Annotated in this window: 55 protein-coding genes (2 of these 55 running past the window's edge); 28 read left to right on the forward strand and 27 right to left on the reverse strand. The window is 65.2% G+C overall.

Annotated elements, in window-relative coordinates; translation table 11 throughout:
- Together G4Z14_RS05125 and G4Z14_RS05130 are read left to right on the forward strand one after the other, a co-directional pair.
- On the forward strand, window positions 1–364 hold the end of the coding sequence (locus tag G4Z14_RS05125; RefSeq protein ID WP_164623711.1) for an FAD-dependent oxidoreductase. 1,178 nt of this gene lie to the left of the window's left edge; only the last 364 of its 1,542 coding nucleotides appear in the window; the start codon falls outside the window, past its left edge; its stop codon occupies window positions 362–364.
- Window positions 365–366: 2 nt separating this feature from the next.
- Window positions 367–558: a DUF2783 domain-containing protein gene (locus G4Z14_RS05130; RefSeq protein WP_164623712.1), complete on the forward strand. Its 192-nt coding sequence runs from the start codon at window positions 367–369 to the stop codon at window positions 556–558.
- 30 nt (window positions 559–588) lie between these two features.
- Here G4Z14_RS05130 and G4Z14_RS05135 read toward each other — a convergent pair whose 3' ends face one another.
- The 3 genes from G4Z14_RS05135 to G4Z14_RS05145 form a co-directional block, all read right to left on the reverse strand.
- Entirely contained in the window at window positions 589–1,338 is a 750-nt protein-coding gene (locus G4Z14_RS05135) for a metallophosphoesterase (protein WP_164623713.1), read from the reverse strand.
- A gap of 80 nt (window positions 1,339–1,418) precedes the next feature.
- Complete coding sequence (gene serA / locus G4Z14_RS05140) at window positions 1,419–3,011, reverse strand: phosphoglycerate dehydrogenase (protein ID WP_164623714.1); 1,593 nt, start codon at window positions 3,009–3,011, stop codon at window positions 1,419–1,421.
- A gap of 64 nt (window positions 3,012–3,075) precedes the next feature.
- A complete protein-coding gene (locus G4Z14_RS05145; protein WP_164623715.1) occupies window positions 3,076–4,233 on the reverse strand; it encodes a phosphoserine transaminase in 1,158 nt (385 codons plus the stop codon).
- 152 nt (window positions 4,234–4,385) lie between these two features.
- Between G4Z14_RS05145 and serB the strand changes: the two genes are divergently transcribed.
- Together serB and G4Z14_RS05155 are read left to right on the forward strand one after the other, a co-directional pair.
- A complete protein-coding gene (gene serB / locus G4Z14_RS05150) occupies window positions 4,386–5,261 on the forward strand; it encodes a phosphoserine phosphatase SerB (protein WP_164623716.1) in 876 nt (291 codons plus the stop codon).
- Window positions 5,258–5,725 carry a GNAT family N-acetyltransferase gene (locus tag G4Z14_RS05155; protein WP_164623717.1) on the forward strand — a complete coding sequence of 156 codons (468 nt, stop codon included), beginning with the start codon at window positions 5,258–5,260 and terminating at the stop codon, window positions 5,723–5,725. The genes serB and G4Z14_RS05155 overlap by 4 nt, the downstream gene beginning before the upstream one ends.
- A 9-nt stretch (window positions 5,726–5,734) precedes the next feature.
- Here G4Z14_RS05155 and G4Z14_RS19145 read toward each other — a convergent pair whose 3' ends face one another.
- The 6 genes from G4Z14_RS19145 to hspQ all read right to left on the reverse strand — a co-directional run bounded on the left by G4Z14_RS19145 (window position 5,735) and on the right by hspQ (window position 10,032).
- The gene (locus tag G4Z14_RS19145) at window positions 5,735–6,493 is read right to left on the reverse strand and encodes a GFA family protein (RefSeq protein ID WP_321573009.1); all 759 of its coding nucleotides are present in this window, start codon (window positions 6,491–6,493) and stop codon (window positions 5,735–5,737) included.
- Window positions 6,493–6,945 carry a GAF domain-containing protein gene (locus tag G4Z14_RS05170; protein ID WP_164623718.1) on the reverse strand — a complete coding sequence of 151 codons (453 nt, stop codon included), beginning with the start codon at window positions 6,943–6,945 and terminating at the stop codon, window positions 6,493–6,495. The genes G4Z14_RS19145 and G4Z14_RS05170 overlap by 1 nt, the downstream gene beginning before the upstream one ends.
- A 1-nt stretch (window position 6,946) precedes the next feature.
- Complete coding sequence (locus G4Z14_RS05175; protein ID WP_164623719.1) at window positions 6,947–8,518, reverse strand: gamma-glutamyltransferase family protein; 1,572 nt, start codon at window positions 8,516–8,518, stop codon at window positions 6,947–6,949.
- Window positions 8,519–8,754: 236 nt separating this feature from the next.
- A complete protein-coding gene (locus G4Z14_RS05180; protein WP_164623720.1) occupies window positions 8,755–9,297 on the reverse strand; it encodes an ATP-binding protein in 543 nt (180 codons plus the stop codon).
- Window positions 9,287–9,625 carry an STAS domain-containing protein gene (locus tag G4Z14_RS05185; RefSeq protein ID WP_164623721.1) on the reverse strand — a complete coding sequence of 113 codons (339 nt, stop codon included), beginning with the start codon at window positions 9,623–9,625 and terminating at the stop codon, window positions 9,287–9,289. Before G4Z14_RS05185 ends, G4Z14_RS05180 begins: the two co-directional genes overlap by 11 nt.
- Before the next feature lie 80 nt (window positions 9,626–9,705).
- Window positions 9,706–10,032: a heat shock protein HspQ gene (hspQ, locus tag G4Z14_RS05190; RefSeq protein WP_164623722.1), complete on the reverse strand. Its 327-nt coding sequence runs from the start codon at window positions 10,030–10,032 to the stop codon at window positions 9,706–9,708.
- 231 nt (window positions 10,033–10,263) lie between these two features.
- On the opposite strand from hspQ, the gene G4Z14_RS05195 reads away from it, so the two are divergent.
- Window positions 10,264–10,845 (forward strand): transglycosylase SLT domain-containing protein, encoded by a 582-nt coding sequence (locus G4Z14_RS05195; protein ID WP_164623723.1) that lies wholly within the window; start codon window positions 10,264–10,266, stop codon window positions 10,843–10,845.
- Between the two features lie 3 nt (window positions 10,846–10,848).
- Here G4Z14_RS05195 and G4Z14_RS05200 read toward each other — a convergent pair whose 3' ends face one another.
- The 4 genes from G4Z14_RS05200 to G4Z14_RS05215 all read right to left on the reverse strand — a co-directional run bounded on the left by G4Z14_RS05200 (window position 10,849) and on the right by G4Z14_RS05215 (window position 17,370).
- Window positions 10,849–11,457: a LolA family protein gene (locus G4Z14_RS05200; RefSeq protein WP_164623724.1), complete on the reverse strand. Its 609-nt coding sequence runs from the start codon at window positions 11,455–11,457 to the stop codon at window positions 10,849–10,851.
- A 195-nt stretch (window positions 11,458–11,652) separates the two neighbouring features.
- Window positions 11,653–14,643: a DNA translocase FtsK gene (locus G4Z14_RS05205; protein WP_164623725.1), complete on the reverse strand. Its 2,991-nt coding sequence runs from the start codon at window positions 14,641–14,643 to the stop codon at window positions 11,653–11,655.
- Window positions 14,644–14,646: 3 nt separating this feature from the next.
- Window positions 14,647–15,831: an aminotransferase class I/II-fold pyridoxal phosphate-dependent enzyme gene (locus tag G4Z14_RS05210; RefSeq protein WP_164623726.1), complete on the reverse strand. Its 1,185-nt coding sequence runs from the start codon at window positions 15,829–15,831 to the stop codon at window positions 14,647–14,649.
- 207 nt (window positions 15,832–16,038) lie between these two features.
- Window positions 16,039–17,370 (reverse strand): amidase, encoded by a 1,332-nt coding sequence (locus tag G4Z14_RS05215; RefSeq protein ID WP_164623727.1) that lies wholly within the window; start codon window positions 17,368–17,370, stop codon window positions 16,039–16,041.
- 76 nt (window positions 17,371–17,446) lie between these two features.
- Between G4Z14_RS05215 and G4Z14_RS05220 the strand changes: the two genes are divergently transcribed.
- Window positions 17,447–18,676 (forward strand): FAD-dependent monooxygenase, encoded by a 1,230-nt coding sequence (locus G4Z14_RS05220; RefSeq protein WP_164623728.1) that lies wholly within the window; start codon window positions 17,447–17,449, stop codon window positions 18,674–18,676.
- Window positions 18,677–18,750: 74 nt separating this feature from the next.
- Here the strand turns inward: G4Z14_RS05220 and G4Z14_RS05225 are convergent, their stop codons facing one another.
- From G4Z14_RS05225 to G4Z14_RS05235, 3 genes are read right to left on the reverse strand one after another with little or no spacing between them, the layout of a single operon-like run.
- Window positions 18,751–18,936 (reverse strand): Trm112 family protein, encoded by a 186-nt coding sequence (locus G4Z14_RS05225; protein ID WP_164623729.1) that lies wholly within the window; start codon window positions 18,934–18,936, stop codon window positions 18,751–18,753.
- Window positions 18,933–19,571, reverse strand: a complete 639-nt coding sequence (locus tag G4Z14_RS05230) for an LON peptidase substrate-binding domain-containing protein (protein ID WP_164623730.1) — start codon at window positions 19,569–19,571, stop codon at window positions 18,933–18,935. The genes G4Z14_RS05225 and G4Z14_RS05230 overlap by 4 nt, the downstream gene beginning before the upstream one ends.
- Before the next feature lie 25 nt (window positions 19,572–19,596).
- Complete coding sequence (locus G4Z14_RS05235; protein WP_164623731.1) at window positions 19,597–20,502, reverse strand: thioredoxin family protein; 906 nt, start codon at window positions 20,500–20,502, stop codon at window positions 19,597–19,599.
- A gap of 122 nt (window positions 20,503–20,624) precedes the next feature.
- Between G4Z14_RS05235 and G4Z14_RS05240 the strand changes: the two genes are divergently transcribed.
- Complete coding sequence (locus G4Z14_RS05240; RefSeq protein WP_164623732.1) at window positions 20,625–21,260, forward strand: SGNH/GDSL hydrolase family protein; 636 nt, start codon at window positions 20,625–20,627, stop codon at window positions 21,258–21,260.
- Here G4Z14_RS05240 and G4Z14_RS05245 read toward each other — a convergent pair.
- Entirely contained in the window at window positions 21,243–22,010 is a 768-nt protein-coding gene (locus G4Z14_RS05245; protein WP_164623733.1) for a glycosyltransferase family protein, read from the reverse strand. The genes G4Z14_RS05240 and G4Z14_RS05245 overlap by 18 nt on opposite strands.
- The gene (locus G4Z14_RS05250) at window positions 22,007–23,227 is read right to left on the reverse strand and encodes a glycosyltransferase (RefSeq protein WP_164623734.1); all 1,221 of its coding nucleotides are present in this window, start codon (window positions 23,225–23,227) and stop codon (window positions 22,007–22,009) included. The genes G4Z14_RS05245 and G4Z14_RS05250 overlap by 4 nt, the downstream gene beginning before the upstream one ends.
- 182 nt (window positions 23,228–23,409) lie before the next feature.
- Between G4Z14_RS05250 and G4Z14_RS05255 the strand changes: the two genes are divergently transcribed.
- The 7 genes from G4Z14_RS05255 to G4Z14_RS05285 all read left to right on the forward strand — a co-directional run bounded on the left by G4Z14_RS05255 (window position 23,410) and on the right by G4Z14_RS05285 (window position 29,556).
- Window positions 23,410–24,753, forward strand: coding sequence for an oligosaccharide flippase family protein (locus G4Z14_RS05255; RefSeq protein ID WP_164623735.1), 1,344 nt, complete (start codon window positions 23,410–23,412; stop codon window positions 24,751–24,753).
- Window positions 24,754–24,843: 90 nt separating this feature from the next.
- Entirely contained in the window at window positions 24,844–25,410 is a 567-nt protein-coding gene (rfbC, locus tag G4Z14_RS05260) for a dTDP-4-dehydrorhamnose 3,5-epimerase (protein ID WP_164623736.1), read from the forward strand.
- Window positions 25,407–26,447: a dTDP-glucose 4,6-dehydratase gene (gene rfbB, locus G4Z14_RS05265; protein ID WP_164623737.1), complete on the forward strand. Its 1,041-nt coding sequence runs from the start codon at window positions 25,407–25,409 to the stop codon at window positions 26,445–26,447. The genes rfbC and rfbB overlap by 4 nt, the downstream gene beginning before the upstream one ends.
- Window positions 26,444–27,298: a dTDP-4-dehydrorhamnose reductase gene (rfbD, locus tag G4Z14_RS05270; RefSeq protein WP_164623738.1), complete on the forward strand. Its 855-nt coding sequence runs from the start codon at window positions 26,444–26,446 to the stop codon at window positions 27,296–27,298. The genes rfbB and rfbD overlap by 4 nt, the downstream gene beginning before the upstream one ends.
- Window positions 27,288–28,160: a glucose-1-phosphate thymidylyltransferase RfbA gene (gene rfbA, locus G4Z14_RS05275; RefSeq protein WP_164623739.1), complete on the forward strand. Its 873-nt coding sequence runs from the start codon at window positions 27,288–27,290 to the stop codon at window positions 28,158–28,160. The genes rfbD and rfbA overlap by 11 nt, the downstream gene beginning before the upstream one ends.
- Window positions 28,161–28,276: 116 nt before the next feature.
- Window positions 28,277–28,450, forward strand: coding sequence for a hypothetical protein (locus G4Z14_RS05280; RefSeq protein ID WP_164623740.1), 174 nt, complete (start codon window positions 28,277–28,279; stop codon window positions 28,448–28,450).
- Window positions 28,451–28,860: 410 nt separating this feature from the next.
- Window positions 28,861–29,556 (forward strand): sugar transferase, encoded by a 696-nt coding sequence (locus G4Z14_RS05285; protein ID WP_164623741.1) that lies wholly within the window; start codon window positions 28,861–28,863, stop codon window positions 29,554–29,556.
- Between the two features lie 72 nt (window positions 29,557–29,628).
- Here G4Z14_RS05285 and G4Z14_RS05290 read toward each other — a convergent pair whose 3' ends face one another.
- Window positions 29,629–30,966: a Wzz/FepE/Etk N-terminal domain-containing protein gene (locus tag G4Z14_RS05290; protein ID WP_164623742.1), complete on the reverse strand. Its 1,338-nt coding sequence runs from the start codon at window positions 30,964–30,966 to the stop codon at window positions 29,629–29,631.
- Window positions 30,967–30,969: 3 nt separating this feature from the next.
- Window positions 30,970–31,842, reverse strand: coding sequence for a CpsD/CapB family tyrosine-protein kinase (locus tag G4Z14_RS05295; RefSeq protein WP_164623743.1), 873 nt, complete (start codon window positions 31,840–31,842; stop codon window positions 30,970–30,972).
- Window positions 31,843–32,157: 315 nt separating this feature from the next.
- Between G4Z14_RS05295 and G4Z14_RS05300 the strand changes: the two genes are divergently transcribed.
- Window positions 32,158–33,105 carry a glycosyltransferase family 2 protein gene (locus G4Z14_RS05300; protein ID WP_164623744.1) on the forward strand — a complete coding sequence of 316 codons (948 nt, stop codon included), beginning with the start codon at window positions 32,158–32,160 and terminating at the stop codon, window positions 33,103–33,105.
- Window positions 33,106–33,157: 52 nt separating this feature from the next.
- Here G4Z14_RS05300 and G4Z14_RS05305 read toward each other — a convergent pair whose 3' ends face one another.
- Window positions 33,158–33,793 (reverse strand): ribonuclease T2 family protein, encoded by a 636-nt coding sequence (locus tag G4Z14_RS05305; protein ID WP_164623745.1) that lies wholly within the window; start codon window positions 33,791–33,793, stop codon window positions 33,158–33,160.
- A gap of 162 nt (window positions 33,794–33,955) precedes the next feature.
- On the opposite strand from G4Z14_RS05305, the gene G4Z14_RS05310 reads away from it, so the two are divergent.
- Both G4Z14_RS05310 and G4Z14_RS05315 read left to right on the forward strand, forming a co-directional pair.
- The gene (locus G4Z14_RS05310; RefSeq protein WP_164623746.1) at window positions 33,956–34,705 is read left to right on the forward strand and encodes a DUF1013 domain-containing protein; all 750 of its coding nucleotides are present in this window, start codon (window positions 33,956–33,958) and stop codon (window positions 34,703–34,705) included.
- A 128-nt stretch (window positions 34,706–34,833) separates the two neighbouring features.
- The gene (locus tag G4Z14_RS05315) at window positions 34,834–36,942 is read left to right on the forward strand and encodes a S8 family serine peptidase (protein ID WP_164623747.1); all 2,109 of its coding nucleotides are present in this window, start codon (window positions 34,834–34,836) and stop codon (window positions 36,940–36,942) included.
- A gap of 81 nt (window positions 36,943–37,023) precedes the next feature.
- On the opposite strand, the gene G4Z14_RS05320 is transcribed toward G4Z14_RS05315, so the two are convergent.
- Window positions 37,024–37,872, reverse strand: coding sequence for a universal stress protein (locus tag G4Z14_RS05320; RefSeq protein ID WP_164623748.1), 849 nt, complete (start codon window positions 37,870–37,872; stop codon window positions 37,024–37,026).
- A 219-nt stretch (window positions 37,873–38,091) separates the two neighbouring features.
- On the opposite strand from G4Z14_RS05320, the gene ccoN reads away from it, so the two are divergent.
- The 4 genes from ccoN to ccoP are packed head-to-tail and all read left to right on the forward strand — an operon-like array spanning window position 38,092 to window position 41,536.
- Window positions 38,092–39,699 carry a cytochrome-c oxidase, cbb3-type subunit I gene (gene ccoN / locus G4Z14_RS05325; RefSeq protein WP_164623749.1) on the forward strand — a complete coding sequence of 536 codons (1,608 nt, stop codon included), beginning with the start codon at window positions 38,092–38,094 and terminating at the stop codon, window positions 39,697–39,699.
- Window positions 39,700–39,714: 15 nt separating this feature from the next.
- On the forward strand, window positions 39,715–40,443 hold the full coding sequence (gene ccoO / locus G4Z14_RS05330; RefSeq protein ID WP_164623750.1) for a cytochrome-c oxidase, cbb3-type subunit II: 729 nt from the start codon (window positions 39,715–39,717) through the stop codon (window positions 40,441–40,443).
- A gap of 10 nt (window positions 40,444–40,453) precedes the next feature.
- Complete coding sequence (locus G4Z14_RS05335) at window positions 40,454–40,654, forward strand: cbb3-type cytochrome c oxidase subunit 3 (protein ID WP_164623751.1); 201 nt, start codon at window positions 40,454–40,456, stop codon at window positions 40,652–40,654.
- Window positions 40,655–40,657: 3 nt separating this feature from the next.
- Window positions 40,658–41,536, forward strand: coding sequence for a cytochrome-c oxidase, cbb3-type subunit III (gene ccoP / locus G4Z14_RS05340; protein ID WP_164623752.1), 879 nt, complete (start codon window positions 40,658–40,660; stop codon window positions 41,534–41,536).
- Window positions 41,537–41,647: 111 nt separating this feature from the next.
- Here ccoP and G4Z14_RS05345 read toward each other — a convergent pair whose 3' ends face one another.
- A complete protein-coding gene (locus tag G4Z14_RS05345) occupies window positions 41,648–41,797 on the reverse strand; it encodes a hypothetical protein (RefSeq protein ID WP_164623753.1) in 150 nt (49 codons plus the stop codon).
- 97 nt (window positions 41,798–41,894) lie between these two features.
- On the opposite strand from G4Z14_RS05345, the gene G4Z14_RS05350 reads away from it, so the two are divergent.
- The 6 genes from G4Z14_RS05350 (at window position 41,895) to G4Z14_RS05375 (ending at window position 48,029) form a co-directional block, all read left to right on the forward strand.
- Window positions 41,895–42,782 carry a LysR family transcriptional regulator gene (locus G4Z14_RS05350; protein WP_164623754.1) on the forward strand — a complete coding sequence of 296 codons (888 nt, stop codon included), beginning with the start codon at window positions 41,895–41,897 and terminating at the stop codon, window positions 42,780–42,782.
- Between the two features lie 309 nt (window positions 42,783–43,091).
- Window positions 43,092–44,531 carry a cytochrome c oxidase accessory protein CcoG gene (gene ccoG, locus G4Z14_RS05355; RefSeq protein ID WP_164623755.1) on the forward strand — a complete coding sequence of 480 codons (1,440 nt, stop codon included), beginning with the start codon at window positions 43,092–43,094 and terminating at the stop codon, window positions 44,529–44,531.
- Window position 44,532: 1 nt separating this feature from the next.
- On the forward strand, window positions 44,533–44,991 hold the full coding sequence (locus G4Z14_RS05360; RefSeq protein ID WP_164623756.1) for a FixH family protein: 459 nt from the start codon (window positions 44,533–44,535) through the stop codon (window positions 44,989–44,991).
- Between the two features lie 3 nt (window positions 44,992–44,994).
- Entirely contained in the window at window positions 44,995–47,211 is a 2,217-nt protein-coding gene (locus G4Z14_RS05365; protein WP_164623757.1) for a heavy metal translocating P-type ATPase, read from the forward strand.
- Between the two features lie 14 nt (window positions 47,212–47,225).
- Window positions 47,226–47,384, forward strand: a complete 159-nt coding sequence (ccoS, locus tag G4Z14_RS05370) for a cbb3-type cytochrome oxidase assembly protein CcoS (RefSeq protein ID WP_164623758.1) — start codon at window positions 47,226–47,228, stop codon at window positions 47,382–47,384.
- A 285-nt stretch (window positions 47,385–47,669) separates the two neighbouring features.
- Window positions 47,670–48,029, forward strand: coding sequence for an RcnB family protein (locus G4Z14_RS05375; protein WP_164623759.1), 360 nt, complete (start codon window positions 47,670–47,672; stop codon window positions 48,027–48,029).
- 89 nt (window positions 48,030–48,118) lie between these two features.
- On the opposite strand, the gene glcF is transcribed toward G4Z14_RS05375, so the two are convergent.
- From glcF to G4Z14_RS05390, 3 genes are read right to left on the reverse strand one after another with little or no spacing between them, the layout of a single operon-like run.
- Window positions 48,119–49,396, reverse strand: coding sequence for a glycolate oxidase subunit GlcF (gene glcF, locus G4Z14_RS05380; protein WP_164623760.1), 1,278 nt, complete (start codon window positions 49,394–49,396; stop codon window positions 48,119–48,121).
- On the reverse strand, window positions 49,396–50,496 hold the full coding sequence (locus G4Z14_RS05385; protein ID WP_164623761.1) for an FAD-binding protein: 1,101 nt from the start codon (window positions 50,494–50,496) through the stop codon (window positions 49,396–49,398). Before G4Z14_RS05385 ends, glcF begins: the two co-directional genes overlap by 1 nt.
- A gap of 43 nt (window positions 50,497–50,539) precedes the next feature.
- Window positions 50,540–51,973, reverse strand: a complete 1,434-nt coding sequence (locus G4Z14_RS05390) for an FAD-linked oxidase C-terminal domain-containing protein (RefSeq protein WP_164623762.1) — start codon at window positions 51,971–51,973, stop codon at window positions 50,540–50,542.
- Between the two features lie 112 nt (window positions 51,974–52,085).
- Here G4Z14_RS05390 and G4Z14_RS05395 point away from each other — a divergent pair, with 112 nt between their 5' ends.
- On the forward strand, window positions 52,086–52,778 hold the full coding sequence (locus G4Z14_RS05395; RefSeq protein ID WP_164623763.1) for a DUF599 domain-containing protein: 693 nt from the start codon (window positions 52,086–52,088) through the stop codon (window positions 52,776–52,778).
- A 7-nt stretch (window positions 52,779–52,785) separates the two neighbouring features.
- Here G4Z14_RS05395 and G4Z14_RS05400 read toward each other — a convergent pair whose 3' ends face one another.
- A protein-coding gene (locus G4Z14_RS05400; protein WP_164623764.1) for a 3-hydroxyacyl-CoA dehydrogenase NAD-binding domain-containing protein crosses the window boundary here: on the reverse strand, window positions 52,786–54,511 show its 3' portion. 458 nt of this gene lie beyond the right edge of the window; only the last 1,726 of its 2,184 coding nucleotides appear in the window; its start codon lies beyond the right edge, outside the window; the stop codon is at window positions 52,786–52,788.

Consider the following 54,511-nt stretch of genomic DNA (forward strand, 5'->3'; position numbering starts at 1 on the left):
GCCAATGGTGAATTCGGGGCGGTTGTCGCGGCCCTGCACCTATCCGCTGGTCGCGCCGGATGCCGATTTGCCGTCCGGCGCGCGACCGGGATCGGTGGCACCGGATGCGCCTTTCGACGACGGCTGGCTGCTGGACGCGCTTGGCCGGGAGTTCGTGGTGCTTGCGCTGGGGCAGGAGGCGCCCGCGGTGCCGGGGGCGCGCGGGGTGCAGCCGGCGCTGAACGACCATTTGCGGCGGCGCTATCTCGGTTCGGCGGAGCGGGCGGTCTATCTGATCCGCCCCGATCAGGTGGTGGCGGCGCGCTGGCTGACTGCAACGCCGGACGCGATTGCCGCAGCCATGGCGGCGGGTTGGGGAGGCTGAGGATGGTGCTGGTGACGAAACCCAATATCGCGGATGCCGATGGCTTTTACGCAAGGCTTCTGGCCACACATCGCGGGCTGAGCGCGGCCGAGAGTCATGCGCTGAACGCCCGGCTGGTGCTGATTCTGGCCAACCATGTCGGCGAGGCCGATGTGCTGGAGGCGGCGCTGGCGTTGGCGCGCGACGGGGCGTGAAGCCCCGACCTTGCGCCGGTGCCTGCCCGATCAGCGGATCGGCGCGTTCGGGGTGACGGGCAATAGCTGGCGGCCCTGATCCGTCAGCAGGAAGGCCGTACGCCCCTCGATCACCACTGCCGAGAGCGGCCCGCCATAGGCCGCGCCGGAATCAAGGTTCAGCCGGTTGCCGTAATGCGTCACCGCGGCCAGATGGGTATGGCCATGGACGATCAGCGGGCCATGGTCGCGGCGGTCTTCCAGAAAGCCGTCGCGGATCCAGCACAGGTCATCTTCGGTCTGCCGCTCGAGCGGCACGCCGGGGCGGATGCCGGCATGGGCGTAGAACACCGCGCCGCGGGCAAAGCTGGTGGGCAGGGTTTCGAGAAAATCGCGGTGGGCGCGCGGCACGGCGGCAACCGCCTCGCCATGGACCGGGGCCAAGGGCCGGTCGCCGGCATTCTTCACGCCGTAGCTGGCAAGGGTCTGCACACCGCCGATCTTCGGGTGCAGGTAGGAGGCATCGACGCGCAGGCGGGGATCGTGCCAGGCCAGATCGCGCAGGTAACCGGCGAACATCCGGTCATGGTTGCCCTTCAGCACGACCCAGTCTTCGCCGCGCGCGATGCCCTGCATCAGATGCTCGATGACACCAGGACTGTCGGGACCGCGGTCCACCAGATCGCCGATATGGACCACGGGGCCGGGGCCATGAGCGGCCTGATCGGCGGCGATCCGGGCATGGGCCGCCTGCAAGAGCGCAAGCTGGCCGTGGATGTCGCCGATGGCGTAGGTTCTCATGGGGTCCTCGGGCGGAAAGGACCGGGGGCCAGCCCCCGGACCCCCGGGATATTTGCACCAGTATGAAAGGGCAAGCGGACTTACACCTCGAACTGCAGCGCCTTGACCTGCTGGAACATGCCGGTCGCTTCCAGCGTCTGCACCACCTTCGGGTCGATCGCCTGATCGAGATAGAGGATGGCGATGGCGTCCTGCCCCACACCGGAACGGCCAAGGGTGAAGTTGGCGATGTTGACGCCATTCTTGCCCATGGTCATGCCCAGAAGGCCAATGATGCCGGGCACGTCGTCATTGGTGGTGTAGAGCATGTGGGCGCCGATTTCGGCGTCGATGTTGATGCCCTTGATCTGGATGAAGCGCGGCTTGCCGTCGGAGAAGCAGGTGCCGGCGACCGAACGCTCGCGCTTGTCCGTCACCATCGTGACCTTGATATAGGCGTCGAACACCCCGGTCTTTTCCTGCCGGGTGGTCGAGATCTGGATGCCCTTGTCCTTGGCCACCACCGGAGCGGAGACGAGGTTGACGTCGGGGTTCTGTTGCTTCAGCACCCCCGCGATCACTGCCTGATTGAGCGCGGCAAGGTTCATGCCGGCCACAGTGCCATCGTAAAGAATGTTGATCGCCTTGATCGGCTCTTCGGTCATCTGGCCGATGAAAGCGCCGAGATGGGCGGCAAGATGGATCCACGGGCCCATGACGGCGGCCTCTTCGGCGGTGACGTTGGGCATGTTGAGCGCGTTCTGCACTGCGCCGGTCAAGAGGTAGTCCGACATCTGCTCGGCGACCTGCAGGGCGACGTTTTCCTGCGCTTCGGTGGTGGACGCCCCAAGGTGGGGGGTGCAGACCACGTTCGGGTGGTTGAACAGGACGTTTTCGGTGGCCGGTTCGGTTTCGAACACATCGAGCGCGGCACCTGCGACGTGGCCGGAATCAAGCGCGTCCTTCAGCGCCGCCTCGTCGATCAGCCCGCCGCGGGCGCAGTTGATGATCCGCACGCCCTTCCGGGTTTTTGCAAGATTCTCGCGGCCCAGAATGTTGCGGGTCTTGTCGGTCAGCGGCACATGCAGGGTGATGAAATCGGCGCGGTGCAGGAGATCGTCAAGCTCGACCTTGGTGACGCCCAGCGCCTTGGCGCGTTCTTCCGACAGGAAGGGATCATAGGCGATGACCTTCATCTTCAGCCCGACCGCGCGGTCGCAGACGATGCCGCCGATGTTGCCCGCGCCGATGACGCCAAGGGTCTTGTTGAACAGCTCCACTCCCATGAAGCGCGACTTTTCCCATTTGCCGGCATGGGTGGAGGCATTGGCCTCGGGCAGCTGGCGGGCGACGGCGAACATCATGGCGATGGCATGTTCGGCGGTGGTGACCGAGTTGCCGAAGGGCGTGTTCATCACGATCACGCCATTCTTCGAGGCGGCGGGGATGTCGACGTTGTCGACCCCGATGCCGGCGCGGCCGACGACCTTGAGGTTCGTGGCATTGGCCAGAAGCTTGTCGGTGACCTTGGTGGCCGAGCGGATGGCAAGGCCGTCATACTGGTGGATGAGTTCGGCGAGCTTTTCCTTGTCCTTGCCGAGTTTCGGCATGTAGTCGACCTCGACACCGCGGTCGCGGAAGATCTGGACGGCGGTTTCGGAAAGTTCGTCGGAAACGAGAACGCGGGGGGCCATGGCGGGCTCCTGTGATTTTGGAGGGGGCGAGGGGTTGGGTGGGCAATCCTGCCCACCGTCCGGTTCAGGCGGCTTGCGCTTGTGCGGCGATTTCGGCCTCGAAGGCGTGGGCGATCCACGGCATCAGGGCGGCGACATCGGCGGTTTCCACCGTCGAGCCGCACCAGATCCGCAGGCCCGCCGGGGCGTCGCGGTAGGCGCCGATGTCATAGGCGACCCCGGCCTTTTCCAGCCGCTTGGCGATGGCCTTGGCGAAAGCCTCGCCGTCCTTGATGCGGGCGTCGGCGAATTTCAGGCAGACGCTGGTGGTCGAGGCGATCTCGGTCGTTTCCGCCAGATTCTGCAGCCAGGGGTTGGCGGCGCAGAAGTCCCAGACCACCTGGGCATTGGCCTTGGCGCGGTTCACAAGGCCGGCAAGGCCGCCCACCGATTGCGCCCATTTCAGCGCCACGAGGTAGTCTTCCACCGCCAGCATCGAGGGGGTGTTGATGGTCTCGCCGACGAAGATGCCTTCGGAAACCTTGCCCTTCGAGGTCAGGCGGAAGATCTTCGGCAGGGGCCAGGCGGGGGTGTAGGTTTCCAGCCGTTCGACGGCGCGGGGGGAAAGGATCAGCATGCCATGTGCGCCTTCGCCGCCGAGAACCTTCTGCCAGGAGAAGGTCACGACATCGAGTTTCGCCCAGTCCATCTCCATCGCGAAGGCCGCCGAGGTGGCGTCGCAGATCGTCAGGCCGGCGCGGTTGGCCGGGATGGCATCGGCATTCGGCACGCGGCAGCCCGAGGTGGTGCCGTTCCAGGTGAACACGACGTCCTTGTCGAAATCGACGGTGGCAAGATCGACGATCTGGCCATAGGGCGCCTTCTTCACGGTGGCGTCAAGCTTCAGCTGCTTGACCACATCGGTCACCCAGCCTTCTCCGAAGCTTTCCCAGGCCAGCATTTCCACCGGGCGGGCGCCCAGAAGCGACCACATGGCCATTTCCACGGCGCCGGTGTCGGAGCCGGGCACCATGCCGATGCGGTAATCGGCGGGGACGCCGAGAATGTCACGGGTAAGGTCGATCGCCTCTTTCAGCTTGGCCTTGCCGACGGCGGCGCGGTGCGAGCGGCCAAGCGGCGCGTCAGCCAGAAGATCAAGGGAGAAGCCGGGGATCTTGGCGCAGGGGCCAGAGGAAAAGCGCGGGTTTGCCGGGCGCTGGGCCGGTGCGGTCAGGTCGGTCATGGTATCCTTCCAGATAAACGCCCCTCGGTGGGGAGGGGTTTCCCGCCACCTTGGCTATCGGGGCTTTCGGGGTGGCACAAGCGGAAAAATCGCGCTAAAGCGCCGCATCACCCGACAAAAGCGACGCAACTCTCCACTATCGGAAACTTCTGATGTTCGTAGCCACGCTGCTGACCAACCCCGAAACCCCGAAGCTGGACCGCGTGGCGGTCGAGTCGCTGCGCAACGCCTGGGGCGGCGGCGACGCTGTCTGGCTGGACCCAGGGGTCGCGGCAGAATTCGCGCTGGAGGCTGTTCCGGCGAACCTCTGGCAGGTCTGGGACGGCTTTCAGGCGATGGGAATCGATCTGGCGGTGCAGGCGGCAGAGGGGCGGAAAAAGCGCCTGCTGATCGCCGACATGGACAGCACGATGATCCGGCAGGAATGCATCGACGAGCTGGCCGATGAGGCCGGCGTGGGCGATTATGTCGCCTCGATCACCGCCCGGGCCATGAATGGCGAGCTGGATTTCGAAGCGGCGCTGCGCGAGCGGGTGGGGCTGCTGAAGGGGCTGGAGGAGGCGGTGATTGCCCACGTCATCAAGGGCCGGATCACGCTGATGCCAGGGGGCCGGGCACTGGTGGCGACGATGCGGGCAAACGGGGCCTATGCGGCACTGGTCTCGGGCGGGTTCACGGCGTTCACCGGGGCGATTGCCGGGGTCTTGGGCTTTGACGAGAACCGCGCCAATACGCTTTTGGTCGAGGGTGGCAAGCTGACCGGGCAGGTGGCCGAGCCGATCCTTGGCAAGGCGGCCAAGGTGCAGGCGCTGGAGGAGATTTCGGCGCGGCTGGGGTTCACACCCGCGCAGGCGATTGCGGTGGGTGACGGGGCGAATGACCTTGGCATGCTGGGGCTGGCCGGCACTGGCGTTGCCCTGCACGCCAAGCCTTCGGTGCAGGCAGAAACCAGTGTGCGGGTGAACCACGGCGATCTGACGGCGCTTCTCTACCTGCAAGGCTACAGCCGCGACGAGTTTTCCGAATGATCGTTCGACATGCCGCTCCGGACGATGCAGAGGCCATGTCCGGGCTGCTGAACCGGATCATCGCCATCGGCGGCACCACTGCGCATCAGGTGCCGAAATCGGCGTTGCAGGTCCGGCAGGACTACATCGACGGGCCGGACTGCGTTACCTCGGTTGTGGCCGCAGAGGCGGGAAAAATCCTTGGGTGGCAAGCCGTTGGCTGGTGGCAGGGCGACGCCCACATCGGCACCTTCGTCGAGCCGGGTATTCAGGCCAGGGGCATCGGGGCCGCGCTCTTCGCGCAGACCCTGATCGCGGCGCGGCGAGCGGGGCTGAGGACGCTGCACGCCTCGATCCGCCACGACAATGTGCCGGGACTGGCCTATTACGCCCGCATCGGGTTCAGGGATCACGCGACGGACCCCGGCTTTGCGCTGAAGGACGGCACCACGGTAGGCCGGGTTCACCGGCGCCTTGACCTTTGATCCAAGGCTTCAGGCCTGATCAGACTGCGGCAGCCCGTCGGTGATCTGGTCGTAATCGCTCTTGTCGGCCACGAAGATGTGACGGACAAGCTGGCCGCCGGTCGGGTTGTCGATGGCCCCGGCCTCGATCGAGAAGCTGCCGTCAGCGGCACGAAAATAGAGGCTGGAGGCGCAGGTCGGGCAAAAGCCGCGGGTGCCGCCGCCGGGGCCGACATGTTCCGCCACGTTGCGGGCTTGCCAATTCACCGCCGCTTCCTCGGCGTCAAAGCTGGCGGCGTAATGCCCCGAGGTCTTGCGGCACTGGCTGCAATGGCAGGCCGTAACCGCGCCCATCGGGCCGGGCAGGGTAAAGCGGTTGGCGCCACAGAGGCAGCCTCCCTGCAAGCGATCTGCCTTTGACGGCGCCGGCGGCGGGCCACCCGCGGGGTCATAGTAATCGCCCGCGTCCTCGTTGAACCAGCTTTCACCAATGGCCAGGCCGGTCGGCCCGTCAAACGCCCCGGCGGCGATGGAGATGCGGTCCTCGCCCGCCGGTTCCCAGAACAGGAACGCCCCGCAAGTGCCACAGAACCCGCGCCGGGCCTGCGGCGAGGCATTGAACCAGCGCAGACCTTGCGACCGGATCAGCCGGAAATCCTTGTGCCAGGCAAAGGTGGCGGCCCAGAAATGGCCCGACTGTTTGCGGCATTGCGAGCAATGGCAGGCGATGATGTGACGGTCCGGGGTGGCCTCGAACACGACCTGACCGCAAAGGCAGGAACCGCGCATCAGCTGGCCTTCTCAAAGATTTCTGCCAGAAGCGGCACCAGCCATGCTTCATCGGCCTTGGTGAACGCGGCTGGGGTGTTGCTGTCGAGATCCAGAACGCCAAGCAGCTTGCCCGCACCGTTCCAGACCGGCAGGACCAGCTCGGATTTCGTGGTCGACGAACAGGCGATGTGGTCGGCAAAGGCCTCGACATCGGGCACATTCTGCACCTGACCCGTGCGCGCCGCCGCGCCGCAAACCCCGCGGGAAAACGGGATGACCAGACAGCCATGCCCGCCCTGATACGGGCCGATCTTCAATAACTCCGGCCCGACGACGCGGTAGAACCCGGTCCAGTCCGACAGCGGGTGGCCGTGGTGGATCTCGCAGACCACTGTGGCCATCAGCGCCACCGTGTCGGTTTCGCCATGGCAGAGCGCGCGGATGCTGGCAGTGATTTCCGTGTAGTCCATTTCAATACCCCAAAGCACAGCCGTCCTTGCGCGGGTCCGAGGCGCCGATCAGCACCCCGTCCTGCCCGATCACAATGGCCTGCGCCCCGCCGATCGGTTCATGCGCAACCGACACCTCGTGTCCCATTGCCGCCAGTTCGGCCCGGACTTTTCCGGAATAGCCGCGCTCGATCTGCAAGCCGTCGCTGCCCGAGAAGCAGCGCGGCGCGTCGATCGCTGCCTGCGGGTCCAGCCCGTAGTCCAGCAGGTTGGTGACAAAGCGCGCATGGCCGCAGGGTTGATAGGCGCCGCCCATCACGCCGAAGGGCATGGTGACACGGCCGCCCTGTTTCAGCATGCCGGGGATGATGGTGTGCATCGGCCGTTTGCCCGGGCCGGCCTCGTTCGGGTGGCCGCGCTCCAGCGTGAAGCCCGCGCCGCGGTTCTGGAAGTTGATGCCGAACCGGGTCGAAGCAAGACCCGATCCGAAGCCCCAGAAGATCGAATAGATCAGGCTGACCGCCATCCGGTCGCGGTCGACGACGGTGATATAGATCGTGTCCTTGTGCACCGCCTCGGTCAACGGCTTGGCCGCGGCCATGGCGCGTTTCGGGTCGATCAGCGCGGCCAGCCTTGCCGCGGTTTCAGGGGCCAGCATGTGATCCAGCCGGGTGGTGGGATCGGCAATGAAGCGGTTGCGGGCATCATAGGCCAGCTTTGCCGCCTCGGCCTCGATATGGGCGCGCTGGGTACCAAAGGGCTCCAGCGCCGCAAGGTCGAAATGGGACAGGATGTTCAGCATCAGGATCGCAGTCGCGCCCTGTCCGTTTGGCGGGTGTTCGTAAAGATCCGTGCCCTTGTAGGGGCCGCAGATCGGCGCGGTGTAGTCGCAACGCACACCCGCGAAATCGTCCAGCGTATGGCTGCCCCCCAGCGCGCGCAGCGAGGCGACCATGTCTTCGGCCACCTCGCCTTCGTAAAAGCCCTTGCGGCCCTCGGCGGCCATGTGGCGCAGCACCTGTGCCTGACCGGGCGCGCGGAAGATCTGGCCCAGAGTCGGGGCCGTACCGCCGATCAGGTAATGGTCGCGCGCGGCGCCTTGCAAGGCGGCGGCATCATCGGCCCAGTCAAAGGCCACGCGGGGGGCGACCGGGATGCCGTCGTCGGCATAGCGGATGGCGGGGGCAAGCACGCGATCAAGTCCCAGCTTGCCGTGATCCTCGGACAGACGGCAAAAGGCATCCATGGCGCCGGGCAGGGTCACGGGCTCGATGCCGCGCAGGGGAACGCTTTCGTGGCCCTTGGCGCGCATCGCCTCGGCGTCATAGCCTGCCGGAGACCGCCCCGAGCCGTTCAGCGCAAGGATATCCTCTGTCCCGGCGGGTTTCAGCAGCACGAAGCAGTCGCCGCCGATGCCGCACATCTGGGGCTCGGCAATGCCGAGGACAAAGGCACCGGCCAAGGCGGCGTCGACCGCATTTCCGCCGGCCTGCAGAATGTCGATCGCGACTTTGGCGGCCAGCGGGTGCGACGTTGCGCAGACGCCATTGGCCGCATAGATCGCCGAGCGGCCCGGCAGATGAAGATCACGCATGAAGAAACCCTCCGAAGGCAATCAGCCTAGGAGGGCGCATGGCATTTGCCAAGGCCGGGGCAGGCCTTTCCGAATGTCAGTGCCCCGACGCGGTGAACTGGGTGGGGGCTTTGATCCACCGCGCCGGGGGAAGCTTTATGCAGCTACAGGGACAATGTGCTCTTTCGGTCTGGCCGTTTTAGGGGGAAATTGTGGCTATTCCGCGTCAATTCAGTTGCCATTTAAACAATGTCGCCTCAGGACTTGGACTGTTCATAAGGCAACAGGAATGACAGCCGATTGGCCCCGCCTTCGCGACGATATTGCAGGTCCTCGACAGTGTTTCGAATCAAGAACCAGCCGAACCCGCCCTCGGGTAGATCGGCGATGGCGCCCAGAGGCTGAAATGCGCCATCGGGCAAGCTCAGGCCCGGCATGGGGGCGCCATGATCGCGGATCTGGCAGGCCAGCCCGCCGACCTGCCGCCTGACCCGGATCTCGATGTTTCCGGCCGACGCGGCGTAGGCATGTTCGACGATGTTGTTCAGAACCTCGGCCAGCACGATTTCCGCGTCGCTGCGCAAACCCGGGCTCAGTCCGGCAAAAGGCGGGCCTTGCAGCAGGTGGAGCAGGGCGCGCCGCACGGCCTCGGTGTTTCCGGCAACGATCAGCTTTGTCCAGGAGGCATCCATCGCTTTGTCCGGTTCGGCACCTGTCGGCCCCGGGTTCGAGGCCCCGCCGGAAGGGCCCGCTTGAGGCGGCCCGGCGCGATGACCGTCTGAGGGCAGATCACCCCGCATGCCGCAAGCCGTCCGGCATTGCCTCATGGATCAGGAAGATGCTGTCCATCCGCGTCAGGCGAAAGACCTTCTGCACAGTCGGGGTCAGGCCCGAAAGCTCCAGCTTGCGGTCGGGGGCAAGGGCCTTCAGGACGGCGACGACCGCGCCGAGGCCCGAACTGTCGAGAAAGGCGATGTTCGACATGTCCAGAACCACGCGCCGCGCGGCGCTGGTCTGGGTCAGGTCGCGCATGCGGTCCTTGAACTGGATCGCGCCGGCGGCATCAATCCTGTCCTGTGTTGCGCGGATGATCAGAATGCCCCCGCTTTCCTTTGCCAAAAGCTCCATCCCATATGCCCTTTCGTGCCGGTTGATCCGGTCAGGCTAGGGCGAAGGGGTTACGGAAGTGTAAGCCAGTGCCGCCGAAATCAGTTCAATTGGAACTGAAGCGGATAGCGGCCATCTTCGAAATCGCCAAAGAGGTCGGGCAGGTCGGGGTGGGTAACGGGCTCGCCGGTTTCATCGGGAACAAGGTTCTGTTCCGAAACATAGGCGACGTAATAGCTTTGGTCGTTCTCGGCCAGCAGGTGATAGAAGGGCTGGTCCTTGTCCGGGCGGGCATCCTCGGGGATGGCGTCATACCAGGCGTCGGTGTTGGAAAACATCGCGTCGACATCGAAGACAACGCCACGGAACGGATGCTTCCGGTGACGCAGGACCTGCCCGATATGGTATTTGGCGTCGGTCTTCAACATGGGCGTGCGCTCTCCTTCCTTGGTTAGTAATCCCTCAAGGCCGGTCTTGTCCATGATGTCGCAACGCCGCGAGGGAAACAGTCTGTGCTGATTCGTGCCGGAATTGTGGCAGAACCTGGTCGAAACATGGGCAAATCCTGACGGAAATCTGATCCGATTGGCGATGACAGGGCATTTCCCTTGCCGGGTTTTTCGCCTATCCTTGCGGCAAAACAAGAACGTGAGGGGCAAATGAGCAGAACTCTCCGTGCGGCGATCCTCGTGCTGCTGGTCGCCTCCTGTGGCGGGGGCAGCAATTCCAGGGCGCCGCGCAATCTGGATGACGCCTGCGCCATTCTGGCGCAGCGGCCAACCTATTGGAAGGCCATGCAAAAGGCCGAAAGCAAATGGGGCGTGCCGGTTTCGGTCCAGATGGCGGCGATCTATCAGGAATCGAAATTCATCGGCAATGCCCGCACCCCGCACCGCTTTGCGCTGGGCATCATTCCGATGGGGCGGCAATCCTCGGCCTATGGCTACAGCCAGGCGCTGGACGGCACCTGGGAGGAATATCAGGACGAGGAGGCCGGCCGGCGCGCGCGGCGCGACCGGATCGAGGATGCGACCGATTTCATGGGTTGGTACATGCACAATTCGACCGAGCGGCTCGGGATTTCCAAGTTCGACGCCGAGGCGCAGTATCTGGCCTATCACGAAGGCCGCACCGGCTATGCCAGTCAGAGCTATCTCGACAAGCCCTGGCTGGTGGAGGTCGCCGCCGCCGTGGGTGCGCGGGCGGTGCTGTATGAAAGCCAGCTGGCCTACTGCCGCTGAGGCTCAGTTCCTGATCTTCCGGCGGCTCTTCTCTTCGACGATGTTGAAGAGCGAGGCCTTCAGGTCTGCGACCGCCTGAAGTTCCCCCAGAATGACGGTGGTCTGCTGGCCAAGGTCGTCGGTAATGACCCATTGCCGCAGCGTCACCGGGTTGGCGGTGAACACCAGTTCGATCGTGCCATACTCCGGGTGTTCGGGGTCTTGTGCCACGACGCGGGTGGTGCTTTCCACCTCGTTGTGGCCGACCACCATCCGGGCGCGAGCAAGGTCGATCTGCGGGGCGAGGATCAGATTCAGCGGCGTACGTTTCAGCGGGTATTCCTCGGCCGGCTGGTTCGACTTGCCGTCAAAGATCGCCACGGTTTCCGCCGAAGCCAGCACAAGGCTTTTGTCCGGCGGGGCGTATTCGAACCGCACCCGGCCGGGGCGCTTGATGAAGATCTTGCCCAGCGAGACCGAGCCGTCCGCGTTCACCTGCGTGAAGTCCGATTGCACCGTCTCCAGCTTGTTGAGATAGGCCGACAGGTCTGCAAGCGCGATCTTGTCCGCGAAGGCGGGGGCGGAAAAGGCCAGAACGGCAAGCGGGGCGAGGAGGGCGCGGAGCGGTTTCATGGGGGTTATATAGGCCATCCCGTGTCCTGCCGCACCCCCCGGTGCATCAACTGGCGGAGAGGTGCCGAGAGGGGTTTTGTGAGGGGAGATGCGGGAGAGAGCCGGGGTGAGCACCGACCTGCGAGGGGCGCAGTGAAAGCTCGGCCTCCGGTGGGGCAGGTGGGGTAGAGCCCCACCCTGCGGGTCTTGGTGGTCTCAGCGTTCCGGCACCAGAATCTCGCGTTTGCCGACATGGTTCGCGGGGGTGACCACGCCCTCTTCCTCCATCTGCTCCACCAGACGCGCGGCCTTGTTATAGCCGATGCCCAGTTTGCGCTGGATGTAAGAGGTCGAGCATTTGCGGTCCTTGGCGACAATCGCCACCGCCTGATCGTAAAGCGCATCGTCGGAGCTGTCGCCGCCGCCAAGCCCCAGCACCATGTCGATGTCGGAAGCCGCGTCGTCCTCGGGGCCTTCCACGACGCCCGACATATAGCTGGGCGGGCCGAAGGATTTCAGGTGGTTCACCACCTCCTCGACTTCCTCATCCGACACGAACGGCCCGTGGATACGGCTGATCCGCCCGCCGCCCGCCATGTAAAGCATGTCGCCCATGCCCAGAAGCTGCTCGGCGCCTTGTTCGCCAAGGATGGTGCGGCTGTCGATCTTCGACGTCACCTGGAAGGAAATCCGGGTGGGGAAGTTCGCCTTGATGGTGCCGGTAATCACGTCAACCGAAGGCCGCTGCGTGGCCATGATGAGGTGGATGCCAGAGGCCCGCGCCATCTGCGCAAGGCGCTGGATGCAGGCCTCGATTTCCTTGCCCGCGACCATCATCAGGTCGGCCATTTCGTCAACGATCACCACGATATAGGGCAGCGAGACCGGGGCAAATTCTTCGGTCTCGAACACGGGATCACCAGTTTCCTCATCGAACCCGGTCTGGATGGTGCGCTTGAACATCTCGCCCTTGGCGAGCGCCTCTTTCACCCGGCCGTTATAGCCTTCGATGTTGCGCACGCCCATCTTGGACATCTTGCGATAGCGCTCTTCCATCTCACCCACGACCCATTTCAGGGCGACGACGGCCTTCTTCGGGTCGGTGACGACGGGCGACAGCAGATGCGGAATGCCGTCATAGACGGAAAGTTCCAGCATTTTCGGGTCGATCATGATGAGCCGGCATTCCTCGGGCGTCAGCTTGTAAAGAAGCGACAGGATCATGGTGTTGATCGCCACCGACTTGCCAGAACCCGTGGTCCCGGCGATCAGCAGGTGGGGCATCTTGGCAAGGTTGGCCACCACCGGATCACCGCCGATATCCTTGCCCAAGGCGAGGGGAAGCCGCAGGTTCGAGTCGCCGAAGTCACGGGCGGCGAGGATCTCGCGCAGCACGACCTTTTCGCGGTGCGCGTTCGGCAGTTCGATGCCGATGACCGTGCGGCCCGGCACGGTAGAGACGCGGGCCGACAGCGCCGACATCGACCGCGCGATGTCATCGGCCAGACCGATCACCCGGCTGGCCTTCAGGCCCGGCGCCGGTTCCAGTTCGTACATGGTGACGACCGGGCCGGGACGGACCGAGACGATCTCGCCCTTCACCCCGTAATCGTCCAGCACGGTTTCCAGCATGCGGGCGTTTTCTTCGAGCGACTCGTCGGAAAGTGCGTGGCGCTGGATCGAGGTCGGGTTGGTCAGCAGCGACAAGGGCGGCAGTTCATACTCCGGCGCGGCATCGTCAAAGCGCAGGCGGGGTTGGGCCTCGGCCATGGCGCGGGTCGAGGGCGCGACCGGTTTTTTCACCGCATGCTGCACCACCGGGCGGCGGTCCAGCATGACCGGGGTCACGCGCGGTGCGGGATCGGCATAGGGTTCGGCCGGCCAAGCGGTTTCGATGGCCCCGAAATCCTCCTCGATGGCCTCGGGAAAGGCGGTCTCGTCATAGTCTCCCGGCGCAAAGGCATTGGGCTGCTGGACCTGAGGCGCAACTGGGGCCTTGAACGGCGCCACGACCGGCGGCTCTGCGCGGAAGCCCGGCGCGGCAGGCGGGCGGGTGTCGGCGAGCAGCGGCTGCGGACCGCGCGGCCGGGTCAGGCCCGGTTCGCGGCGCTGGATGGCCGCGGCAATCGGGGTCAGGGCCGCTTCGGGGGTGCGGGTGCGGGCCCGGACAGCGCTGGAGATGCGGGCCTTGATGCGATCATCGTCGGGCAGGTCGTCGAAGTCGTGGTCATGCGCCGGCATCGGTTCCACCAGCTCGGGTTCCGGCTCGACCGCGCGACGCAACAGGGCGGGCATGCGGGCGAGAAGCCCGACCTTCTCGCGCGGGGGGGCGTATTGCGGGGCTTCGGCCAGCGGTTCGGCATAACGGGCTTCGGCGCGCAGGGGCGCGGGACTCATGGTGGTCGGGCGGCCAAAAGGCGGCGGAGCCATCGGGGGGGCGTCTGCCTCGACCGGTTGGATGGCACGACGGACAACGCCGCGCGCGGCTTCGGGCATCGCGGGCGCCGATGCCTTGCGGCGATCCTGCATCGCAGCGGCGGCGCGGGCGGTGCCCTGTGCGCCCTTGTTTGCCGCTCCAAGCAGGCCGGAATAGGTCAGCACGAGGCTGGTCAGCAGAAACGCGCCAAGGCTGCGGATTTCCGGCACGGTAAAGCCCATGACAAAGGCCATGAGGACGATCAGCACCGTGCCGGTGGCCAGCGACAGAAGTTTCAGCGCCAGACCCGCACCGAGCGGCAGAAGGCCAAGCGCCGCGCCGACGACCGTATCGCCAAAAAGCCCGCCCAGCCCGAAGGAATGCGTCCAGTCCGCCCCCGGAACCAGCGTCGCGCAGTAGACCGCCGCCACGGCAATCGCGATGACGGCAAAGACCATCCGGCTCAACACCCGCTCGGCGCCGCGATGGCTGACAAAGCGTGCGCCCCAGGCGGTCAGGATGAAGGGAATGGCCCAGGCGCCCTTGCCGACGATGATGACAAGCGTCGACGCCAGCGCGGCCCCGAATGCGCCCAGCGCGTTCGAAACCGGCTTGTCCGAGGCGACCATCCAGCCGGGGTCTTGCGGCGAATAGGTCCAGAGCATCACCAGAAACGCGAAGCCCAGAGCAATCACCCCCAGCCCGAACAACTCGCGCGAGCGGCGTTCCAGCATGGCCTGCGTGCCCTGATCGAGAAGCGGATCGCGTTGGCGGATCTGATAGGATGCCATGTCTTAGCCTCGCCCATAGAGACAGTCGCGAAGGGTGGTCAACCCGCGCTGCATTTCTTGCATTGGGGCCACAAGCGCGACCCGGAGATAGGATTTTCCGGGGTTCTCGCCCCCGACATCGCGCGACAGGTAGGCGCCGGGCAGAACCCGCACCCCGGTCTCGCGCCAAAGCTTCAGCGCCGCCGTCTCGCCGTCCTCGACCGGCAGCCACAGGAAGAAGCCGCCCTCGGGGCATTGAAACCCCTGCAGACCCTTGAAGATTTCATCCGCCGCCCGGAACTTGTCCTGATAAAGCGCCCGGTTTTCGGCAACATGGCTCTCATCGGCCCAGGCCGCTTCCGAGACGCGCTGGATCGGCAGCGGCAGGGGGGCGCCGGCAAAGCTGCGCAGCTTGCGCATGCGGGCGATGCCTTCGCGCCCGCCGGCAACGAAACCCGACCGCAGGCCAGGCAGGTTCGACCGTTTCGACAGCGAATGGAAAGAAAACACCCGTTCGGGATTCGCGCCGACTTCGGCTGCCACCTCCAGCGCGCCGGGGGGCGGCGCAGAGCGCCAGATCTCGGAATAGCATTCGTCGGCGAAGATCAGGAAATCATGCTTTTCCGCCAGTGCCAGCAAGGTTTTCCAATAGTCCCGGCTGGCCACCGCGCCCTGCGGATTGGCGGGCGAGCAGAGATAGGCCACGGCAACCCGCTCAAGGGTTGCCGCCGGAAGGCTGGCATAATCGGGCAAAAAGCCGGTTGCGGCCGTGGCGGGGACATAGAGCGGCTCCGCCCCGACCGTCAGCGCGGCAACGGCATAGACCTGATAGAACGGGTTCGGCATCAGGACCACGGGCCGCGCGCCGTTCTTGGTTTCCGGGCAGGTGGCGATGAGCGCGTTGTAAAGCCCCTCGCGCGTGCCGTTCAGCACCATGACCTGATCATCCGCAAGCGCCGCGTTGTAGCGCCGCCGGATCCAGCCGGTGATGGCCGACAGAAGTTCGGGCGTGCCGTCATTGGGCGGATAGACGCCAAAGCCCGACAGGTTCGCGGCAAGGATCGGGCCGACAAAATCGGGCATCGCATGCCGCGGCTCGCCAATGGTCATGGCGACGGGATCGCCGCCCGGAGCGTGCGCATCGAGAAGTTTCCGCAGCCGCGGAAACGCATAATCCGGCAGGTTCGAAAACCGCTCAGGAAACGCCATGTCTTGCCTCATGCCCGGGGTCGTATCGCCCCGTTTGCCCAAGATTAGCGGGCGATTGCGCGCGGGTCCAGAAAAACCCATGGGATTCCCGGGTTTGCCCGCACAAGCTGTTGCTTTTTCGTCCTGTTTGGCAAGGGGCGCGCGCAGGGTCGACAGGGTGGCTCCCCCCCTTGTGGGGAAGGGATGGGGAGGGGGCTGCCCGGCGTCTCAGGCCAGGGCGCGTTCGGCCGCTGTGCCCAGACGCAGCAGCCGGTCCTCCTCCATTGGCCCAGCCATCAGGCTGATGCCACAGGAAGGTTCCGCCGTCGGCAGGGTCAGCGCGCAAAGCCCCATCATGTTGCCGATCCGGGCGTTGCGCAGCGCCAGCAGGTTTTCGGTGACGTAATAGTCCTGATCGGTCATCAGCCGGTCGGCATCGGGCGGCAGGATCGGCGAGGTCGGCACCAGCACCGCGTCATAGCCCGCCATCGTCTCGGCCCAAAGTCCGCGAATCTCCCGCAACCGGCGCCAGGCGGCGACATAATCGGTCGCCTTGAACGCCGCACCCGAGCGAAAGCGTTCCAGGATGCGCGGGAACATCTTGTCCGGCGCGGCTTCGATCACGGGTTCCCAGATGCCATAGGCCTCGGCGGTGTAGAGAAGGCCGGTCAGGCCCATCGCTTCGACCAGCGCGGGGAAGCGGCCGCGATTGATGCGCGCCCCGGCGCGCGCCAGCCGGGCCAGCGCATCGTCAAAGCCTCGTGCCGGGCGGTCGCGCAGATCATCATGCGCCACGGTTTCCAACACCAGAAACCGGGCGCCGGTCAGGCTGGTGCCGTCAAGATCCGGCGCGCGGCGGTTCTCCAGCGCGGCCAGCAGATGCGCGCAATCCTCGACCGAATGGGCCAGCGGGCCAACGGTGTCGAAGGTCTCGCACAGCGGCACCACCCCGGCCAGCGACAAGCGCCCGGCGGTGGTCTTCAAGCCGACCAGATCGTTCCACGCCGCTGGAATCCGCACCGACCCGCCGGTGTCCGAGCCAATCGCGGCCGGCGCCAGCCCGAAGGCGACCGAAGCGGCGGCCCCGGACGACGATCCGCCCGGAACGGCTTTTTCGTCGTTGATGCAAGGGCTTGTCGCGGTGACCGGGTTCAGGCCCAGCCCGGAGAATGCCAGTTCCGACATATGGGTCTTGCCAAGGCAGACCAGTCCTTCGCCGGTTGCCGCCGTCAGAACAGCGGCATCGGCCTGCGGCACGCGGCCTTTCAGCAGGGCCGAACCGGCCTCGGTCGCCACGCCCGCCGTGTCGTAGAGGTCCTTCCAGCTCAGTGGCACACCGTCCAAGAGGCCCTTGCGCAAGCCGATCTTGGCGCGGGTCGCCGCGCCCATCGCCTCGCCGCGCGCGCGGACGGCTGTGGCACGGGCATAGATGCGGGGCGAAAGCGGGTGGCTGTCGATCCGGTCAAGGAAGAATTCGGTCAGTTCCACCGGGTTGATGGTGCCCTTGCCGATGGCGCGGCCCAGATCGCAGGCCGTCATGTTGGTCCAGGTTTTCGACATTGCCCCCTCCGTTTGGCGGCAGGCTAGCGGCAAGCCAGCGCATGGACAATCCCGCGCGGCGGACCATATTGGGGGGATGGAACATGATGCCGATATTCTGATCGTGGGCGGCGGGCTGAATGGCCCGGCCCTGGGGCTGGCGCTGGCGCAGGGTGGCCTGCGGGTGGCGGTGATCGACGCCCGGCCCGCGCCGCAGCGTGCCGAGGCGGGGTTCGACGGGCGGGCCTATGCGTTGGCGATCGCCTCGAAACGCCTTCTGGCGGCGATCGGGGTCTGGGGCGCGCTGGACGGCAAGGTTCAGCCGATCCTGAAGATCAAGGCAAGCGACGGCCGGCCCGGTCAGGGCCCGGCGCCCTTCTTCCTGACCTTTGACGCCGGCGAGCTGGAAGAAGGCCCGATGGGCTACATGGTCGAGGATCGCCACCTCTACGCGGCCTTTCTGGAGGCAATGCGCAGCGCGCCGGGACTGGAGCTGATTTCCGGCGAAACCGTTGTCGCGCAAGATGGTGCGCCGCAAGGGGTGACGGTGACGCTTGCCTCGGGGCGGGTCTTGCGGGGGCGGGTTCTGGTCGGCTGCGATGGCCGTGCCTCGGGCGTGGCCGAACGTGCCGGGATCAAGCGACAAGGCTGGGGCTATGGCCAGACTGCGCTGGTGACCGCGGTGCGGCACGAACGCAACCATGAGGGCACGGCACATCAGTATTTCATGCCGTCGGGGCCGCTGGCGATCCTGCCCCTGCCCGGCGGGCATCACTCCTCCATCGTCTGGAGCGAGGCGGACGCGGCGGCGGCGGCCATTCAGGCGCTGGACGACGCCGGCTATCTTGAAGCCCTGCGGCCCCGCTTCGGCGATTTTCTGGGCGAGATTTCGCTTGCCGGCGCGCGGTTTACCTATCCGCTCAATCTGACACTGGCCGAGGCTTTCGTGCGCCCGGGACTTGCGCTGGTGGGCGATGCCGCGCATGGGGTGCATCCGATTGCGGGGCAGGGGCTGAACCTTGGCTTTCGCGATGTTGGGGCGCTGGCCGAGGTTCTGATCCTGGCGGCGCGGCGCGGCGAAGAGATCGGTGCCCTGGATGTTCTGCAGCGATATGAACGCTGGCGGCGATTCGATTCCACAGCGCTGGCCCTGGGAATGGACAGCGTCAACCGGCTGTTTTCCAATGACAATCCGATCCTGCGCGCCGGGCGCGATCTGGGGCTGGGCATTGTCAACGCCCTGCCTGGCCTGCGGCGCGGCTTCATGCGGCAGGCCGCTGGCCTGCAGGGCGAACTGCCGAAACTTCTGGCCGGTCAGGCAATCTGAGCGCCACTCCCCGGTCGGCTGCGCCGCGCGTCGTGGCGATGGCCGACGAGCGGCGGACCGGCGACGAGGAGGGCTCAGTCGGTCTTGCGCGCTTCGGAGACAAGCATCACCGGGATGCCGTCGCGGATCGGGTAGGCCAGATGCGCGGCCTTGGAGATCAGTTCCTGCGCCTCGGCGTCATAGGTCAGCACCGCTTGCGTCAGCGGGCAGACCAGCGCTTCGAGCATGCGGCGGTCGGTTTCGGTCTGGCTTTCGCTCATTGCAGCACCTCGTCCCCATCGCCTGATCGCAAGGAGAATTCCATCAGCGTCACCAGCGTCTCGCGCCGCGTTGCCAGCGACGGGGCCTCCAGCAACGCCTGCTTGTCCTCGGGGGCAAGCGGCAAGAGCATGGAAAGCGCATTGATGAGCAACTCCGGCTCTGCCCCCTGCAGGCTTTCCCAATCTGTGCCGAGCTTGTGATGCGCAAAAAAGCGCGCCAGGCGGTCAAGAAGGGACGCACGGTCCAACTCGGGGTCATCTTCGACCGCCCCGATGTCGCGGGCAAACGCCGACCAGTCCACCAGCGCCCGGCGATAGGGGGTGAAGCCCTGCACCTCATCGCGCAGACGAAAGCGGCTGATGCCCGAAAGCGTGATCATGTAGCGGCCATCTTCGGTTTCCGAAAACGCCGTCACCCGGCCGGCGCAGCCGATGGAGGAGAGCAGCTTCTCGCCCCCCGGCCCCTCGCGCGGCTGGATCATGCCGATCAGCCGGGTGGGGGTTTTCAGGCTGTCCTCCAGCATGGCCAGATAGCGCGGCTCGAAGATGTGCAGCGGCAACCGCGTCCGGGGCAGCAAGAGCGCGCCGGGCAGCGGGAAAAGCGGGATGATCTCGGGCAGGTCCAGACGGGTCATTGCCGGAACATAGCGCGGATTTCTCTCAGGCAAAGATCATCGATGACAGACGGCGACGACCCGCCAGAACAACGGGGTCTTGTGGCTTCAGCGCCTCGAAGATGGTGAAAAGCTGGGTCTTGGCGGCCCCGTCGTTCCAGTCACGGTCCAGCTTGAACAGGTCAAGCAGTGTCGTCACCGCGCCTTCCACATCGCCCGAGGCGTGCTGGGCCGTGGCAAGATCGAACATCACCTGCCGGTTGCCCTGATCCTTCGCCAGTTGCGCGCGCAACTCATCCACCGGTCCGGCCTTCGCCGCCTGACGGGCGAGGTCGATCTGGGCGCGGGCGGCCTCGATCTCCTTCGCTTTCGCCACGGCGGCGGGGGCGTTGGCCAGCAGCGCCTCGGCCTGATCGAGATCGCCAAGCGCCACCTGCGCCCGGATCAGGCCGCCATAGGCCACCGCATTCTCGGGCTCTTCCTCCAGAATGGCGGCAAAGGTTTCCGCCGCATCGGAAGCGGCGCCTTCGGCCAGCATTTCCTCGGCGGCCACCAGCGCATCGGCCAGACCGTTGTCGGCCCCGCCGCCCATCTTGGCCAGCCCTTCGACGAATTTCTTGATCTCGGAACCGGGAATCGCCCCTTGAAAGCCGTCAACCGGCTGGCCGTTGAAAAAGGCATAGACCGTCGGGATCGACTGGATGCGCAGCTGGCCTGCCAGCATCTGGTTCTCATCGACATTGATCTTGACCATGCGCACCGCGCCCTTTGCGGCGGTCACGGCGGCTTCCAGCGCCGGGCCAAGGGTCTTGCACGGCCCGCACCATGGCGCCCAGAAATCGACGATGACCGGCACGGTCTTCGACGGTTCGATCACGTCGGCCATGAAGGTGGCCTCGGTGGCGTCCTTGATCAGGTCGGTTTGCGCGGGTTTGTCAGAGCTGCCGAACATCTCTTGTCCTCATCGGAATTGGGTTGGCCCCTATATGCGACGGCTAGCGGCGAATTTGAAGGGGCAGGGTTTACCGCAGGGTCAGCGCGCGGCTAGGCTTGCGGGCGAAAGAGGAGACCCCGATGACTGTGATCCTGTGCTTTGGCGACAGCAACACCCATGGCACCCCGCCAATGCAGGCCGAGGGCGAATACCGGCGCTTTGGCGCGGAGGTGCGCTGGCCGACCCGCATGGCGCGGGCCTTGGGCTGGGAGCTGGTCGAAGAGGGTCTGCCGGGACGCACCGCGCAATGGGGCGATGCCGTGATGGGGCCGATCATGAACGGCATCGACGGGCTGAAGATTGCATTGCAAAGCCACGGGCCGATTGACTGGCTGGTGGTCATGCTGGGCACCAATGACGCCAAGGCCCGGTTCGGCGCCAGCGCCGAGCTGATCACCGGCGGCATCGCGGCGCTTCTCGACATTGCACAATCGCCCGAGATGCAGGCCCGGCATGGCGGGTTCCGCGTGTTGCTGGTATGTCCGCCGCCGGCACTGGAAGGCGTCGGTCCGATTGCCAACCAATTCCATGGCGCGCGTCGGAGAGGCGTAGAATTGCCACGTCTTTACAAAGATTTGGCGGGGTCGCGGGGCGTGGCGTTTCTGGACGCGGGGCAGGTGATACAGGTCAGCCCGGTCGACGGGGTGCATTTCGATGCCGAAAATCACGCGCTGCTGGCCGAGGCCGTGGCGGCGGAGCTACGGGCCGAGGCGTGACCAGCCACAGCGGGCGGCAAGCGTCTCGACCGGGTGATCGGTGCCGACCGCCATGCCTTCGCGGAATTCGGCGGATTGCCGGTTGCGCCAGCGATCGCGCTTCAGATGCAGGCCAGAGCGGCTGATCTTGGTGATCGGCGTGCGGATCGGCAGGGCCTCCGCCCATTTCCGCCGCATGAAACGATAGGCCTCATCGAAATCGGTGCCCAGAGCCTCGTGATAGCGGTCATTGTGGATGCAGGGCAACGCGCCGGCATAGGCACCAAAGCCGGCGACGCGGGCGCTTTGCGCGATGTCGGTGCCATACATGTGCCAGCCCGGCAAAGCCTCGTCAAAGCGCAGGCCGGAGGCGCGGTTGAGGACGATCAGCAACTCGTCAAAGGCCTGCACCGGAACCGGGGCCATCGGCACGCGCCCGACGATCATGCCAAGAGAAGACGACCAGACCGGGCCGATATGCGCCTCGTCCAGCCCGATACCAAAGCTGCCGAACACCCCCCAGTCAGGAGGAAGCTCGGCCAACCGGGTGGCCAGCAGCGCCTCCCAGCCGGGGGGCAGGTAGACATCGTGATGGGCAAAGACCACCACCGGGGCGGTGGTGGCATCAAGCGCCCGGTTATAGGCGATCGCAGCTGAAGGGGCGTTCGCCTCGACATGCAGCGGCACATGGGACAACAGGGGGGAGCGGCCCAGATTGGCCGCAAGGATCGCCTCGGAATGGCTGGCACAGGCAAGGACGAAACCGGTCATGCCCCGGCCTCGCGGAAATGGCCGGCGAGCAAGCTGGCCGACTTGTCGATGTCATGTCGTGCGAAAACCCGGGCACGGGCGGCGCGGCCCATTTCGGCCAGCCTGTCAGGCGCCACCTGCGACAGGGTGAGAAGCGCCGCGGCAAGCGCCTTGGCGTCGCCTGCCGGCACGGTCCAGCCGGTGTCGCTGCTTACCAGTTCCGGCACACCCGCGATGGCGGTGGCAATCACCGGACGGCCATTCGCCATTGCCTCCATCAGCACCATGGGCAGGCCTTCGGCGAACGACGGCAGGATCAGGGCCTGTGCACCATCAAGCGCCCGGCGTACGCCCGCCTCATCCTGCCAGCCGGTCAGGGTGAAGCGCGGACCAAGGCCGAACCTGTCGATCTGGCCGGTGATCCGGTCGCGCAACTCGCCGTCGCCAACCAGCGTCAGGTGCAGGTCGGGCAAGGCCGGCGCGGCAATCGCCATTGCCTCGATCAAGAGATCAAGGCCCTTTTGCGCCGAAAACCGGCCCACGGCCACCAGATGCGGCCCACCCGTGGGTAGCGCAGCGGGCAGGGGGAAGCGATCCGGTTCGATGCCGCAATGCACCACCTTGATCTTGTCCCAATGCCGGGGCGCGACCCAGCGGCACAGCTGGCTGCGCCCGAACGAGGAAATCGCAACGACAAAGGCCGCTGCCTCGATCTTCTGTCCAAGCGACAGGGCGAGCGGCGCATCGAACTCCTCGGGTCCATGGACGGTAAAGCTGAACTGCGGCCCGCCAAGGCCGCGGGCCAGAAGCGCCACTGTGGCAGAGTTGGTGCCGAAATGGGCATGCAGATGGGTGATGCCAAGGTCGCAGCAGCGCCGGGCGATGCAGGCGGCCTCGACAAGATAGATCAGGTGGCGCAAGCGCCCACCCGTGCCCGCCGGCCCGCCCGCGCCCCGCGCGCCGCAAGCCCAGGCTTGGGCAAAGGCCGCGGCCGTCGCGGCCGGACGTGCGACCATCCAGCCAAGCGCGGTGCCGAACAACCGGACGAGACCCCGTTCCAGCACATGTTCGGTGCGCTGATCCTCGGCAATGTCGCCCGCATCGACCAGCGTCCCCCGGTCGGACCGCATGGCAAAGCGATGCACCGGAAGGGCAATCCGCTCCAGCGCCTGAATCTCGCGCCGGATGAAGCTGTGTGAGGCGCGCGGATAGGTGTTGACCAGATAGGCGAGTTTCAAGGGGCACCCTGTAATGACCGCGCCCGGATACGCGCGACTTGCGGCGAGACTAAGGCCGTTCGGTCGGCAAATACCCACCCGCCGGACGATCTAAGCACAAAATGCTCGGGTCGGGCAGAGGGAAAGCAAAGGTGTGTTTCCCGCTTTATTTTCCGGCGATTGGCGGGATAGGGTGCGGCGACATGTCAAGCGCCTTTGTTCCCCCTGCCAGATCCCTGTTCCAGCGCGCCCTGACCGGCTCGGTGCTGACGGCGGGGTCTTATGCGGTCATGCAAGCGCTGCGGCTGGTGTCGAACCTGATCCTGACGCGGCTCTTGTTCCCCGAAGCCTTTGGTCTGATGGCGCTGGTTTCGGTCGTTCTGGTGGGGTTGTCGATGTTTTCCGACATGGGCATCGGCCCGGCGATCAGCCGTCACCCGCGCGGGGATGAGCCGGAGTTTCTCGACACCGCCTTCAGTTTCGACGTGGCGCGGGGCGTGGCGCTGTGGCTGTTCACCTGCGCGCTGGCCTGGCCGATGGCGCGCTTCTACGAGGCGCCGGACCTGGCCCGGCTGTTGCCGGCGGCCGGATTGACCCTGTTCATCGCCGGCTTCAACCCGACGCGGATCGACACGGCAAATCGGCACCTTCTGTTGGGGCGGGTGACGTTGCTTGACCTCTTGGCGCAGGTGACCGGCATCGTCTCGATGATCGCGCTTGCGTTTCTGCTGCAATCGGTCTGGGCGCTGGTCATCGGCGCGATCATCGGCGCGCTGGCCAAGCTGGTTGTCATGCATCTTTGGCTGCCGGGGCGACCGAACCGCTTTCGCTGGGACCGCGAGGCCGGGCGGGACCTGATTCATTTCGGCAAATGGATCTTCCTGTCGACGGCCTGCGGCTTTCTGCTGTCGCAGGGGGACAAGGCGATTTTCGGCGCCTACTTGAGCAAGGCCGACCTTGGCATCTACAACATCGGCTGGTTCCTGGCCTCTTTCCCGGTGCTGCTGGCCGGCGCGGTGACCGGGCGCGTCCTGATACCGCTTTACCGCGAGCATCACCCGTCGGAGGGGGCGGACAATGCCCGCAGGATGCGGCGGCTGCGCTCTGCGGTCTCGGGCGGCACCTTGCTGCTGCTGGCGGTTCTGGGCGTGGTGGGCGTGCCGCTGGTCGGGCTGCTTTACGACCCGCGCTATCAGGCGGCGGGTGGGGTGGTGGTCATCATGGCCATGGTGCAGATGCCCGCCGTCATCGGCATGACCTACGACCAGTCCGCACTGGCGGCCGGGGATTCCCGCAATTATTTCCTGCTGATGGCCGTCAGGGCGGCTGTGCAGACCGGCGCTTTCCTGATCGGGATGGAGATTGCCGGTCTTTGGGGCGCCCTTGCCGCGCAGGGTGTGGCGCTGACCGCCCTGCACCCGGCGATTGCCCGTCTGGCACACAAACACAAGGCCTGGGATCTGCGCCACGACCTGACGTTCTTCGCCCTCGCCGCGCTGCTGATCGCGCTGATCCTTTGGGTCAATCGCGCCACGGCCGGTTTCTGACACGGCAAATGTCCAATTGCGGCCTGTCTTGGGTCACAGTCTTGCGTTAATCTCGGGCCAGCAAACCCCCGGAAAGAGGGCCATTGAGGCATGAATATCGAACAAACCCCCTTGCAAGGTGTGGTCGTGCTTTCTCCGCAGCGTTTTGGCGATGAGCGGGGGTGGTTCTGCGAAACCTGGAACGCGGCGCGGATGGCGGCGGCCGGGCTGGATCTGGCATTCGTGCAGGACAATCACTCGATGTCCGGTGCGGCCGGTACGCTGCGCGGGCTGCATTATCAACGTCCGCCGCACGCGCAGGACAAGCTGGTGCGCTGCACCCGCGGGGCGATCTTTGATGTCGCGGTCGATATCCGCAAGGGCAGCCCGACCTTTGGCAAATGGGTGGGCGTCGACCTGACGGCGGCCAACGGCAAGCAACTTCTGGTGCCGAAGGGCTTTCTGCACGGTTTTGTCACGCGCCTGCCCGACAGTGAAGTGCAGTACAAATGCACCGACATCTATGCCCCCGACTGCGATGGCGGCATCCGCTGGGATGATCCGACCATCGGCATCGACTGGGGGCTGAGCGGTCCGCCGATCCTGTCGGCCAAGGATCAGCTCGCGCCACGTCTCGCCGATTTCGACAGCCCGTTTGTCTGGGAGGGTACAAAGTGAAGCTTCTGGTGACCGGCGGGGCAGGGTTCATCGGCTCGGCGGTGGTGCGGCTGGCCGTGGCGCGCGGGCATGAGGTGGTGAACCTTGACGCGCTGACCTACGCCGCCTGTCTTGAGAATGTGGCCTCGGTTGCGTCGTCGAAGCTCTATCGCTTCGAACAGGCAGATATCCGCGACCGCGCGGCCTTGGATCGGATATTCTTCGACCACAAGCCGGATGCGGCGATGCATCTTGCCGCCGAAAGCCATGTGGATCGCAGCATTGACGGGCCAGGGGATTTCATCCTGACCAATGTCAACGGCACCTACAACATGCTTGAAGCGGCGCGTGCCTATTGGACGGCGCAGGGGCGGCCCACGGGGTTCCGCTTCCATCACATCTCGACCGATGAGGTTTTCGGATCGCTCGGGGACACCGGCAGGTTCACCGAAGACACGCCCTATGATCCGCGCAGCCCCTATTCGGCGTCAAAGGCCGCCAGCGACCATCTGGTGCGGGCCTGGGGCGAAACCTATGGTCTGCCGGTGGTGCTGACCAACTGTTCGAACAATTACGGGCCGTTCCACTTCCCGGAAAAGCTGATCCCGGTGGTGATCCTGAACGCGCTGCAAGGCAAGCCGATACCGGTTTATGGCGCGGGCGAGAATGTGCGCGACTGGCTTTATGTCGAAGACCACGCCGATGCGCTGTTGCTGGTCATGGAAAAGGGCCGCTTGGGGCGCAGCTACAACATCGGCGGCGAGAATGAGCGGCGCAACATCGATCTGGTGCGCACCATCTGCGCCATTCTGGACCGCAAGCGCCCGAAGGCCGCGCCCTATGCCGACCAGATCACCTTTGTCACCGACCGGCCCGGTCACGACGCCCGCTATGCCATCGACCCGACCCGCATCCGCGAGGAACTGGGGTGGCGGCCCTCGGTGACGGTGGAGGAAGGGCTGGAACGCACGGTTCAGTGGTATCTCGACAACGAGGCGTGGTGGCGGCCCCTGCAGGCGCGCGCGGGCGTGGGTGTGCGGCTGGGGGTGACGGCATGAGGGTTCTGGTCTTTGGCCAAACCGGGCAAGTGGCGCGCGAGCTGGCGCGGGGGCGGCCGGAGGGCGTGACGGCCCGATTTCTTGGCCGCGATCAGGCCGATCTGAGCGACCCTGCCGCCTGTGCCGCCGCGATTGCAGACTGCGACGTGGTGATCAACGCCGCCGCCTGGACGGCAGTTGACAGGGCCGAGACCGAGGAGGCGGCGGCGACAGTGGTGAACGGCGATGCCCCCACGGCGATGGCGCGAAGATGCGCGGCGCTGGGGCTGCCGTTCCTGCATGTCTCGACGGATTATGTCTTTGACGGGACCGGAGAAACGCCGTTCTCGCCCACGCACCCGACCGCACCCTTGGGGGCCTATGGGCGGTCAAAGCTGGCGGGTGAACGGGGGGTTCTGGCCGCGGGCGGCAAGGCGCTGATCCTGCGGACATCCTGGGTGGTTTCGGCCCATGGGGCGAATTTCGTCAAGACCATGCTGCGGCTTGGCGCCGAGCGGGAAGGCCTGAATGTGGTGGCCGACCAGATCGGCGGCCCTACCCCGGCGGCGGCGATTGCGGAGGCGCTTCATGTGGCGGCCAAGGCCATGGTGCGGGGCGCGGACGGCGGCGTGCACCACTTTGCCGGTGCGCCCGATACCTCTTGGGCGGGCTTCGCGCGCGAGATCATGGCGCGGGCGGGGCTGGCCTGCCAGATCACCGGGATTCCGTCTTCGGCCTATCCGACGCCTGCCAGACGGCCGCTGAATTCCCGGCTGGACTGTTCGGCTTTTGAGGCCGCCTTTGGGGTGAGCCGGCCCGATTGGCGGGCAGGTCTGGATGAGATTTTGCAGGAGTTGAGCCATGCAGCGTAAGGGCATCATTCTGGCGGGCGGCTCGGGCACCCGGCTTTGGCCGATCACCATGGGCGTGTCGAAACAGCTGCTGCCGATCTATGACAAACCGATGGTCTACTATCCGCTCTCGGTGCTGATGCTGGCCGGCATCCGCGAGATCGCTGTCATCACCACCCCGGAAGATCAGGCGCAATTCCAGCGGCTTCTGGGAGATGGCGGGCAATGGGGCGTCCGCCTCATCTGGCTGGTGCAGCCCTCGCCCGACGGGTTGGCGCAGGCCTATCTTCTGGCAAAGGATTTCCTGAACGGCGCGCCTTCGGCCATGGTGCTCGGCGACAACATCTTCTTCGGCCATGGTTTGCCGGAAATCCTTGCCAGTGCGTCGGCGCGCGAAACGGGGGGGACGGTGTTTGGTTATCGGGTGGCCGATCCCGAACGCTATGGCGTGGTGGATTTCGACCGCGACGGCACGGTGAAGGCAATCATCGAAAAGCCCGAAGTGCCGCCGTCGAATTTCGCGGTGACCGGGCTTTACTTCCTTGATGGCCGGGCGCCCGAATTGGCCGCCCGCGTCAAACCCTCGCCGCGGGGCGAGTTGGAGATCGTCGATCTTCTGGAGTTCTATCGGGCGGAAGGGGCCTTGCAGGTTGAAAAGATGGGCCGCGGCTTTGCCTGGCTGGATACGGGCACCCATGGCAGCCTGCTCGATGCCGGGAATTTCGTGCGCACGCTGACCGAGCGGCAGGGGCAGCAGGTGGGCTGCCCGGATGAGATCGCCTATCGGCTGGCCTGGATTTCGCGCGATGAATTGGCCGCCCGCGCCGAGATCTTCCGCAAGAACGATTACGGGCGCTATCTGGCCGCGGTTCTGGCTGAATAGGCGCTTTCGCACCGAACCTGTCATTGTTGCAGTTTTTGCGAATTTTTATGCAGTTTCCTCTGGCATTGTTTCCAAATCGTGCAAAGATCGACACAAACGGGCCAAGAGGGGCAGCAATGCTGGCGGGGATGGTTGTGTCGGCGGTGATGGGGGGGCTTGTCGGGGTGTTCTATGCCATGGCGCAGGATCAAGGGCTGGTGCAGGCCCTGATCAGCTACCAGATCGGCGGAACAATCGCGGTTCTTTCCTATCTGGCGTCGGTTCAATCTGTCTCAGGGCGACGGGACTGACCGGTTTCTTTGGGGCCGAAGATGTGAACAATTCTGACGCGGCACCGCAAGGCGGTCGCCCCGCGCGCAGGTTCTCCGATATTCGAATCATTTGGACCGGCCCTTGCGGAAAATTCATCCTGCAGTTGTGTCATTCGCAATTGTGGCAATATAAAGTCGAGTGGCCCGACAATTTTTGGGCAAATTCAAGGCAAACTCTGGCCAATTATGGCAAAAATAAGAAGTCTTTTCTCGCCAAAGGCACCCGGCTCCCTGTAAAATATGAATTGGGGGCGTTTGTGTAGTGTGCAATTTTGTGCTGCGAAATCATCATCGAAACACCCCTGAATAGGGTCAATGTGGCGTATTTTGCCGCATCGATGACGTTTTACTGCGCTTTTGCATCCCGCATAGTTGCTTGGTGATAAACAATGACGATGACATTTCCCGAGTTCAACGCCGGCCTTGGCTTGCCCGGTGATGCCAATGTTCAGGCTGCGCTGGCCCTGCCCAGGCGCAAAGGGATGTACCGTCATTTTTTCAAGCGGGTCTTTGATGTCGCAGCCATTGTCATGGCTGCGCCAGTGGTGGTGCCGGTGGTCGCCGCCCTTGCGATTGCCGTGGCGCACGACGGGGGCAGGCCGTTCTACTCTCAGCTGCGGGTTGGCAAGGAAGGCCGGCGTTTCCGGATGTGGAAGTTGCGCAGCATGGTCAGTGACGCCGATGAGCGGATGGAAGACTATCTCGCGGCCCACCCCGAGGCCCGGCTGGAATGGGATCTGACCCAGAAGCTGAAGAACGACCCGCGGATCACGCCGATCGGCAAGGTGCTGCGCCAGACCTCGCTCGATGAGTTGCCGCAATTGTGGAACGTGCTGGTGGGCGAGATGAGCCTTGTCGGCCCGCGACCGATCATGCTGAGCCAGCAGGTGATCTATCCCGGCGTTGCCTATTATCTGCTGCGCCCCGGCTGCACCGGCTTCTGGCAGACGGCGGGCCGCAACCGCACGACTTTCGAGGCGCGCGCGGATTACGACACGACTTATGAAGACGAGCTTTCGCTGAAAACCGATCTCAGGATCCTGTTCAACACAGTTGGCGTGATGCTCCGCGGTACCGGCTGCTGAAACCCGCCGGATAGGACAGTTTGCCAGGCCCGCCTCTTCACGACGCGGGCCTTGTCACATGTGACAGGGGGGTCAGGCCAGCGCCGCTACGGCAAGCAAGGCCAGAGTCGCCGCACCGGCAAAGACGGCATAACGTGGCAGGCCCGCAATCGGCTTCGTCGGATCGTCAATCAGTGTCAGAAGGCCCTTGCGACCTTGCTCGGGCTTGGCCGCGGCGATCTCGGGGATCGAGACCACCGGGCGCAGGTCAAGCTGGCGCTCCATCTGCGCTGCGGTGCGGATGACGGGATGTATCAGGTCAAGCACAAAGGCAACCGCCAGACCGGCAAGCAGGCTGGCAAGGGCTCCGGCAATCGCCAGTTTCCGGTTGCCTCCGCCCATGGGGCCTTCGGGGATGATCGCGCGCTCCAACAGGCTGAACCGCTCGGCCTGTTGCGTCGCGGCCAGACGGGCATCGGTTTCTGCTTCCACCATCCGGGTGGTTGCGGCGTCATGCTGGTCACGCAACTGTTCCAGCTGGCGCGCAAAGCCTGTCAGCACCCGCTCGACCTCGGGCGAGGTGGAGAGTTCGGCCTTGAGGTCGGCGGACCGGGCCTCGGCGCTGGTGATCTGTGCGTCGATCACCGCGAGACCGGCGGCAATCTCGTCCAGCGACCGGCGGTCGGTTGCGCGCAACGAGCCGCGGGCATTGATCTGCGCCGCCTGGCCTTCCAGTCCGACCCGGTCCTGCCGCAGCCGCCGCAGATCGGTGTCAAGGTTGACCAGTTCGTCGCGTTTGGCATCGCGCAATTCGGGCAAGCTGCCGGCATTGGCGTTCTTGTAGGCGGCCGCTTCGGTTTCCAGCCGCGCAATTTCCAGGCCGATCCGCCCGACTTCCTGGCGGAAGAAGGCGACGTTCTGATCGGCCTTGTCGCGCTGCCCTGCTGCGGACAGGTCCAGAATGCCCTGCGCAAGGTCGTTGGCCACGCGGGCGGCAAGGTCGGCCTCGCCCATGCGGGCGAAGACCAGAATGGCCGACAGGCTTTGCGGTTCGCCGAAACTTTGGCCCGCAGCCGATTCAACGCCCTGAAAGGTGATGGAGGCGCGCAGGAGGTCGATCTTCTTGTCGAGCGACAAAGGCAGGCCCGCGTAAAGCGCGTGGCGCTCGATCAGCGCGGTCAGGTTCTGACGCGTGGTCAGGCGCTGCTCGATCGCCTGCAGCGTCGCGGCCGCGGCGCTGGAGCGTTGGGCATCGGTGCCCTGAACCGACGCGCTTTGTACCTGAATCACCGCGGCGGTTTCAAAGGTGTCCGGGCGCGACTTGGCGTAGACGGCAGACAGGAGCGTTCCGATCACCGCAAGCACAAGGATGATCCAGCGGCGGCGAGACAGGAAATTCACGAACTCTTCAAAAGACTGAATCTGACCCATGGATCACGCCTTGCCGTAGATGTGGCGTTGGGCCGCGCGGTCCTGCGTGCGGTTCAGCACCACCCCCAGAAGCGGGATGCGGCCTTCGAACAGCCGCTCGCAGGCCCGCACCTCGTCGGGAGAGGTCTTGGTGCCATCGACCACCAGCAGCACGGCATCCAGCGAAGGGGTCATTGCCAGCACGTCATCGGTGCCAAGCGCAGGCGGCATGTCATAAAGCACGACCTCGGGGTCGAGCTGTTCGACCATGGCGGCAAGGGTCTCTGCGGTGTCGGGGCTATGCAGGGTTTCGGCGGCCATGCCGACCGGCGCCCGGTTCACGCCAAGCGCGAGCGTACGGCCAAAGCGCCGGAACACCGATTCAAGCGGCTGCGCGCCGGACAGGAAATCGCCAAGGTCATGCGCATCGGCGATCCCGAGCAGGTCTGCCAGATGCGGCTGGCGCAAGTCGAGATCGATCAGCGCCGTGCGGCTGCCGGGGCGACGGGCCAGCGACAGCGCAAGGTTGGTGGCGACAAAGCTTTTGCCGCAGCCATGGGTCGGCGAGGTGATGGCGATCCGCTTCCAGCCCCTGGCGGCCAGACCGTGCAGAAGTTTGGACCGGAGCTGGTCGATGGCAAGCGCTGCGGGCTGGTTCGACGGCAATGGAAACAAACCGTTTCCTGCGAGTTTTTCGGCCGAAAGCTGTACCGGGGTCAGCGATTCCCAGACCTTGGCCGGGTTCAGGCGCAGGGGCGTCAGCGGGGCGGTGAAGATCTCGCGCCCCTTCACAAGATCAAGCGTCATGGGCGGATGGGCGACTGTGCGACCGGGGCGAAACAGCGAGGCGGTGGCCCCGCGTGCCATCTGCCGGCTTGCCGATTTGTCCTCGGTCATGGCCGAAAACTCCATATTTTCGCGCCAGACGGGGCGTTGGTTCAATATCTCGTGTCTGGACATCTAAGGCCCGGCTCAAACTCCGGCGGGGCATAAATCCCTCGCCGATCCCTTCTGGACCCGCCTTGCGGCAGGCGTGACGCCCGATTGGCTCCTCTCGCCCCGCGCCAGCTGTCGCGTCGCAGACTGAAAGGAATCGCCCGGGCCCCCGCCCAGCAAGGCCACATTTAGCAGATGCAGCCCGAAAAAGCAAAGTGTGGCGAAGCTGTGGCAAACGTGGCAAAGCCGTGGCGAGGGCATTTGAAACGGGGCGTCATGACGGGCAAGGACCAGCTGGATGCGGTGGTGATCGGGCGCAATGAAGGCGCGCGGCTGGTCGCCTGCCTTGCCTCGCTTGCTGGTCGGGTGCGGCGGCTGGTCTATGTGGACAGCGGCTCGACCGATGGGTCGATCGAGGCGGCGCGCGCGCAAGGGGCGACGGTCGTGGCCCTGGACATGAGCCAACCCTTTACCGCCGCGCGGGCCCGCAATGCCGGGCTTGCGGCGCTGGCCGATGACCCGCCCGCCTTCGTGCAATTCGTCGATGGCGATTGCGTCGTGCAGCCGGACTGGCTCGACGCGGCTCTGGCGGCCTTTGCCGCCCATCCCCGGGCGGTCGTGGTCTGCGGTCGGCGGCGGGAGCGTTTCCCGCAGGTGTCGGTTTACAATGCCCTGGCGGATCGGGAATGGGATACGCCGGTCGGGCTGGCGCTGGCCTGTGGCGGGGATGCGCTGATGCGGTTCGACGCGGTGCAGGCGGTCGGCGGCTATGCCGCGACGCTGATCGCGGGGGAGGAGCCGGATCTCTGCCTGCGCCTGCGCGCGGCGGGGGGCGAAGTCTGGCGGATCGGTGCGGAGATGACGCTGCATGATGCCGCCATGACCCGGTTTTCGCAATGGTGGAGGCGCTCGGTGCGTGCGGGCCATGCCTTTGCCGAGGGGGCGGCCCGGCAGGGGTATTCCCATTGGGGGGCCGAGACGCGGCGGGCGCTGATCTGGGGGGCGGGCCTGCCCGTGGCCATTCTGGCCTTCGGCCTGGCCCATCCGGCGGGCTGGCTCCTGGTGCTGGCCTATCCCGCACAGGTGACACGTCTGGCCCGGCGAGAAGGCTGGGTCTGGGGCCTGTTCAGCGTCCTTGGCAAATTCGCCGAGGCGCGCGGGGCTTTGGGGTTCTATCTCGGGCGGTTGCGCGGCAAGCGGCCTGGCCTGATCGAATACAAGTGACCTGTCCGCGCCCCCCGCCCCCTGCGCGAGGGGGGAGGGCGGGACCAGCGTGTCAGCGCACCGCCTCCATCACCGCGTCCTGCAACTGGCAATCGCGACGCGTGTCCTCGCCACAGCGGCGCGGTTCAAGATCTTTGGTCAGGCAGATGCGGGCCTCCTGAATCCTGCCATCGTTGCAGGTGATGGTGATCTGATCGCGGACCATGCCGGGGTTGGCCTCAAGAAACGCCTCCTCGACCACCGAGGCGGGCAGTTTCACGTCGCGGCGCAGCGCGTCAAAGACCGGGGGCAGGGTGATGCCATCAAAGGCCGCACGCGCGGCGGCGTAATAGGCGCGTGAGGACAGGCCCGAGCAGCGGCCGTGCTTCTTCCATTGGTAAAAGGCCGGCCCCGCGCCGCCGAACACATCGGCCATGGCTGCGGTTTCGCTGCGCGACGGGTCGCGCTCGGCGGTGCGGCAGTAGCTGGGCCAGCCGTCCTCGTTCTGCGGCCAAAGCCCGTGAACCACCCAGGTTATCCCGCGCCCCGCATCGCATTGCGGGTCATTGCGGGCATCGCCTTCGGCAACGCACCAGCTGGCCGACCACGACAGCGACAGCAGGTAATAGTCGAAGTCCCCTGCACGCTCCCCCTCCGCATGGACCGGGGAGGAAAGCGCAAACGCGGCAGCAAGGATCCATCTGCGCATTTTCGCTTTTCCTCATCTGAAAAACCGCCTATACGCAGCCCTGACTTTCCCGAAAACGAGAAGATCGCGGACCAGCGCCGCAGCCGTTTTCCCGGCGCGGGAGAGATTTGTAAAGTCCCACGACCCCGATCGCGGGGTCAAGATGCGGAAAGGACGAAAGCAATGTCAAAGCCCTTGATGGCAAAGGCCACGGCAGTCTGGCTGGTGGACAATACGACGCTGACCTTCAGGCAGGTTGCCGATTTCTGCGGTCTGCACGAGCTGGAAGTACAGGGCATCGCCGATGGTGATGTGGCAACCGGGGTCAAGGGCTTTGATCCGGTGGCGAACAACCAGCTGGACCCGGTCGAGATCGAGCGCGGTCAGGCCGATCCGCTCTACAAGCTGAAGCTCAAGTTCAACGCCGCTGCCGTGGGCGAGGAAAAGCGTCGTGGCCCGCGCTACACGCCCTTGTCCAAGCGGCAGGACCGCCCGGCGGCGATCCTGTGGCTGGTGAAGTTCCACCCGGAACTGTCGGATGGCGCCGTGGGCAAGCTGGTCGGCACCACGAAGCCAACCATTCAGGCGATCCGCGAGCGGACGCACTGGAACATCAACAACATCCAGCCGATCGACCCGGTCGCCCTTGGCCTGTGCAAGCAGTCCGAGCTGGATACCGCCGTGCAGGCCGCCGCCCGCAAAAAGGCCGCCGAAGGCTCGGTCATGTCGGATGACGAGCGTCGCAAGCTGGTGTCGACCGAGCAATCGCTCGGCATGGCGCCCGAAGCGCGCATCCCCTCGGGGCTTGAGGTCTTTGGCGACGAGCAGGAAGACGACAAGCGCAGCCCGGCGGACTTCTCGGATGCCGAGAGCTTCTTCAACCTGCCGCAGGGCGATGACGACGAAGACGAAGACGACGATCCCCGTCGCTGAGGCAATTCGATACAATGCAAAAGGGCGCGGGCATGACCTGCGCCCTTTTGCGTTTCGGACATCAAAGGGTCGCATTCATGGTGAGGATGCAGTAATTGTCCGGGCAAGATGTTCTGAAGGGTTATTGGATGACGACGACGACCGATCCGCTTTTTGCGCAGCAGTGGCACCTGTCGGTGATCGGCAATATTGCAAAGGTCTGGGACGATTACACCGGCGCGGGCGTGACGGTCGCGGTCTACGATGACGGGTTGCAGTTCACGCACAGCGACCTTCAGGCCAATTACGATTCCAGCAAGCATTTCAGCTTTGGTGGAATCACCTATGCCCCCGTCCCGCAGACCACTGATGACGCGCATGGCACGGCCTGCGCGGGGTTGATCGCGGCGGTGGCCGACAACGGCAAGGGAGGCGCGGGCGTGGCCTATGGGGCAACGCTTACCGGGCTTGATTACCTGAATGACCTGCAATTCGCCTATGACTGGGACAGCCAGACCACCAGCGCACTTTACGATGCGGCAATGCGCTGGGCGGCAGGATTCGACATCATGTCGAACAGCTGGGGCACCCTGCCGGATTTTTCGTACCAGCTGAACCTGAACGAGGCCGGCAATTCCTCGGCGGTCGATGCGGGGCATTTCGCCTGGGTTTCGGCCATCGGGCGGGGCGGCCTCGGAACGATCGTGGTCAAGGCGGCCGGGAACGAGACGATGAACGCCAATGGCGACGGGGCCAATGTCTCGCGCCATACCATCACCGTCGCCGCGACCGAGGCGGATGGGGTTGCGGCCTATTATTCGAACCACGGCTCGGCGATCCTGCTGTCAGCCCCGGCCGCTTCGGTGACGACGGATCTGGCGGGCAGTCAGGGCTATGCGGCCGGGGATTACACCACCACCTTCGGCGGCACCTCGGCGGCGACGCCGGTGATTGCGGGCGTCACGGCCCTGATGCTTGACGCCAATGCGGGGCTGGGCTGGCGCGACGTGCAGTCGATCCTTGCTATGAGCGCCAGCCATACCGGCAGCGCCCTTGGTTCCGGCCCCGGTGCGACCGAAGTCGGCCGTTGGCTGACCATGGGGGGCGAACAGTGGAACGCGGGCGGGTCGATCTATCACATGTCCTATGGCTTTGGCATGGTGGATGCCTACGCCGCCGTGCGCATGGCCGAGGTCTGGTCGCGTCTTTATGGCGCCGCCCACACCTCTGCCAATGAGCTGCACGTCAGCAAAGCCTATGGTGGCAGCGTCGTGGCCATTGCCGATACCGATGGCAACAATTCCACGCCCGAGGCCCGGATCAGCCTTGGCGTGACCGAGGACATCGAGATCGATTCCGTGCAGGTGACCTTGTCGATCGATCACAGCTACGGGCAGGATCTGGTGATCTATCTGCGCAGCCCCACGGGCGAGCAGATTGCGCTTTTCGACAGGGAGGGCGGTTCGGCAAGCGGCTTTGGCGCCACGGTGTTTGATGGCGGCGTCACCTGGACCTTTGCCGGCGAGGCTTTCCGCGGCATGGGATCGCAGGGCACCTGGCAGATTCTGGTCCACGACCGGGCTGCCGGCGACACGGGCACCGTGACGGAGGCCCGGCTGGATTTCTACGGCTCCGCCAACAGCGCCAACGACGTCTACCACTTCACTGACGATTTCCGCATGCTGCGCAACCTGCAGGCAGATCGCGCGGTGATCGGCGACGCGAATGGCGGCACGGACTGGCTGAATTTCGCCGCCATGGCCGGCAATCTCTTCGTCAACATGGCAGCCGGCGGGGCGGTCAAGGTCAACGGCACCCAGCTTGCCACGATCGAGGCCGGCGTCGCCGAATTCGAGCGGCTTCAGGCCGGTGACGGGGCGGACACGTTGTTCGGCAACGTGCTGTCAAATCGCATCTTCGGCGGGCGTGGCAATGACCGGCTTGCCGGAGGCAAAGGCGCTGACCTTCTGGTGGGCGAAAGCGGTGGCGACCGTCTGACAGGCGGCGGCGGTGCGGACATCTTCGAGTTCCGGCGCGGTTTCGGTCAGGACCGCATCACCGACTGGACCGACGGCAGCGATACGCTGCGGCTGGACGATGCGCTCTGGGGTGGCGGAATGACCGCGACCGAGGTGGTTGCAGGCTTCGGCGCCGTGATTTCGGGCTCGGTGGTGCTGAGCTTCAGCGCGGCCATGGTGCTGACGCTGAACGGCGTTTCCGACCTCAACGCGCTGGTGGATGACATTACCATCGTGTGACGCCCCGGCCATCGCCGCCCTGGCGCCCTTGGCGGGCGAGGCCCCGCGAAGAGCGTCCGAAGGACGACGATGAGCGGCCGCTCAATGCGCCATGAAAACCGGAATCTCGGCTTTTTCCAGCATGTTGCGGGTCGCCCCGCCAAGGATGGCCTCGCGGAAGCGGGAATGGCCGTAGGCGCCCATCACCAGAAGATCGGCGTTCTGGTCCCAGATGTGACGCGCCAGCACGTCCGAGACGCGCGGCAGCGAACGGGCCAGCACCGACACTTCGGCATGCACGCCGTGACGCACCAGCATCTGGCACAACAGGCCGCCGGGGTCAGAGCGTTCCGGCCCATGCGGCGGCGGATCGACCACGGTGATGTCGACGATCTGGGCAGCCTTGAGCAGCGGCAGCGCCAGCCGGGTTGCGGTCATCGCCTCGGCACTCTGGTTCCAGGCGACGATCACGCGCTTGGGCGCGAACACGTCACCGAGGCCCTTTTCGGGCAGCACCAGAACCGGCGCCTTGCCTTCGAACATCGCGGATTCGATCACGGCCTCGGCTTCGGCGCCCTTGCCTTCGCCATAGGGGCGGGGCAGCACGACCAGATCGGCAAAGCGGGCGCGCTGGGAGACGATGTCGCCAAGCGCCCCAAGCTGCGTCACTGCCGCTTCGACCGAAGAGCGCAGGTCGGGGGATTGCGCGGCCAGAGCCGCCTTCGCGGCGGCTTCGGCCTCGCGCGCTTCGGCTTCGGCCCGGTCAAGCGAGACCTGCATCATGATGGCGCCGGAGCCGATGTAGGAATACCCGACCTGGGTGCGGTCGACGCCAAGAACCAGAACGTCAAGGTGGGCGTCCTGCGCCAAGGCCAGACGGGCCGCCGCGCCGATCGCCAGATTTGCATCGGCAGCCCGGGTCAGGACGGTGAGTATTGACTTGTAGGCCATCGGAATTCCTCCTTGGGGGCGAACAGGATGGGTGACAGGCTGTCACAGCCGGCAATCTGTCGCCTTGACCTTGATCAACGGTCAGGGTTCACGGTGTTGACATGGATCAAAGCCCAGACTTTCCGCACCTGCGAAAAGCGGGGCAGTCGAAAAAGCTCCTGACCGGAGTCCGAGTCGCATTTCGGACAAGGGATCGGGACAAAGACGAAGGGACGCAACATGTGGGATTACGTTAAACTGATCGTGCTGGCGTTGATAGCGGTTCTCGCCGCAATCGCCGCCAACTATGCGCACGATCTGCCTTATATGGTGAATGCCCTGGTCGTCATGCTGGCTGCAGCCGCCACATTCGTGTGGCAACTGCGCCATGTGGGCGAACCGGCGCATCATCCGCAAAGTGAATATCTGGACGGTGTCGTGCGCGCCGGGGTCATCGCGACAGCCTTCTGGGGTGTCGTCGGCTTCCTCGTCGGTGTCGTCATCGCCTTCCAGCTGGCCTTTCCGGCCCTGAACCTGGGTCATGTGACGGAAGGCATTCTGAATTTTGGCCGCCTGCGCCCGCTGCACACCAGCGCGGTGATCTTCGCTTTTGGCGGCAACGCGCTGATCATGTCGTCGTTCTACATCGTCCAGCGCACCACCGCGGCGCGGCTCTTCGGCGGCAACCTCGGCTGGTTCGTATTCTGGGGCTGGCAGCTGATGATCGTGCTGGCGGCGACCTCGTATGTTCTGGGCGGCACGCAGGGCAAGGAATATGCCGAGACTGTCTGGTACATCGACCTGTGGATCGCCGTGGTCTGGGTGGCTTTCCTGCTGGTGTTCATCGGCACGCTCTGGAAGCGCAAGGAACCCCATATCTATGTGGCGAACTGGTTCATCCTGTCGATGATCGTCACCATCGCCATGCTGCACATCGTCAACAACCTGGCGATCCCGGTGTCGATCTTCGGGTCAAAATCGGTGCAGGTCATGGGCGGGGTGCAGGATGCCATGACGCAGTGGTGGTATGGCCACAATGCCGTGGGCTTCTTCCTGACCGCCGGCTTTCTGGGCATGATGTACTATTTCGTGCCGAAGCAGGCTGAAAAGCCGGTCTTCAGCTACAAGCTTTCCATCATACACTTCTGGGCGCTGATCTTCCTTTATATCTGGGCCGGTCCGCACCACCTGCACTACACCGCCCTGCCGGACTGGGCCTCGACCCTTGGCATGGTGTTCTCGGTGATCCTCTGGATGCCCTCGTGGGGGGGCATGATCAACGGCCTGATGACGCTTTCGGGCGCCTGGGACAAGCTGCGCACCGATCCGATCATCCGCATGATGGTGGTGTCGATCGGCTTTTACGGCATGTCGACCTTCGAAGGCCCGATGATGTCGATCAAGGCTGTGAACAGCCTGTCGCACTACACCGACTGGACCATCGGTCACGTCCACTCCGGCGCTCTGGGCTGGAACGGCATGATCACCTTCGGCGCGCTCTACTTCCTGACGCCGCGGCTGTGGAACCGCAGCGGGCTCTACTCGCTGAAGCTCGTGTCGTGGCACTTCTGGCTCGCCACCATCGGTATCGTGCTTTACGCCTCGTCGATGTGGGTCTCGGGCATCATGGAGGGCCTGATGTGGCGTGAAGTCGACGCCAACGGCTTCCTCGTGAACGCCTTCGCCGACACGGTGGCCGCGAAAAAACCGATGAACATCGTGCGCGGATTGGGCGGCCTGATGTTCCTCAGCGGCGCGCTGATCATGGCCTATAACCTGTGGATGACCGTCCGCGCCCAGCCCGCAAAGGCCCCGGTGAACGCCAACAACCTTGTTGCGGCGGAATAAGGGGAGGAATGAAACATGGCTCTTCTTGACAAACACAAGGCAATCGAAACGCACGCCACGCTCTTGCTGGTGCTGTCGTTCCTCGTGGTGACGATTGGCGGTCTGGTGCAGATCGTGCCGCTGTTCTACCTTGAGAACACCATTGAAAAGGTGGAAGGGGTTCGCCCCTACACGCCCCTCGAACTGGCCGGCCGCGAGATCTATGTCCGCGAGGGCTGCTATGGCTGCCACAGCCAGATGATCCGCCCGATGCGCGACGAAGTCGAGCGTTACGGCCATTACAGCCTCGCGGCGGAATCGATGTATGACCATCCGTTCCAGTGGGGATCGAAGCGCACCGGGCCCGACCTGGCGCGCGTGGGTGGCCGTTACTCGGACAGCTGGCATGTTGACCACATGATCGACCCGCAGTCGGTCGTGCCGGAATCGGTGATGCCGAAGTACTCGTTCATGATGAGCAACGTCATCGACGGCCAGTACATCGCCGACTCGATGAGCGTGAATGCCATCGTGGGCGTGCCTTACACCGAAGAGATGATCGCCGAGGCCCAGGCCGACTTTGCGGCTCAGGCCGACCCGAACGCCGATACCGCCGGTCTGACCGCGCGCTATGGCGACAAGGTCGTGGTATCGAACTTCGACGGCCAGCCGGACCTGACGGAAATGGACGCCATCATCGCCTATCTGCAAGTGCTGGGCACGATGGTGGACTTCTCGACCTTCACGCCTGATCCGACGCGGTAAGGGGGGAGTTATGGATACCTATAGCTTCCTGCGCGAATTGGCGGACAGCTGGGCGCTTCTGGCTCTGACGCTGGTGTTCCTGGGGGTGATCCTCTGGGCGCTGCGTCCGGGTTCGAACGCGATCCACCGCGACGCAGCCAACGCGATCTTCCGCAACGAACAGCAACCCGCCGGGTCCGACAAGGACCTCCGGCCTGTGAAGGAGGCGTAAGACATGTGCGCCAAGCAAGTGAAGAAAGAGGCCCGGCAGGTTCCGACCACGGGGCATGAGTGGGACGGGATCGAGGAACTCGACAACCCGATGCCGCGCTGGTGGGTCTGGGTGTTCTACGCCACGATCATCTGGGGCATCTGGTATTCGGTCGCCTATCCGGCATGGCCGATGCTGACCCAGGCAACGCGGGGCTATCTGGGGCAAAGCACCCGGGCCGACGTGGAAGCCGAGATCAAGCGCTTTGACGATGCCAATGCCGAGATCAAGGCCAAGCTGGTGGCAGCGCCGCTGACGGGCATCGCCGGCAATGACGAGCTGAACCAGTACGCCACCGCTGCCGGGGCTGCCGTGTTCAAGACCTGGTGCGCCCAGTGCCACGGGTCGGGTGCTGGCGGTGTTCAGGGCAAGGGCTACCCCAACCTGACCGACAACGACTGGCTCTGGGGCGGCGACATGGAGGCGATCTACACCACGATCAACCATGGCATCCGCAACACGACCGACGCCGACGCCCGCTATTCGGAAATGCCGAAGTTCGGCGTGGACCAGCTCCTGGACGAAACCCAGATCGGGCAGGTCGTGGAATATGTGCTGCAACTGTCGGGGCAAGAGCATGATGCCGCTCTGGCCACGGCCGGTCAGACCGTGTTCGTCGACAACTGTGCCGCCTGCCATACCGAAACCGGCGCGGGCGACCGTGCGCAGGGGGCTCCGGCGCTCAATGACGCGATCTGGCTTTATGGCGGCGACCGCGAGACGATCACCGCTACGGTGCATGGTGCGCGTTATGGCGTGATGCCTGCCTGGGCCGGCCGTCTTTCGGAAGACGAGGTGCGGGCAGTGGCGAGCTATGTCCACAGCCTTGGTGGCGGCGAATAACCACCGCAACCCGAAATGACCAAGGCCCCCGGAGCGATCCGGGGGCCTTAATCTTTGGAACAATCACCTTCGGCATTGACGGCGGCGCTGCCGGGGCGCGCTCTGCCGGGCTTAGCGCATTGTCGCATCAAACCGTCCCGCGCGCCGCTGCATCAGCCATTCCTCATCTTCACGCTTGCGCTCCAGCGTGGCGCGACGACGGGCGTCCGGGCTGGGCAGGCGACTTGCCACCAGCAGGCAATCTGCAAACAGGCTTAACATGTCAGGCTCTCCTTTCTGATTTCATGTCTTGAAAGTACGGTAGAATCTGCAAGCCTGCGACTCAGCAATTCTTGCGTGATGTAAGGCAGGCTTTCACATGGACTGGCGTAACTTTCCTCCGCTGTCGCAGCTGCGCGCCTTTGCCGCCTTTGCCGAGGCGCCGTCACTGGAACAGGCCGGCGCACAGATCGGCGTCACCCATGCCGCGATCAGCCAGCAGATCCGCGCGCTTGAGACGCATCTTGGCCTGTCCCTCGTCGAACGCGGTGGCCGCAAGCTGGCGCTTTCGCCAGAGGGCCGGCAACTGGCCGAGGCCTTGGCGGCGGGCTTTGGCCAGATGGCCGCGACCATCGCCAGCCTGACCGGTGCGGACAACCGCGCGCCCCTGCGCATCACCACCACCCCGACCTTTGCCGCCGGCTGGCTGATGCCGCGCCTTTCGGATTTCCGCGCCCATCATCCCGGCATCGACCTGGCCATCGACCCGGTCTCGGAGAGCCGCGAGATCGGGCGCGAGGCCGACATCGGCCTGCGCTACGGCAATGGCCGCTGGCCGGGACTGGAGGCGCGGCTGATCCTGCGCTCGTCGATCGTCGTGGTCGCGGCCCCGTCGCTGGTGCCCGAGGACGGGCCTGCGGACCTTGACCACCTGGCGGGGCTGCCATGGCTGCAGGAACTTGGCACTTCCGAGGTAACGGCCTTCATGGAGGCGCAGGGTATCGCCCGGCGGGAAGGGGCCGCGATCCTGTCGATGCCCGGCAACCTGATGATGGATGCCGCGCGCGACGGGCAGGGCGTGGCGGTGATCGCCCGCGCCTTTGTCGAGCGCGACATCGCGGCAGGGCGGCTGCGGCTCCTGGTCGAGGATGTCGAGCGCGAAGGGTATTTCATGGTCTACCGTCCCGGCCCGCTGCGGCCGGCACAAAAGGCCTTTGCGGCCTGGGTGCTGCGACAAGCTGAAGCAGGCGATGCGGGCGCAATTTGACACAGGTCAAGGCGGCGCAGGCAAATCTGCGCGAATCTGCCTCTCATGCCCTCCTTCAGGGGATGTGGCATTGCACCGGCGCTTCATCCTGTTCGCGCGTTTCCTGGAAGCGCCGGTGCCCTCCCTCTCTTCTGCAAGACCAAAAGCCGGGCTCTCCCACCCGGCTTTTTTCTTTGTTGCGGGCGGGGCGGGGCAATCTGCCACAGGGTAAAGCTGACTGAAGGATGAATATTTGATACAGGTCAATGCGACGGCGCGGCGTGCGGCCGATACCCGACGCAACAGTCAGGCAGATTTCCGGAGAGTTCCGTGTCCACCCCAAGCACCAACGAACCCAGCCTTTACGCCGCCCGCGAGCCGATCTTTCCGCGACGGGTGAAGGGGCAGTTCCGCACCTTGAAATGGTGGCTGATGGCGGTGCTTCTGGGCATCTACTACATCACGCCCTGGATCCGCTGGGACCGCGGGCCGAACCTGCCCGATCAGGCGGTGCTGATCGACATGGCGAACCGCCGGTTCTTCTTCTTCATGATCGAGATCTGGCCGCATGAGTTCTACTTCGTCGCGGGCCTTCTCATCATGGCCGGCCTTGGCCTGTTCCTGTTCACCAGTGCTGCGGGCCGGGTCTGGTGCGGCTATGCCTGTCCGCAGACCGTCTGGACCGACTTGTTCATACTGGTCGAACGCTGGGTCGAGGGCGACCGCAACGCCCGCATCCGCCTGCACCGTCAGCAATGGAATGGCGAGAAGATCCGCAAGCGACTGGTCAAATGGGCGATCTGGTTCGCCATTGCCATCGCCACCGGGGGCGCGTGGATCTTCTATTTCACCGACGCGCCGGCGCTGTTCTGGAACCTGCTGGACGGCACGGCGCATCCGATCGCCTATACCACCATGTTCATTCTGGCCGCGACCACCTTTGCTTTCGGTGGTTTCGCGCGCGAGCAGATGTGCATCTATGCCTGCCCCTGGCCGCGGATTCAGGCCGCGATGATGGACGAGGACACGTTGACCATCGGCTATCGCGAATGGCGCGGCGAGCCGCGCGGCAAGCAGAACGTGGCGGGCAATGGCGACTGCATCGACTGCATGGCCTGTGTCAACGTCTGCCCGATGGGGATCGACATCCGCAACGGTCAGCAACTGGCCTGCATTACCTGCGGGCTGTGCATCGACGCCTGCAACGACATGATGGACAAGATCGGCAAACCCCGCGGCTTGATCGGCTATCTGGCACTGACCGACGAAACCCGCGAGCGCGACGGCAAACCGCCGAAGTCGGTCTGGAGCCATGTGTTCCGGGTGCGGACCATCATTTACACCTCGCTGTGGTCGCTGGTCGGTATTGCCCTCGTGGTGGCCCTGTTCCTGCGCACCGAGATTGATGTGAACGTCACCCCGGTGCGCAACCCGCAGTTCGTGGTGCTGAAGGACGGCTCGATCCGCAACACCTATGAGATGCGCCTGCGCAACAAGCACGGCGAGGACCATTGGTTCGCCTTCTCGGCAACGACCGAAGGTGGCGACATCTTCGTCCTGACGCTGGAAGGCGAGGACAGCCTGAAGGTCAAGGTTCCGGCCAACGAAACCCGCACCCAGCGGCTTTACGTCACCGCGCCCGCAGAGGCGGCGGCGGCAGCGGCGGACCGGACCGAATTCCGGCTGTGGATCGAAGATCTCGGGTCCGACACTGTGCCGGGCACCGATCGGGTGCATCACGACACGGTCTTCAACGGAAAGGTGGAGTGACATGCGCGAAATCACCGGCAGACATGTGCTTGTATTCACCGTTTCGGCCTTTGCCGTCATCATCGGGGTGAATGTGCTGATGGCATGGAAGGCGGTCAGCACATTCCCTGGGTTGGAGGTGAAGAACTCATATGTGGCCAGCCAGACCTTCGACGCCGAGCGCACCGCACAAGAGGCGCTCGGCTGGACGCTGACCCCGGAATATGATGCGACAACCCGGGAAATGCGGCTGGTCTTTGCCGACAAGGCGGGCCTGCCGGTCGCGGTCAAGGATCTGAGCGTGCTGATCGGGCGCACGACGTCTTCGGCCGATGACATCCGCCCGACCTTCGTGCGCGAGGCCGGCGTCTATGTCGGCAAGGCCGAGCTTGGTGTGGGCAAATGGATGATGCAGGTCGAGGCCCGGTCCGAAGATGGCACGCTGTTCCACCAGCGCATCGACCTTGCGGTAAAGGGGTAAGCGATGACGGCCGCGCTTGATCCCAACGGCTTGTCCGAGGTTGAGCATGCCTCGCTGTCGGCCTGCCCGGCCTGCGTCGCTGCCCCGTCCGCCGAACGCATCGCGCAACTGTCGCGGCCCGACCATGCGCGGCTGATGCTCTCATTGCCCGCCGCCCATTGCGCCGCCTGCATCTCGACGGTGGAGACCGCCTTGGCGGCGGTGGCGGGGGTGCAATCGTCCCGCGTCAACCTGACGCTGAAACGCGTCTCGGTCGATGCCGAGGCCGCAGTGACAGCCGATCAACTCATCAAGGTTCTGGCCGGCGTCGGCTATGAGGCGCATGAGTTGGACGCCGGGCTTTTGAGTGCGACAGAAACCGACAGGCAGGGCCGCGATCTTCTGATGCGGCTGGGCGTGGCGTTCTTTTCGATGATGAATGTCATGTTGCTGTCCGTTGCCGTCTGGTCGGGCGCCGAAGGCATCACCCGCGATCTTTTCCACTGGATTTCCGGCGCCATTGCCATTCCGACTGTGCTGTTTTCCGGTCAGCCTTTCTTCAGATCGGCCTGGGCCGGGGTGAAAGCGGGGCGTCTGGGCATGGATTTCCCGATCTCGCTCGCCCTGGTGCTGGCCAGCTGCATCTCGATCTTCGAAACGTGGAAATCCGGCCATCACGCCTATTTTGATGCCGCCGTGATGCTGTGCTTCTTCCTGCTGCTCGGCCGCTATCTTGACCACCGCACCCGCGCCGTCGCCCGTTCGGCCGCCGAGGAGCTTGCTGCGCTGGAAGTGCCGCGCGCCGTGGTGCTGGTGGAGGGCGCAGAAATCACCCGCCCGATTTCCGAAATCGCCGTCGGCGATCTTGTGCGCGTGCGCCCCGGTGGGCGGATGCCGGTCGATGGTGTGGTGGTCGACGGTACCTCCGAGGTGGACCGTTCGCTTCTGACTGGGGAAAGCCTGCCGGTCTTTGCCGGACCGGAAACTGTTGTATCGGCTGGCGAAGTCAACCTGACCGGACCTCTGACCTTGCGGGTGACGGCGGCGGGCAAGGACTCGTCCCTGCACCGCATGGCCGATCTGGTGGCCGTCGCCGAAAGTGCCAAGACGCGTTACACGACCTTGGCCGAACGCGCCGCCAACTGGTATTCGCCGCTCGTCCATCTGCTGTCCTTCAGCGCCTTCGGCTTCTGGATGTGGAAAACCGGCGGCGATTTGCGCTTTGCCGTCAATATCTCGGCGGCGACGCTGATTATCACCTGCCCCTGCGCCCTGGGCCTTGCGGTGCCCGCCGTCGTCACCTCGGCCTCTGGCCGCCTGTTCCGCAAGGGCCTTCTCATCAAGCACGGCACGGCGCTGGAGCGTCTGGCCGAGGTGGATACGGTGGTGTTCGACAAGACCGGCACCCTGACCATGGGCACGCCGGAAGTGACCAACCTTGCCGAGCATCCCCGCGCGGCAGTGGAGGTGGCGGCAGCGCTGGCGATGGCCTCGTCGCACCCCTTGGCCACTGCTTTGGCCGATGCCGCCCGCGCCGGCGGCATTCATCCCGCCCGCGTCGAGGACCTGCGCGAGGTGCCCGGTTACGGCATCGAGGGCCTGTGGCGCGGCCAGAAGGTCCGCCTTGGCCGCGCCTCGTGGTGCCAGGCCGACGAGGCGGCAATGACCGCAACCTATCTCTGCACCGGCGAGGGCAGGCCGCGCGCCTTCACCTTCACCGACCGTTTGCGCCCCGGTGCCGAAGCGGCGATTTCCGCGCTGACTGCCCAAGGCAAGAGCCTCCGGCTGATCTCGGGCGATACCGAGGCCGCCGTCGCCGCGCTGGCCCGCCGCCTTGGCTTTGCCGACTGGACCTCGGGCGCCCTGCCAGCCGAGAAATCTGCCCTTGTCCGCGATCTTACGCTGCAAGGCCGCCGCGTGCTGATGGTCGGCGACGGGCTGAACGACACCGCCGCTCTGGCCGCTGCCCATGTTTCGATCAGCCCTGCCTCCGCGCTTGACGCGGCGCGCGCCGCCTCGGACATCGTGCTGCTGGGGCAGGATATGGCCGCCATCGGCGACGCCGCCCGGATCAGCCGCCAGACCCGCCGCCGGATCATCGAGAACTTTGGCCTGTCGGCGGCCTATAACGTGATTGCCGTGCCGCTGGCACTGGTCGGCGCGGCCACCCCGCTCGCCGCTGCCTTGGCGATGAGCCTGTCATCGATTACCGTGTCGCTGAATTCGTTGCGCCTGAAGTAGACCGCGAGGGCTGAATGGAAATCCTGACCTACCTCATCCCCGTCTCGCTGCTTCTGGGCGGTATCGGTCTGGCCGCCTTTGTCTGGGCGCTGAAGACCAGGCAGTTCGATGACCCGGCGGGGGACGCGAGCCGCATCCTGACCAAGGACTGGGACGACCGGCCGAAGCCGTAGCGGCGGCACGGACTGCCGCTGCCGGCCCCGGCCTATGAGCAAGGTTTATGCCCCGCGCTGCCTCTGACATCGCCTATCAATGCGGCCAGGCCTACCTTCAACCGGTTGTCCGGGCCAAAGGAAGCCCGGCGTGAGCGAACGGGAAGCCGGCGTGACCATTCAGGCCAGCCTCGCCCCTGATCTGGCGCCTGCCGGGTTCGGGTCTGCCTTGCCGCTCGGACTCCCTTGATCGCCTGAATCTGTGCACCAGGTTGGCATCGTGACATTGAAGAAAGGACCAGGATCATGAAAGCATCGGCCATTCTCGCCGCCTTGGCGGCATTGGCGCTCGTCGCCCTGCCGATCGCCGCCACGGCAAATCCACAAGGCTGTCCGCCCGGACTGGCCAAGAAGAACCCTCCCTGCATTCCTCCGGGTCAGGCGAAGAAAGGGGTCACGCAGGACGAGTGGAACATCCGGGATCACATGGGAGAGGTCATCGACCGCGATTCCATCATCTATCTTGACGACTACCCGCTCTATCAGCTGCCACCACCGCCTCCTGGCAGCCGCTATGCCGTGGTCGACGGCAACATCGTGGTCATCGACAACGAAAGCTACCGCATCCTGCAATGGATCAGGGTCTTCAATGCACTGACCGAGTGACATTGCGCGCTGAACCTGTGGGGCGACCGGTGTGTCGCCTTGCAGATCGGCGGTGCCGGCTGCGGTCAGAGCGGCTGGGCCATCTGGCCTCAGGTCTCGCCAAGCGCCCGCGGCCTTGGCCCGCCCAAGGCCCAGTCCAGCAGTTCCACCGTATGCAGTACCGGCACCCCGGTGCCCGAGCCGATCTGCATCATGCAGCCGATATTGCCTGCCGCAATCACATCCGGCGCCTTTGCCTCCAGTGTCTGCACCTTGCGCACCTTCAACGCAGTGCTGATTTCGGGCTGCAACAGGTTGTAGGTGCCGGCCGATCCGCAGCACAAATGGCTGTCGGCGGGCTCGACCACCGTGAAGCCGACCCGCTTCAGCAGATCCTTCGGCGCCGATTTCACCTGTTGGCCGTGCTGGAGCGAACAGGCCGCGTGATAGGCCACCCGCAGCCCCTTCGGGGTGCCTTCGGGCAGGCCGATCCTTGTCAAAAGCTCGCTGACATCCAGGGCCAGCCCCGCCACCCTGGCGGCATCTTCGCCCCCTAGCATATGGCCATAATCCTTTACCGTGGTGCCGCAACCCGAGGTGTTGATGACGATCGCATCCAGCCCCTTGCCCTGCACTTCGGCCATGAAGGCCGCCACATTGGCCTGCGCCGAGGCCTGCGCCTCGTCCGTCCGCCCCATGTGATGCGTCAAGGCGCCGCAGCACCCCATGCCCTGCGGGATGACCACCTCGCAGCCCAGGCGGCGCAACAGCCGGATGGTGGCATCGTTGATGTCCGTGTTCAGTGCCTTCTGCGCACAACCCGTCATCAGCGCCACCCGCATCCGGGTTTCCCCTCTGGCCGGAAAGGTCTGGGGGTCGTCATTGCGGCTGACTGGGGGAAGGGTATCGGGAGCCATCGCCAGCATGGCGCGCAGCCGGACATCGGGGATGAGCGGCGCAAAGGGCCGGGCCAGTTTCGCCGCCAGCAGCGCCAGACGAAACCGCGTCGGATGCGGGATGATCTTCGCCAGAATCCAGCGCAGCAGGCGGTCGTGCCACGGGCGTCTGTAGGTCGCTTCGACATAGGCGCGCGCCTGATCGATCAGATGCATGTAATGCACCCCGGACGGGCAGGTCGTCATGCAGGCCAGACAGGACAGGCAGCGGTCGATGTGGCGGACTGTACGGGCATCGGCGGGGCGGCCGGATTCCAGCATCTCCTTGATAAGGTAGATCCGCCCGCGCGGGCTGTCGAGTTCGTCGCCCAGCACCTGATAGGTCGGGCAGGTGGCGGTGCAGAAGCCGCAATGCACGCAGGCCCGCAGGATCTGGTTGGCACGGGCCAGACCGGGGTCCTGCAACTGCTCGGGGGTGAAATGGGTTTGCATCAGATCTTCCCCCCTTGCGCGAAAATCACCCGCGGGTCGAAGGCAGCGCGCAGGCCGGAACTCAACCGCGCCACGGCAGGCAACTCGGGCGGATGCAGGGCAGTCCCGGCGTCGCCCTCGGACGCCCGCGCCAAAGTCGCGTGACCATGCCGCCCGACCGCGGCGCGCACCGCCGCCCCCTGTCCGGCCTCGGTCAGAAGCCAGATGAGCCCGCCGCCCCAGTCGATCACCGCCTCGCCGCTCAAGGTGGTCACGATCCGGCCCGCCTCGGAGGGCGTCACCACCAGCCGCCAGACCGACCCGGCCCGCCCGGCAAAGGCCGAGACGTCCCGCACCGCCGCCCAAAGCGCCGGCCCATCCGCGGCTTCGCCCCATGCCCCGCCGAGCCGCTTGCGCAGCGCGGCGGCGCGATAGGCGACCGAGCCAGCCATCCCCTCGACCCGAAGCAGCGCACGTCCCCCGGCACAGGCTGCGCCCGAAACTTCGAAGGGCGAGCCGAGCGCAGACCGCAGGGCAGCAAGCCCGGCCTCGATCCCTCCGGCCTTTTCTCCGCAGTCGGCCACCAGCGTCACCTCGGCTTCGGGCCGCGCCTGCACCCGCAGCGACACCTCGGTCAGCACCCCCAGAGTGCCCCGGCTGCCCGCCATCAGCTTCACCAGGTCATAGCCGGTGACGTTCTTCATCACCCGCCCGCCGTTCTTGACGACCATTCCGGCACCGTCGACAAACCGCACACCCAGCAGGCTGTCGCGGCAGGCACCCGCCTGCACCCGCCGCGGACCCGAGGCATTCGCCGCCACCACCCCGCCAATGGTTGACGCCCCGTCGCGGCCCAGAAGCCCGCGCAGGTCGGGCACCTCGAAAGCCAGCCTTTGCCGCTCCCCAGCCAGAAGCGCCTCGATCTCGGCCAAGGGGGTGCCCGCACGCGCCACCAGTGTCAGCGCGCCGGGCTCATAAAGCCTGACGCCCGCCAGTCCGCCGGTTTCCAGAACCGGGCCTTCGGCCCTCCCGAGCGCCCGCGTGCCACCACCACGCACGACCACAGTCGCCGCCGTGCTGCGGATCATCTCACTCAACTCGACTTCAGTCGTCGGGCGCATGCAGTTGCCTTTCATACTGGCACAAATATCCAATTCCGCCGCCTCAGCCGGCGCGACGCCCGGCGCTTGCGGCCAAGGGGAACACCTTGGCCGGATTGAGCAGCCATGTCGGATCAAACACATCCTTGACCCGCATCTGGGCCTCCAGATCCTGCGCGGCGAACTGCACCGCCATCAGATCGCGCTTTTCGATGCCGACGCCGTGCTCCCCGGTCAGGCAGCCACTCACTTCGACACACAGCTTCAGGATCTCGGCGCCGAAGGCCTCGCAGCGGGCAAGATCGCCGGGCTTGTTGGCGTCATAAAGGATCAGCGGGTGCATGTTGCCATCGCCGGCGTGAAAGACATTGCCGACATCCAGCCCGAATTCCGCGCTCATCTCGCCGATCCGGCGCAGGACATGCGGCAGCGAGGAAACCGGGATCGTGCCGTCAAGGCACATGTAATCGTTGATCTGCCCCATGGCGCCAAAGGCCGATTTCCGGCCCAGCCAGATGCGTCTGGCCTGATCCTCGTCCGCCGCCTCGCGGAATTCCAAAGGCTGGTGCGACAGCGCAATCGCCTTGATCCGCGCCAGTTGCTCGGCAATTTCGGCCTCTGACCCTTCGACCTCGATGATGAGCAGGGCCTCGCAATCGGGATAGCCCGCATGGGCAAAAGCCTCGCAGGCGCGGATGCAGGGACGGTCCATGAACTCGATGGCGACGGGCAGGATGCCGGCCTTGATGATGTCCGACACGCAGGCCCCGGCAACCTCGTTCGATCCGAAGGCCACCAGAACCGGCCGCGCGCCTTCGGGTTTCGGCAGGATGCGCAGGGTGGCCTCGGTCACGACGCCAAGTTGGCCTTCCGAGCCACAGATCACCCCCAGAAGGTCAAGCCCTCCCGCCTCCATCCACGGCCCGCCGATCTCGACCACAGTGCCGTCCATCTGCACCAGCGTCACGCCTAGAAGGTTGTTTGTCGTCACCCCGTATTTCAGGCAATGCGCCCCGCCCGAGTTCATCGCGATATTGCCGGCAATGGCGCAGGCAAGCTGGCTGGAAGGGTCGGGGGCGTAGAAGAAACCGTCCTCCTCGACCGCGCCGGTCACGGCGAGATTGGTGCGGCCGGCCTCGACCCGGATGAAGCGGTTGTCGTAGTCGACCTCCAGCACGCGGTTCATCCGGCCGATGCCCAGAACCACGCAATCGGCGGTTGGCAAGGCCCCGCCGGCCAGCGAGGTGCCCGACCCGCGCGGCACCACCGGCACGCCCATCTGGTGGCAGGTCTTCAGCGCGGCGGCGATCTCTTCGGTAGTGCGGGGCAGGACGACGGCAAGGGGCGGGCAGGCATAGGCCGAAAGCGCGTCGCATTCATAGGCGCGGGTTTCCTCCGGCGCGTCGATCACGGCGTCAGCGGGCAGAACCTGTCGCAACGCGGCCACGATGGCGGGCTTCTGGTCCAAAATCGCCTGGCTTGGGGCTGGCATGTCCATGGCTGGCTCCGCAATTTCGCAATAATGGTAAAAAAATATAACCAATTTTGATTTTTCGCAAGCCTTGCGAGATGCGGCTTTCCAGCCGGCCACGCGCGCCTTACCCTAAGGCATGCAAACCGCCTATCACCTCGGTCCGTTCGGACCTTCTGACCTTTTGGCGCTGGCGCTGACCTTGGCGCTGTGGCTGGCCATTGGCTATCTGGTGGAAAACCCGCCGAAGGGCCGGGTGTCAGTGTCCAAGCTGATGGAGCGGTATCGCCACGACTGGATGGCAGAGTTCGTCACCCGCCAGCCGCGCATCTTCGACGCCACGATGATCGACAACCTGCGGCAAAGCGTGGCGTTCTTCGTCAGCGCCGCGATGATTGCCATTGGCGGCGGGATTGCCATGATCGGCAATCCGGCGATGCTGCTGGCGATTGCCCGCGATCTGACCTTGCCGACCGAAACGGCCGGGCTGCAGCTGCGGGTGGCTCTGGTGGTCGCGTTTCTGGCCAATGCGCTGTTGAAATTCATCTGGGCGCACCGGCTGTTCGGCTATTGCGCCATTCTGATGGCGGCGGTGCCAAATGACCCCGCCCACCCCGAGGCCCGGCATCGCGCGGCGCAGGCGGCGGATATCAATATCACCGCGGCAAAAAGCTTCAATCGCGGGCTGCGGTCGATCTATTTCGCGCTGGGCTCGCTGGGCTGGATGGTCGGCCCCCTTGGTCTGACGCTGGGGGCCGTGGTGATTTCCCTGACGCTGATCCGCCGCGACTTTGCCTCGACCTCGCGGCAGGTAATGTTGCGGCGGATGTGAGCCGCGCTCAGGCCGCCTTGGCGCCGGGTTGCGGGTAGAAGCTGTCCCCTTTGGCGGCCATGTCGCGAAGCATCTTGGGCGCGGTGAAACGCGGGCCGAAGGTTTCGGTCAGGCTGTCGCAAATCTCCACCGCGCGGGCCGCGCCGATGATGTCGAGCCAGCCGAACGGCCCGCCGGACCACGGCGCAAAGCCCCAGCCGAGGATCGCGCCGACATCGCCTTCGCGGATGTCGGTCAGAACGCTCTCTTCCAGCGCCCGCACCGCTTCCAGCACCTGCGCCATCAAGAGGCGGTGCTGCACCGAGGCCAGATCGGGCTGGTCCTTGGCCGCGGGGAACCGGGCCTCAAGCCCCTCCCACAGCCCTTCGCGCTTGCCCGCCGGGTCATAGGCGTAAAAGCCCGCGCCCGCCTTCTTGCCGATGCGGCCCTGATCGGCCATCCAGAACAGTACCTCGTCCACCGCGCCGTCCGGGTAGGCGTCGCCCATCGCGGCCTTCGTGGCTTTGGCGATCTTCACCCCAAGGTCGATCGAGGTTTCATCGACCAGTTGCAGCGGGCCGAGCGGCATGCCGACGAGCTTGGCCGCATTCTCCACCAGCGCCGGCTCCACCCCTTCGGCCAGCATGCGGATGCCTTCGTTGATATAGGGAATGATGCAGCGGTTGGCATAGAAGAACCGGGCGTCGTTCACCACGATCGGCGTCTTGCGGATCTGGCGGACGTAATCCAGCGCCTTGGCCACTGCAACATCGCCGGTCGCCTTGCCGCGGATGATCTCGACCAGCATCATCTTGTCGACCGGCGAGAAGAAGTGGATGCCGATGAACTGTTCGGGCCGCTGGCTGGCCTTGGCCAGCGACGAGATCGGCAGGGTGGAAGTGTTGGTCGCAAAGATGCAGGCGTCGCCCACCACAGCCTCAACCCTGGCCGTCACCTCGGCCTTCACTTTCGGGTCCTCGAACACGGCCTCGACAATCAGATCACAACCCGCCAAGGCGGCATAATCGGTGGTCGCCAGAATGCGCCCCAGAACCTCGGCCTTCTTCTCGGCCGTGACCTTCTTCCGCTGCATCCCCTTGTCGAGAAGCCCTTCGGAATAGGCCTTGCCCCGGTCGGCCGCCTCTTGCGCGGCGTCGATCAGCACGACGTCAATGCCGGCATTGGCCGAGACATAGGCAATGCCTGCCCCCATCATGCCGGCGCCGATGATGCCCACCTTCTTCACCGTCTGGTCGGTCACCCTGGGCCGGTTCGCGCCCTTCTCCAGCGCCTCCTTGTTGATGAAGAGCGAGCGGATCATCGCGGTGGAGGAGGGGTTCATCAGAAGCGAGGTGAAATGCCGCGCCTCGATCCGGATGGCGGTGTCAAACGGCACCAGCGCGCCTTCGTAGACCGCGCCCAAGAGTTCCTTTGCCGCCGGATAGACCCCCATGGTCTTGCCGCCGACCATGGCATTGGCGCCGACAAAGGTCATGAACCCTGCCGGATGATAGGGCGCACCGCCTGGCATCTTGTAGCCCTTTTCGTCCCAAGGCTTCACCAGATCGGTGTCCTTGGCCGCAAGCACCCACTCCTTCGCCCGTGCGAGCAGGTCTTCGGGCGCCACCACCTCATCGATCAGCCCGGCCGCCTTGGCCGCCTTCGGGTCCGACAGCTTGCCCTCCAGAAGGAAGGGTGCGGCCATCATCGCGCCCAGCTTGCGGGTCAGACGAGTGGTGCCGCCGCCGCCGGGG

Origin of the sequence: Tabrizicola oligotrophica, assembly GCF_011008935.1 — a bacterium.
GTDB lineage: Bacteria > Pseudomonadota > Alphaproteobacteria > Rhodobacterales > Rhodobacteraceae > Tabrizicola_A > Tabrizicola_A oligotrophica.

Bases quoted from the DNA above. Each gene is read 5' to 3' on its own strand.
- ccoO (WP_164623750.1), top strand. From the start codon at position 39,715: ATGGCTCTTCTTGACAAACACAAGGCAATCGAAACGCACGCCACGCTC.
- G4Z14_RS05390 (WP_164623762.1), bottom strand. From the start codon at position 51,973: ATGGACATGCCAGCCCCAAGCCAGGCGATTTTGGACCAGAAGCCCGCC.
- G4Z14_RS05375 (WP_164623759.1), top strand. From the start codon at position 47,670: ATGAAAGCATCGGCCATTCTCGCCGCCTTGGCGGCATTGGCGCTCGTC.
- G4Z14_RS05245 (WP_164623733.1), bottom strand. From the start codon at position 22,010: ATGACCGGTTTCGTCCTTGCCTGTGCCAGCCATTCCGAGGCGATCCTT.
- ccoN (WP_164623749.1), top strand. From the start codon at position 38,092: ATGTGGGATTACGTTAAACTGATCGTGCTGGCGTTGATAGCGGTTCTC.
- rfbA (WP_164623739.1), top strand. From the start codon at position 27,288: ATGCAGCGTAAGGGCATCATTCTGGCGGGCGGCTCGGGCACCCGGCTT.
- G4Z14_RS05290 (WP_164623742.1), bottom strand. From the start codon at position 30,966: ATGGGTCAGATTCAGTCTTTTGAAGAGTTCGTGAATTTCCTGTCTCGC.
- ccoS (WP_164623758.1), top strand. From the start codon at position 47,226: ATGGAAATCCTGACCTACCTCATCCCCGTCTCGCTGCTTCTGGGCGGT.
- G4Z14_RS05305 (WP_164623745.1), bottom strand. From the start codon at position 33,793: ATGCGCAGATGGATCCTTGCTGCCGCGTTTGCGCTTTCCTCCCCGGTC.
- G4Z14_RS05200 (WP_164623724.1), bottom strand. From the start codon at position 11,457: ATGAAACCGCTCCGCGCCCTCCTCGCCCCGCTTGCCGTTCTGGCCTTT.
- G4Z14_RS05295 (WP_164623743.1), bottom strand. From the start codon at position 31,842: ATGACCGAGGACAAATCGGCAAGCCGGCAGATGGCACGCGGGGCCACC.
- G4Z14_RS05155 (WP_164623717.1), top strand. From the start codon at position 5,258: ATGATCGTTCGACATGCCGCTCCGGACGATGCAGAGGCCATGTCCGGG.
- G4Z14_RS05235 (WP_164623731.1), bottom strand. From the start codon at position 20,502: ATGTTCGGCAGCTCTGACAAACCCGCGCAAACCGACCTGATCAAGGAC.
- G4Z14_RS05365 (WP_164623757.1), top strand. From the start codon at position 44,995: ATGACGGCCGCGCTTGATCCCAACGGCTTGTCCGAGGTTGAGCATGCC.
- G4Z14_RS19145 (WP_321573009.1), bottom strand. From the start codon at position 6,493: ATGCGCGGTTCCTGCCTTTGCGGTCAGGTCGTGTTCGAGGCCACCCCG.
- G4Z14_RS05285 (WP_164623741.1), top strand. From the start codon at position 28,861: ATGACGATGACATTTCCCGAGTTCAACGCCGGCCTTGGCTTGCCCGGT.
- G4Z14_RS05280 (WP_164623740.1), top strand. From the start codon at position 28,277: ATGCTGGCGGGGATGGTTGTGTCGGCGGTGATGGGGGGGCTTGTCGGG.
- G4Z14_RS05395 (WP_164623763.1), top strand. From the start codon at position 52,086: ATGCAAACCGCCTATCACCTCGGTCCGTTCGGACCTTCTGACCTTTTG.
- G4Z14_RS05350 (WP_164623754.1), top strand. From the start codon at position 41,895: ATGGACTGGCGTAACTTTCCTCCGCTGTCGCAGCTGCGCGCCTTTGCC.
- hspQ (WP_164623722.1), bottom strand. From the start codon at position 10,032: ATGTTGAAGACCGACGCCAAATACCATATCGGGCAGGTCCTGCGTCAC.
- G4Z14_RS05240 (WP_164623732.1), top strand. From the start codon at position 20,625: ATGACTGTGATCCTGTGCTTTGGCGACAGCAACACCCATGGCACCCCG.
- G4Z14_RS05345 (WP_164623753.1), bottom strand. From the start codon at position 41,797: ATGTTAAGCCTGTTTGCAGATTGCCTGCTGGTGGCAAGTCGCCTGCCC.
- serB (WP_164623716.1), top strand. From the start codon at position 4,386: ATGTTCGTAGCCACGCTGCTGACCAACCCCGAAACCCCGAAGCTGGAC.
- G4Z14_RS05135 (WP_164623713.1), bottom strand. From the start codon at position 1,338: ATGAGAACCTACGCCATCGGCGACATCCACGGCCAGCTTGCGCTCTTG.
- G4Z14_RS05385 (WP_164623761.1), bottom strand. From the start codon at position 50,496: ATGCGCCCGACGACTGAAGTCGAGTTGAGTGAGATGATCCGCAGCACG.
- G4Z14_RS05315 (WP_164623747.1), top strand. From the start codon at position 34,834: ATGACGACGACGACCGATCCGCTTTTTGCGCAGCAGTGGCACCTGTCG.
- G4Z14_RS05170 (WP_164623718.1), bottom strand. From the start codon at position 6,945: ATGGACTACACGGAAATCACTGCCAGCATCCGCGCGCTCTGCCATGGC.
- G4Z14_RS05300 (WP_164623744.1), top strand. From the start codon at position 32,158: ATGACGGGCAAGGACCAGCTGGATGCGGTGGTGATCGGGCGCAATGAA.
- G4Z14_RS05145 (WP_164623715.1), bottom strand. From the start codon at position 4,233: ATGACCGACCTGACCGCACCGGCCCAGCGCCCGGCAAACCCGCGCTTT.
- rfbD (WP_164623738.1), top strand. From the start codon at position 26,444: ATGAGGGTTCTGGTCTTTGGCCAAACCGGGCAAGTGGCGCGCGAGCTG.
- G4Z14_RS05175 (WP_164623719.1), bottom strand. From the start codon at position 8,518: ATGCGTGATCTTCATCTGCCGGGCCGCTCGGCGATCTATGCGGCCAAT.
- serA (WP_164623714.1), bottom strand. From the start codon at position 3,011: ATGGCCCCCCGCGTTCTCGTTTCCGACGAACTTTCCGAAACCGCCGTC.
- G4Z14_RS05205 (WP_164623725.1), bottom strand. From the start codon at position 14,643: ATGGCATCCTATCAGATCCGCCAACGCGATCCGCTTCTCGATCAGGGC.
- G4Z14_RS05185 (WP_164623721.1), bottom strand. From the start codon at position 9,625: ATGGAGCTTTTGGCAAAGGAAAGCGGGGGCATTCTGATCATCCGCGCA.
- G4Z14_RS05215 (WP_164623727.1), bottom strand. From the start codon at position 17,370: ATGTCGAAAACCTGGACCAACATGACGGCCTGCGATCTGGGCCGCGCC.
- G4Z14_RS05220 (WP_164623728.1), top strand. From the start codon at position 17,447: ATGGAACATGATGCCGATATTCTGATCGTGGGCGGCGGGCTGAATGGC.
- G4Z14_RS05335 (WP_164623751.1), top strand. From the start codon at position 40,454: ATGGATACCTATAGCTTCCTGCGCGAATTGGCGGACAGCTGGGCGCTT.
- G4Z14_RS05320 (WP_164623748.1), bottom strand. From the start codon at position 37,872: ATGGCCTACAAGTCAATACTCACCGTCCTGACCCGGGCTGCCGATGCA.
- G4Z14_RS05225 (WP_164623729.1), bottom strand. From the start codon at position 18,936: ATGAGCGAAAGCCAGACCGAAACCGACCGCCGCATGCTCGAAGCGCTG.
- G4Z14_RS05130 (WP_164623712.1), top strand. From the start codon at position 367: ATGGTGCTGGTGACGAAACCCAATATCGCGGATGCCGATGGCTTTTAC.
- G4Z14_RS05255 (WP_164623735.1), top strand. From the start codon at position 23,410: ATGTCAAGCGCCTTTGTTCCCCCTGCCAGATCCCTGTTCCAGCGCGCC.
- ccoP (WP_164623752.1), top strand. From the start codon at position 40,658: ATGTGCGCCAAGCAAGTGAAGAAAGAGGCCCGGCAGGTTCCGACCACG.
- G4Z14_RS05310 (WP_164623746.1), top strand. From the start codon at position 33,956: ATGTCAAAGCCCTTGATGGCAAAGGCCACGGCAGTCTGGCTGGTGGAC.
- glcF (WP_164623760.1), bottom strand. From the start codon at position 49,396: ATGCAAACCCATTTCACCCCCGAGCAGTTGCAGGACCCCGGTCTGGCC.
- G4Z14_RS05360 (WP_164623756.1), top strand. From the start codon at position 44,533: ATGCGCGAAATCACCGGCAGACATGTGCTTGTATTCACCGTTTCGGCC.
- G4Z14_RS05210 (WP_164623726.1), bottom strand. From the start codon at position 15,831: ATGGCGTTTCCTGAGCGGTTTTCGAACCTGCCGGATTATGCGTTTCCG.
- G4Z14_RS05195 (WP_164623723.1), top strand. From the start codon at position 10,264: ATGAGCAGAACTCTCCGTGCGGCGATCCTCGTGCTGCTGGTCGCCTCC.
- G4Z14_RS05180 (WP_164623720.1), bottom strand. From the start codon at position 9,297: ATGCGGGGTGATCTGCCCTCAGACGGTCATCGCGCCGGGCCGCCTCAA.
- G4Z14_RS05230 (WP_164623730.1), bottom strand. From the start codon at position 19,571: ATGACCCGTCTGGACCTGCCCGAGATCATCCCGCTTTTCCCGCTGCCC.
- rfbC (WP_164623736.1), top strand. From the start codon at position 24,844: ATGAATATCGAACAAACCCCCTTGCAAGGTGTGGTCGTGCTTTCTCCG.